Here is a 57,347-nt window from a genome sequence, read left to right on the forward strand (position 1 = left end):
GCCCTGGGGGCCAAGGGGCTTTTGCTGGGCTGGACGCCGCTGCTGAAAAATGCCGTTCGCGCCCAGGCCCGTAAAGGCCTCAAGGCCTTCCAGAGCGGTCGCTGAAAGCCATCCTCTGCTAAGATCGCGGCTTGTTATCCACAGGCCCCGATGGTTTTTGTGAGCAGCCCCGATCCAAACCCCGTGATTGCCGCCGAACTGCCCGCGCCTGCCAGCAAACCCTGGTTTGTGTATCTGGTGCGTGCGGCCAATGGCGCCCTTTATTGCGGCATCAGCGACGACCCGGTGAAGCGCTTCGCCAAGCACCAGAGTGGCAAGGGCGCGCGTTTCTTTCTCTCCAGCCCGGCGGTGGCCCTGGTCTATACCGAAGCTTGTCGGGACAAGAGCGAGGCTCTGCGTCAGGAGCGGTTGATCAAGAAGCTCAGGAAAAGCGCCAAGGAGTGTCTGGTGGCGTCTGCCGGGGCAGCAGCATCAATCTGACTGATAGGTGCTCATCAGTCGGATCGGTAGGCCGTCCATGGATTGCGCGCTAAGCTCAGCGCTTTCCCTCTTCCGGCGGACCCCAGCATGTCAGAGTTGATCCTGCACCATTACCCGACTTCTCCCTTCGCGGAAAAAGCCCGTTTGCTCCTGGGCTTCAAGGGCCTGTCCTGGCGCTCCGTGAAGATTTCCCCGGTGATGCCCAAGCCTGATCTGACCGCCCTGACCGGTGGCTATCGCAAGACGCCGGTACTGCAGGTCGGTGCTGATATCTACTGCGACACGGCTTTGATCGCCCGGCGTCTGGAGCGGGAAAAGGCCTCGCCGGCGCTGTTCCCCGAAGGCCAGGAAATGATCAGCGCGACCTTCGCCGCCTGGGTCGACTCGGTGGTGTTCCAGCATGCGGTGACCCTGGTGTTCCAGCCCGAGTCTGCCGCAGCACGTTTCGGCAAGCTGCCGCCGGAGGTGGTCAAGGCCTTCATGGCCGACCGCGCCGGGTTGTTCAGTGGCGGCAGTGCCAGTCGTCTGCCCCTGGAAGTGGCCAAGCATCAGTGGCCGACCATCATGGCGCGTTTGGAGCAGCAACTGCAGCGCGAGCCGGGGGACTTTCTGTTTGGTGAGCCCTCGATTGCCGATATCGCCCTGGCGCACCCGCTGTGGTTCCTCAAGGGTACGCCGGTGACGGCGCCGCTGGTGGACGAGTATCCGGCGGTATCAGCCTGGTTGGCGCGAGTGCTGGGCTTTGGTCACGGCTCCTTCACCGAAATGAGCGCTGAAGAGGCCCTTGAGGTGTCGCGCGGTGCGACCCCGGCGCCGCTGCCGGATGAGCGGTTTGTCGATCCCAATGGCTTTGTGGCAGGGCAGCAGGTGGTGATTGCTGCGACCGACTATGGAGTCGATCCGGTGGCGGGCGAGTTGCTGTTTGCCGGTACTGAAGAGTTGATCCTGCGCCGTGAAGATCCACGTGCCGGCGTGGTCCACGTGCACTTCCCGCGGTTGGGTTTCCGTATCCAGGCGCAGTGACTCACACCTGTAGGAGCTGGCTTGCCAGCGAAGGCGTCCTCAAGATCGGTGCACGATCTGCCGGCCCCTTCGCCGGCAAGCGCCGCGTCGGCTCGCCGGTTCCTACGGTTGCAGCGCCGCCATGATGGCATCGGGATCATAGGTGCGGAGCAGGGTTCCATTCACATCCAGGATCGGAATCCCGGCACCGCCCAGAGCGGTATAGGCCTTACGCGCCTCTGCGTCTTTCTCGATGTCGAACTCCCGATAGGGAATGCCCTTCTGATCGAGAAAGCGTCGGGTAGCCTTGCAGTAGCCGCACCAGTCGGTGGCGTACAGCACCACCCGGGCCTGGCTACGGATCTCTTCGCTGACCACCGCCGAAGGGTTGAACAGCCGCTCGATCTTGCCCCAGTTCTGATAGACCACAACCACCAGCAGGATCAGCAGGAACTTCTTCAGTACTCCCTGGAGCATCAGTTGCGGCGCTTGAGCTGGTCGGTCAGCTGGGTCGGCAGGCCCTTGATGATCAGGGTCCCGGCTTCTTCGTCGTACTCGATCTTCGAGCCCAGCAGGTGGGCTTCGAAGCTGATGGACAGGCCCTCGGCGCGACCGGTGAAGCGGCGGAACTGGTTGAGGGTGCGTTTATCCGCAGGAATTTCCGGCGATAGCCCGTAATCCTTGTTGCGGATGTGGTCGTAGAACGCCTTGGGGCGGTCTTCGTCGATCAGTTCCGAGAGTTCTTCCAGGCCCATGGGTTCGCCGAGCTTGGCTTGGCTGCTGGCGTAGTCCACCAGGGTCTTGGTCTTTTCCCGGGCCGACTCTTCCGGCAGGTCTTCGCTTTCGACGAAGTCGCTGAAGGCCTTGAGTAGGGTGCGGGTCTCGCCCGGACCGTCGACGCCTTCCTGGCAGCCGATGAAGTCGCGGAAGTACTCCGAGACCTTCTTGCCGTTCTTGCCCTTGATAAAGGAGATGTACTGCTTGGACTGCTTGTTGTTCTGCCACTCGGAGATGTTGATCCGCGCGGCGAGGTGCAGTTGGCCCAGGTCCAGATGGCGCGACGGGGTCACGTCCAGTTGGTCGGTCACCGCCACGCCTTCGCTGTGGTGCAGCAGGGCGATCGCCAGATAGTCGGTCATGCCCTGTTGGTAATGAGCAAACAGCACGTGGCCGCCCACCGACAGGTTGGATTCCTCCATCAGCTTCTGCAGATGCTCCACCGCCACCCGGCTGAACGCGGTGAAGTCCTGGCCGCCGTCCAGGTACTCCTTCAGCCAGCCGCTGAAGGGGAAAGCGCCGGACTCGGGATGGAACAGGCCCCAGGCTTTGCCCTGTTTGGCGTTATAGCTTTCATTGAGATCGGCGAGCATGTTCTCGATGGCCGCGGACTCTGCCAGTTCGGAGTCTCGGGCATGCAGAACTGCGGGGCTGCCGTCGGGTTTTTTGTCGATCAGGTGGACGATGCAATGACGGATCGGCATGGGCTTCTCGGCTGATTGAAGGGGGAGGGCGGACTCCCCGAAAAAGTGCCCAGTGTACCGCACCCGTTGGTTTTGGCGCGGTTTGCCAGGCGATGAACGGCCTGTCGGTAACGCTTATGCATTTTTTTACCGATTTAGAGCAATAAAGCTGACCAAATGGCTAGGTAGAGGCGGATATTTCCCCGTCTGTGTGCTAGTTTTGCCCCGTCTTACGCGATGTCTCAGCGTTAAGCGTGCATTCAGCATTTGTCGGGTCGAACCAAACCCTGATTTCGGTATCTATAACCCCGATCTGTCGTGGTTGTAACCGGGGTGCCAGATTCACAAGATCTGGCTCGATGGCTGACACTGCACTCTGCAATCCAAATGAATTTGATAGGGAAGGAACACCACAATGGCTATTACTAAAGACCAACTGATCGCTGATATCGCTGAAGCTATCGACGCGCCGAAAACCACCGCGCGTAACGCTCTGGACCAACTGGCCCAGATCGTTGCTGATCAATTGGAAAATGGCGGCGAAATCACTCTGCCAGGTATCGGCAAGCTGAAAGTGACCGAGCGTCCTGCCCGTACTGGCCGTAACCCATCGACTGGCGCTGCCATCGAAATCGCTGCCAAGAAAGTTATCAAGCTGGTTGTGGCTAAAGGCCTGACCGACGCTGTTAACAAGTAAGACTTGCAGTGAAACCGTGCTCAGAAGTACTCCGGGCACGGTTTGTGTGACACCGATTCACGCAAGGTGAATCGTCTTTGAATCTCCCGCCTCTCTAGCTCTTCCTAACCCAGCGTTCCTGACTCCAGGCCTGTTGCTGTGCCTTGTCCTTGAAGGTCCAGGCGACGAAGCGGCTCTGTTTCTGTCCCTGGGACATCTCCACCACCTGGCTTTCCAGGGCTCCGGCCTTTTTCAGCGCGCTTTCAATCGCCGGCAGGTTCGAGGCCTTTGACACCAGGGTGCTGAACCACAGCACTTGCTGGCCGACGCCGGCGCTCTCGCTGATCAACTGGCTGACGAAACGGATCTCGCCACCCTCGCACCAGAGTTCCCGGGCCTGGCCGCCGAAATTCAGCACTGGCAGCTTGCGCTTGGGATCGGCCTTGCCCAGAGCTCGCCACTTGCGCTGGCTACCGCGGGTGGCCTCGTCCAGGGAGGCATGGAAGGGCGGGTTGCACATCGTCAGGTCGAAACGCTCGGTGCTTTCCAGCAGGCCGCTGAGGATCTGCCTGGGATTGCCCTGCTGGCGCAGGCTGATGGTCTTGTTCAAGCCGTTGGCCTGGACAATGGCCTTGGCCGCGGCCAGGGCAGTGCTGTCGATGTCCGAACCGAGGAACTGCCAGCGGTAGTCGCTGTAGCCGATCAGCGGGTAGATGCAGTTGGCGCCGACCCCGACGTCCAGCACCCGTACCGCCGCGCCACGAGGGATTTCACCCTGGTTGTGGCTGGCCAGCAGGTCGGCGAGGAAATGCACGTAGTCGGCGCGACCGGGCACGGGTGGGCAGAGAAAGTCCGCCGGAATGTCCCAGTGGGCAATGCCGTAGAAGGCCTTGAGCAGGGCGCGGTTGAACACCCGCACGGCCGCCGGGTCGGCGAAGTCGATGCTTTCCTTGCCGTAGGGATTGAGGATCACGAACTGCCCCAGTTCCGGGGTGCTCTTGATCAGTTGCGGGAAGTCGTAACGCCCCTGGTGACGATTGCGCGGATGCAGGCTGGCCTTTTCCCGGGGTGCGGCGTTTTTGGCCGGGGAGGCGGTTTTGGGCTTTTTGCGCGCAGGCTTTGGGGTGTTGGGGGCGGTCATGGGGGATCGATTCGGGGCTGGTTCAAAGTGGCGGGCATTGTCACACAGGAGCAACGGTAAGTTTCAAGCGGCGAGCGACAAGTGATGCAAGCGTGCCTTCTCGCTACATAAGACAGCGCGCATAAAAAAGGGAGGCCTGTACGGGCCTCCCTCTTTCACACTGCGCGAATCGCCGTTACAGGCTGGAGATCCGTGCGTGCTGCTCTGCCAGCTTGCCCAGAGCCTGTTCGGCTTCGGCCAGTTTGGCGCGTTCCTTCTCGATCACTTCGGCCGGAGCCTTGTCGACGAAGGAGGCGTTGGACAGCTTGCCGCCCACTCGCTGCACTTCGCCTTGTAGGCGTTGGATTTCCTTGTCCAGACGGGCCAGTTCCGCACCTTTGTCGATCAGGCCGGCCATGGGCACCAGCACTTCCATCTCGCCCACCAGGGCGGTGGCGGACAGCGGCGCTTCGTCGCCGGCACCCAGCACAGTGATGGATTCGAGTCGGGCCAGCTTCTTCAGCAAGGCTTCGTTCTCGGTCAGGCGACGCTGGTCTTCGGCACTAACGTTCTTCAGGAACAGGGCCAGGGGCTTGCCCGGGCCGATGTTCATTTCCGCGCGAATGTTGCGAGTGCCGAGCATCAGGCCCTTGAGCCATTCGATGTCGTCTTCGGCGGCCTGGTCGATGCGGGCTTCGTTAGCCACCGGCCAAGGTTGCAGCATGATGGTCTTGCCGGTGCTACCTGCCAGCGGCGCCAGGCGCTGCCAGATTTCTTCGGTGATGAACGGCATGAACGGATGGGCCAGGCGCAGGGCCACTTCCAGTACCCGCACCAGTGTGCGACGGGTGCCGCGCTGGCGTTCAACCGGCGCGTTCTCGTCCCACAGCACCGGCTTGGATAGCTCCAGGTACCAGTCGCAGTACTGGTTCCAGATGAACTCGTACAGGGCCTGGGCGGCCAGGTCGAAACGGAACTGGTCGAGCTGACGGGTCACTTCAGCTTCGGTGCGCTGCAGTTGCGAGATGATCCAGCGATCCGCCAGGGACAGCTCATAGGCCTCGCCGTTCTGACCGCAGTCCTCGCCCTTATCCAGCACGTAGCGCGCAGCGTTCCAGATCTTGTTGCAGAAGTTGCGGTAACCCTCGACGCGGCCCATGTCGAACTTGATGTCGCGGCCGGTGGTGGCCAGGGAGCAGAAGGTGAAGCGCAGGGCGTCGGTGCCGTAGCTGGCGATGCCGTCGGCGAATTCGGCGCGGGTCTGCTTCTCGATGGCTTTCTGCAGTTTGGGCTGCATCAGGCCGGTGGTGCGCTTCTGCACCAGGGTTTCGAGGTCGATACCGTCGATGATGTCCAGCGGGTCGAGGACGTTGCCCTTGGACTTGGACATCTTCTGGCCCTGGCCGTCGCGGACCAGACCGTGCACGTACACGGTCTTGAACGGAACCTGCGGCGTGCCGTCTTCGTTCTTCACCAGGTGCATGGTGAGCATGATCATCCGGGCGACCCAGAAGAAAATGATGTCGAAGCCGGTGACCAGCACGTCGGTCGGGTGGAAGGTCTTGAGGAAGTCGGTCTGTTCCGGCCAGCCCAGGGTGGAGAAGGTCCACAGGCCCGAGCTGAACCAGGTGTCGAGTACGTCGTTGTCCTGCTGCAGGGCAACGTCCGGACCGAGGTTGTGCTTGGCTCGCACTTCGGCTTCATCGCGGCCGACATAGACCTTGCCCGATTCGTCGTACCAGGCCGGAATCCGGTGGCCCCACCACAGCTGGCGGCTGATGCACCAGTCCTGGATGTCGCGCATCCAGGAGAAGTACATGTTCTCGTACTGCTTGGGCACGAAGGCGATGCGGCCGTCTTCCACAGCAGCGATGGCAGGTTCGGCCAGCGGCTTGGTGGAGACGTACCACTGGTCGGTGAGCCACGGCTCGATGACGGTGCCGGAGCGGTCGCCCTTCGGCACTTTCAGGGCGTGGTCGTCGACGCTGACCAGCAGGCCGGCAGCGTCGAAGGCGGCCACGATCTGCTTGCGCGCTTCGAAACGATCCAGGCCCACGTACTCGGCCGGGATCTTGCCGTCGACGGTTTCGTTGAGGCTGCCGTCCAGGTTGAACACCTGGCAGGCCGGCAGCACGGCGGCGTTCTTGTCGAAGATGTTGAGCAGCGGCAGGTTGTGGCGCTTGCCGACTTCGTAGTCGTTGAAATCGTGGGCCGGGGTGATTTTCACGCAGCCGGTGCCGAATTCAGGGTCGCAGTAGTCATCGGCAATGATCGGGATGCGCCGGCCGACCAGGGGCAGTTCGACGAACTTGCCGATCAGCGCCTTGTAACGCTCGTCTTCAGGGTTCACCGCGACGGCGGAGTCGCCGAGCATGGTTTCCGGACGAGTGGTGGCGACGATCAGGTAGTCGTTGCCTTCAGCGGTCTTGGCGCCGTCGGCCAGTGGATACTTCAGGTTCCACAGGAAGCCTTTCTCGTCGTGGTTTTCCACTTCCAGATCGGAAATCGCCGTGTGCAGCTTGGTGTCCCAGTTCACCAGGCGCTTGCCGCGGTAGATCAGACCATCTTCGTGCAGGCGCACGAAGGCTTCCTTCACCGCTTCCGACAGGCCGTCGTCCATGGTGAAGCGCTCGCGGCTCCAGTCCACGGAGGAGCCCAGGCGACGGATCTGGCGGCTGATGTTGCCCCCGGATTGATCCTTCCATTCCCAGACTTTTTCGAGGAATTTTTCCCGGCCCAGATCATGGCGATTCTGGCCCTGGGCTTCGATCTGACGCTCCACCAGCATCTGTGTGGCGATACCGGCGTGGTCGGTACCCGGCTGCCACAGGGTGTTGCGACCCTGCATGCGGCGGAAGCGGATCAGGGCGTCCATGATCGCGTTGTTGAAGCCGTGGCCCATGTGCAGGCTGCCGGTGACGTTCGGCGGCGGGATCATGATGGTGTAGGAGTCGCCCGCGCCTTGCGGGGCGAAGTAGTTCTCGGACTCCCAGGTCTGGTACCAGGAAGTTTCAATGGCGTGCGGCTGGTAGGTCTTATCCATGCGCGGCGGGACCCTATTGGCATTTATTCAGGAAAAGCCGGGAAGTATAGCGGAGGGGGGCAGCAGCAAGCCACAAGCGGCAAGCGACAAGGTGGCCATGCCCGGCTTTTGCGTGTGGCTTATGGTTTGCCGTTGGTGGCTGCTGCGAGCAGGCGTTCCAGGCGGGCGTCGAGGCGGCGCTTGATTTCGGTTTCGATGTGCGGGGCGAAATCGTCGATCACGTCTTGCATGATCAGCTGGGCAGCGGCACGCAGTTCGGTATCCAGGTGCAGCAGGGCATCGGCGCTGTTGCTGGCAGGGGCGGGTTTGGCTGCGGGGGCGGTCGCTGGAGCTGGAACAGGGGCTGGTGCCGTCACTTGAACTGGTGCCGGTGCCGGTGCAGCTTGCGGTTTGGCTTGCGCTGCGGGTGCAGCTTCGGTTTCGTCAGGTTGCTGGCTGCCCACCATGTCGAACAGCAGGGGGATTTGCACTTCGCCGCTCACGGTTTCGGTCAGCAGTGGCGGTTGCAGATTGTCATCGCCGAGCAGTTGACGGATCGACTCGAGGTCGTCCAGCAGATGCGCGGGCTTTTGCAGCGGGTTGGGAGTGTCCATCGGGTGCTCAGAGTCGCTGTAAACGGTGATCTTGCAGAGGATAGCCCTGTTCGCGATAGAAACGGAAACTCTCGCGGGCCGCCTGACGAATAGTCGGGTCTTCCACCACCACTTCGGCAATTCGGGCAAAGCGCGGTGCAAAGGCCGGTACTTTGAGGTCCAGGTTCACCAGCAGGTCGTTGTGTTCGCCAGGGTCCTGGCCCAAGCCAAGCACGATCAGGCCGTCGGCTTCGCTTTCTGCCGGGCCGTGGGGAACGAAGGCTTCGCCCTTGAAGCGCCACAGGCGGGCATCGAGTTCGTCCCGTTGTTGGGCGTCGCTGCAATGCAGGTAGATGCGATGGCCCATGCGCCAGGCCTTGTCGGTGAGCTTGCAGGCAAAATCCAGGCGCGCCGCAGGGTCCGCGCTGGGAAGAATGTAGAAGTCGACTTTGGTCATTGGGATTCCTGAGCCGGAAAGGGCGCCGCCTTCAAGCGACACCCTCCGCGGTCATGGTTTTCAGGCTTTGGCGCGGTCCAGCAGGTATTGGGTCAGCAGGGGTACTGGGCGGCCGGTGGCGCCTTTGTCCTTGCCGCCGCTGGTCCAGGCGGTGCCGGCGATATCCAGGTGCGCCCAGTTCAGGTTCTTGGTGAAGCGCGAGAGGAAGCACGCGGCAGTGATGGTCCCGGCCTTCGGCCCGCCAATGTTGGCGATGTCGGCGAACGGGCTGTCCAGTTGTTCCTGGTACTCATCGAACAGCGGCAGTTGCCAGGCGCGGTCGTCGGCTTGCTGGCCGGCGCTGAGCAGTTGGCCGATCAACTCGTCGTTGTTGCCCAGCAGGCCGGACGTATGGGCGCCCAGGGCGACCACGCAGGCACCGGTCAGGGTGGCGATGTCGATCACAGCCTGGGGCTTGAAGCGTTCGGCGTAGGTCAGGGCGTCGCACAGCACCAGACGGCCTTCGGCGTCGGTATTGAGGATTTCCACGGTCTGGCCGCTCATGGTGGTGACGATATCGCCAGGCCGTGCAGCGCCGCCGCTGGGCATGTTCTCGGCGCAGGCCAGGATGCATACCAGGTTGATCGGCAGTTGCAGTTCGAGCACGGCGCGCAGGGTGCCGAACACGCTGGCGGCGCCGCCCATGTCGTATTTCATTTCGTCCATGCCAGCGCCCGGCTTGAGGCTGATGCCGCCGGTGTCGAAGGTGATGCCCTTGCCCACCAGGGCAAACGGCTTCTCGGATTTCTTGCCGCCGTTGTATTGCATGACGATCAGGCGCGGCGGCTGGTCGCTGCCCTGGCCTACGGCATAGAACGAGCCCATGCCCAGTTCCTTGATCTTCTTCTCGTCAAGGACTTCGACTTTCAGGCCCTTGAACTCCTTGCCCAGGGCCTTGGCCTGTTCACCCAGAAACGTCGGGTGGCAAACGTTCGGCGGCAGGTTGCCCAGGTCGCGGGTAAAAGCCATGCCTTTGGCGATGGCTTGGGCGTGGGTCACGCCGCGCTCGACTTCAGCCTGGGCGGCCTTGATGGTCAGCAGGGTGATTTTCTTCAGGGCGCGGGGTTCGGCTTTCTGGCTCTTGTAGCGATCGAATACGTAACCGCCGTCCACCAGGGTTTCGGCCAGCAGACGGGTCTTGCCATAGCTGTCGCGGCCTTTGACCACGACTTCGTCCAGAGCCAGCACGGCATCGCTGCCGCCCAGGCCCTTGAGGGTGGCAAGTACACCGCTGATGATCTTGCGGAACGGGCGGTCGCCCAGTTCCTCATCCTTGCCGACGCCCACCAGCAGTAGGCGTTCCGCCTTCAGCTTGGCCACGCCGTGCAGCAGCAGGCTCTGGCCGACCTTGCCGGCCAGATCGCCGCGCTTGAGTACGGCGCTGATGGCGCCGCCGCTGAGTTCGTCGAGTTGCTTGGCCACGTTGCCGAGTTTGCGGCCTTCGCCGACGGCGACCACCAGGGTGGCGGTCTTCAACGTTTCCGGGCTAGCGCTTTTTACAACCAGTTCCATGTCTGGGTCCCTGAATGAATGGTCAAAGAGCGCAGGAAAGACTCCGGCGCGGGGCTTATCTATATAGAAGAAGGCGTCGCGTGCTGCCGACGACAAAGCCGCCAGTTTGAACCTCGCCCGTTGCGGCTGACAACCCTCGTCTTGGCCAAGTTCGCTGCTTTAGAGCGTCGGGTGAGCATCCTCCGTGACAGGCGCGCGCAATCACAGGATAATGCGCCATCTTTTTTTCGGCGGCCCTGTCTCTGGGGCCGGCTCGATACGTTTGCTTGTTCGGCCGCCTTAGCCTGACAACCCTGGAGTGTCTGGTTTGATCGTCTTTCGTTATCTATCCCGCGAAGTCCTGTTGACCCTGAGTGCCGTGAGTGCGGTGCTGCTGGTCATCATCATGAGCGGACGCTTCGTCAAGTTCCTCGCACAAGCCGCCTCGGGCGCCCTGGACCCGGGCTCGCTGTTCCTGATCATGGGCTTTCGTCTGCCGGGCTTTTTGCAGCTGATCCTGCCATTGGGACTGTTCCTGGGCATTCTCCTGGCTTACGGCCGGCTCTATCTCGAAAGCGAGATGACCGTGTTGTCGGCTACCGGCATGAGTCAGCAGCGTTTGCTGGGCATGACCATGATCCCGGCGGCCCTTGTGGCCCTGCTGGTGGCCTGGTTGAGCCTGAGTCTGGCGCCGCAGGGAGCCAATCAGTTCCAGTTGCTGCTGAACAAACAGGATGCGCTGACCGAGTTCGACACCCTGGTGGCCGGGCGCTTCCAGGCGCTCAATGACGGCACTCGGGTGACCTATACCGAGCAGCTTTCCGAGGATCGCACCAATCTTTCCGGAGTGTTCATCTCCGAAAAACGCCTGAGTCGGGAGAAAAAGGACCAGGGCATTTCGGTGCTGGTGGCCGAGAAGGGGCACCAGGACATTCGTCCCGATGGCAATCGCTACCTGATCCTGGAAAACGGCTATCGCTATGACGGCAATCCAGGTGAGGCCAACTACCGGGTGATCAAGTACGACACCTACGGCGTGCTGCTGGAGCGGCCTGATGTCAGCGACGAAGTCACCGATCGCGATGCCATGCCCACTGCTGATCTGATCGGCAAGGATGACCTGCGGGCCCGTGCCGAGCTGCAATGGCGCCTGTCTCTGCCATTGCTGGTGTTTATCGTGACCTTGATGGCGGTGCCGTTGTCTCGGGTCAACCCGCGCCAGGGCCGCTTCCTCAAGCTGATCCCGGCCATCCTGCTGTATATGGCGTACCTGACTATCCTGATCGCGGTACGTGGCGCCATGGAGAAAGGCAAGATCTCGCCGGCCCTGGGGCTGTGGTGGGTCCACCTGATGTTCCTGGCGATTGGTCTGGGTTTGATGTACTGGGAACCGTTGCGTTTGAAGATGGCGAGTCGTCGCAGCATGAAGGAGATGGCTCGTGGTTAAGCTCGATCGCTACATCGGTAGCAGTGTGTTCATGGCTATTCTCGCGGTTCTGGGGATCATCCTCGGGCTGGCTTCGCTGTTTGCCTTCATCGATGAGATGGGCAGTGTCAGCGATACCTACACCGTGATGGACGTGATGAGCTACGTGGCGCTCACTGCTCCGCGCCGGGTCTATGAAATGTTGCCGATGGCCGGCCTGATCGGCTGCCTGATCGGTCTTGGCTCCCTGGCCAGCAACAGCGAGCTGACCATCATGCGTGCTGCCGGCGTTTCTGTCGGTCGTATCGTCTGGGCGGTGATGAAGCCGATGCTGGTGCTGATGCTGGTGGGCGTGCTGGTGGGCGAGTACGTGGCGCCGGCCACCGAGACCCAGGCCCAGGCCAGTCGCGCCCTGGCCCAGGGTTCCGGTGATGCCCAGAGCTCCAAGCGCGGTCTGTGGCACCGCCAGGGCGAGGAGTTCATCCATATCAACGCAGTGCAGCCCAATGGCCTGCTGTATGGCGTGACTCGCTATCACTTCGATGACAGTCACCACATGTTGTCGTCGAGTTTTGCCCGTCAGGCACGGTTCCACGAGAACTACTGGCAGTTGACTGATGTCACCACCACCTATTTCCGTGACGGTCACACCGAGGTCATCAGCGTGCCCGATGAGCGTTGGGATGTGGCCCTGAGCCCGCAACTGCTGAGTACTGTGGTCATGGCGCCGGAGTCCCTGTCCATCAGCGGTCTGTGGGGCTATATCCATTACCTGGCCGACCAGGGTTTGAACAATGGCCGCTACTGGCTGGCGTTCTGGGTCAAGGTGCTGCAGCCGTTGGTGACGGCGGCCCTGGTGCTGATGGCGATTTCCTTCATTTTCGGACCGCTGCGTTCGGTGACCCTGGGGCAGCGGGTATTCACCGGCGTATTGGTGGGCTTCACCTTCCGTATCGCCCAGGACCTGCTGGGCCCTTCGAGCCTGGTGTTCGGCTTCTCGCCGCTGTTCGCGGTGCTGGTGCCGGCGGGTATCTGTGCCATTGCTGGTTTCTGGCTATTGCGCCGAGCCGGCTGATTCATTGGCTCTACCAGGCGATTAGCGTAACGCCCCGGTCCTTGAATCGGGGCGTTTTTGCATTTGACAAACGCTGATAGGCGAGCGTGACGCTCGTGCCGAGTATCAGGTACAATTCCCGGCTATTTTTCGGCGGGCCCTGCCTGCAGCCTTTTTGAGTGTTCATCCGTGAGTGATTTGAGTCATATCCGCAATTTCTCCATCATCGCCCACATTGACCATGGCAAGTCGACTCTGGCCGATCGTTTTATCCAGATGTGCGGCGGCCTGGCCGATCGCGAAATGGAAGCCCAGGTTCTGGACTCCATGGACCTTGAACGTGAGCGCGGGATCACCATCAAGGCCCACAGCGTCACCCTCTATTACAAAGCCAAAGATGGCATCACCTACCAGCTGAACTTCATCGATACCCCGGGCCACGTGGACTTCACTTATGAAGTCAGTCGCTCCCTGGCGGCCTGTGAAGGTGCTCTGCTGGTGGTGGACGCCGGTCAGGGTGTTGAGGCCCAGTCGGTTGCCAACTGCTACACCGCCATTGAGCAAGGCCTGGAAGTCATGCCGGTGCTGAACAAGATCGACCTGCCACAGGCCGATCCGGAGCGGGTCAAGGAAGAGATCGAGAAGATCATCGGTATCGATGCCACCGATGCCGTGACTTGCAGCGCCAAGACCGGCCTGGGCGTGGACGAGGTGCTTGAGCGCCTGGTCGCCACTATCCCGGCTCCTACCGGCAATATCGAAGACCCGCTGCAAGCACTGATCATTGACTCCTGGTTCGACAACTACCTGGGCGTTGTGTCCCTGGTGCGCGTGCGTCACGGCCGGGTGAAGAAGGGCGACAAGATCCTGGTGAAATCCACCGGCAAGATCCACCTGGTGGACAGCGTCGGCGTCTTCAACCCGAAACACACCGCCACCACTGACCTCAAGGCCGGTGAAGTGGGCTTCATCATCGCCGGCATCAAGGACATTCACGGGGCACCGGTGGGTGACACCCTGACCTTGAGTTCGACCCCGGACGTGGAAGTACTGCCAGGCTTCAAGCGCATTCAGCCGCAGGTCTATGCCGGCCTGTTCCCGGTCAGCTCCGACGACTTCGAGGATTTCCGCGAAGCCTTGCAGAAGCTCACCCTCAACGACTCGTCGCTGCAGTACACCCCGGAAAGCTCCGACGCCCTGGGCTTCGGCTTCCGTTGCGGGTTCCTCGGCATGCTGCACATGGAGATCATCCAGGAGCGCCTGGAGCGCGAATACGACCTGGACCTGATCACCACGGCGCCGACGGTGATCTTCGAGCTGCAGTTGAAGAACGGTGAAACGATCTATGTCGACAACCCGTCCAAACTTCCGGATCTGTCGGCGATTGAAGACATGCGCGAGCCGATCGTGCGGGCCAATATTCTTGTGCCGCAAGAGCATCTGGGCAACGTCATAACCCTGTGCATCGAGAAGCGTGGCGTGCAGCACGACATGCTGTTCCTTGGTAGCCAGGTCCAGGTGACCTACGATCTGCCGATGAACGAAGTGGTACTGGACTTCTTTGACCGCCTGAAATCCACCAGCCGCGGCTATGCTTCGCTGGATTACCATTTCGATCGCTACCAGTCGGCTAATCTGGTCAAGCTGGATGTATTGATCAACGGTGAGAAAGTCGACGCCCTGGCGTTGATCGTCCACCGTGACAACGCTCACTACAAAGGGCGTGCGTTGACCGAGAAGATGAAGGAACTGATTCCTCGGCAGATGTTTGACGTGGCAATCCAGGCCGCCATTGGCGGGCAGATTGTGGCGCGGACAACCGTCAAGGCGCTCAGAAAGAACGTACTGGCCAAATGCTACGGTGGCGACGTCAGCCGTAAGCGCAAGCTGTTGGAAAAGCAGAAGGCCGGTAAGAAACGCATGAAGCAAGTGGGCAACGTGGAAATTCCACAAGAAGCCTTCCTTGCCGTGCTCAGGTTGGATAGTTAGGTCCTATGTCACTAAATTTCCCGCTGTTGCTGGTCATCGCTGTCTTTGTCTGCGGTCTCTTGGCGTTGCTCGACCTGGTGTTTCTGGCACCGCGTCGGCGCTCGGCCATCGCCAACTATCAGGGCAGCGTCAGCCAGCCGGATGGGCTGGTGGTCGAAAAGCTGAGCAAGGAACCGCTGCTGGTTGAGTACGGCAAGTCGTTCTTTCCGGTGCTGTTCATCGTCCTGGTGCTGCGTTCGTTCCTGGTGGAACCGTTCCAGATTCCGTCGGGCTCGATGAAGCCGACCCTGGATGTGGGCGACTTCATCCTGGTGAACAAGTTTTCTTACGGGATTCGCTTGCCGGTGATCGACAAGAAAGTCATCGAAGTCGGTGATCCGCAGCGCGGCGATGTGATGGTGTTCCGCTACCCAAGCGACCCGAACGTCAACTACATCAAGCGTGTGGTCGGCCTGCCGGGCGATGAAGTGCGCTACACCAGCGACAAACGCTTGTTCGTCAACGGTCAGCCGGTGGCGGAGCAGTTGGTCGGGGCTGAACCCGGCACCCTGGGCAGCGCTGAGCTGTACAAGGAAAAACTCGGTGCCGCCGAGCACTTGATCCGCAAGGAAATGAGTCGCTATCGGCCCGCTCCGGACGGGCGCTGGGTGGTTCCCGCCGGGCACTACTTCATGATGGGCGACAACCGCGACAACTCCAACGACAGTCGCTACTGGGACGATCCAAGTATTCCCAAGGATCTGCTGGGCATGGTTCCCGACAAGAATATCGTCGGCAAGGCCTTCGCAGTCTGGATGAGCTGGCCCGAACCGAAACTCAGCCACCTGCCGAATTTCTCGCGGGTTGGCCTGATCAAGTAATCACACACGGCGCTGTTGAACACAGCGCCGAATGCTTTTCTGGCTCTTGTATAAAACGCCCTTGCCCTCGGGCATCGCGTAACAGCTTTGTGACCAGAAGCATGCAGTCAACGATATTCAGGATGTGGATTTGAACACAGCGTTAATTGCCACCCGCACCTCGTGCGCGGCCCCTAGGATGGTGAGTTTCGGCAACGAAATCAGCGTGGGTAAACCGTGAGCGTTTCTTTGAGCCGTCTCGAGCGTCAGCTCGGTTATACCTTCAAGGATCAGGAACTGATGCTCCTGGCCCTCACCCATCGCAGCTTTGCCGGGCGCAACAATGAACGCCTGGAATTCCTCGGTGATGCCATCCTCAACTTCGTGGCCGGCGAGGCGTTGTTCGAGCGCTTCCCCAGGCCCGCGAAGGCCAGCTGTCGCGTTTGCGCGCACGCCTGGTGAAAGGTGAAACACTGGCAGTACTGGCCCGTGGTTTCGACCTGGGCGAATACCTGCGCCTGGGCTCCGGCGAATTGAAGAGCGGCGGTTTCCGTCGTGAGTCGATCCTCGCCGATGCCCTGGAAGCCCTGATTGGTGCGATCTACCTGGACGCCGGCATGGAAACCGCCCGTGACCGCGTGTTGTCCTGGCTGGCCTCGGAGTTCGAGAGCCTGACCCTGGTGGACACCAACAAGGATCCCAAGACCCGGCTGCAGGAGTTCCTCCAGTCTCGCGCCTGTGAACTGCCACGCTACGAAGTGGTGGATATCCAGGGCGAACCGCACTGCCGGACATTCTTCGTTGAATGTGAAGTCACCTTATTGAATGAAAAAAGCCGAGGTCAGGGTGTGAGCCGTCGTATTGCCGAACAGGTAGCGGCCGCCGCAGCACTGATTGCCCTGGGCGTGGAGAATGGCCATGACTGATTCAACCGCAACACGCTGTGGCTATGTCGCCATCGTCGGCCGCCCCAATGTGGGCAAGTCGACGCTGCTCAACCATATCCTCGGCCAGAAGCTGGCGATCACCTCGCGCAAGCCTCAGACCACACGCCACAACATGCTCGGGATCAAGACCGAAGGCGCCATCCAGGCGATCTACGTCGACACCCCCGGCATGCACAAGAGCAACGAGAAGGCGCTGAACCGCTACATGAACAAGACCGCTTCGGCGGCCTTGAAAGACGTGGACGTGGTGATCTTCGTGGTGGACCGCACCAAGTGGACCGACGAGGACCAGTTGGTCCTTGAGCGTGTCCAGTACGTGCAGGGGCCGGTGATCCTGGCGATCAACAAGACCGACCGCATCGAGGACAAGGCCGAGCTGATGCCGCACCTGACCTGGCTGCAGGAGCAACTGCCGAATGCCGAGATCGTGCCTGTTTCCGCGCAGCAGGGGCACAACCTCGAAGCCCTGGAAGGCCTGATCGCCAAGCATCTGCCGGAGAACGACCACTTCTTCCCGGAAGACCAGATCACCGACCGCAGTTCCCGTTTCCTGGCGGCCGAACTGGTGCGCGAGAAGATCATGCGCCAGCTGGGTGCCGAGCTGCCGTACCAGATCACCGTGGAAATCGAAGAGTTCAAGCAGCAGGGCAAGACCCTGCATATTCATGCCTTGATTCTCGTCGAGCGCGACGGACAGAAGAAAATCATCATTGGCGACAAGGGTGAGCGGATCAAACGCATCGGCATGGAAGCGCGCAAGGACATGGAGCTGCTGTTCGACTCCAAGGTCATGCTCAACCTCTGGGTCAAGGTCAAGGGCGGCTGGTCCGACGACGAGCGCGCCTTGCGCTCCCTGGGCTACGGCGACCTCTGACGCCCTTCGCCGGCCAGCCGGCTCCTGCAGCGCCCTGTAGGAGCCGGCTGGCCGGCGAACAGCTACAACCCCTTCTTCGGACCCGGTTCCCTCTCTGCCCCTGAGATCCCTCGCAACCATGTCCAGCACCGCTCCAGTCGGCCAACTTGCCTACGTCCTGCACAGCCGCGCCTACCGCGAAAGCAGTGCATTGGTGGATTTCCTTACCCCCCAAGGTCGCCTGCGCGCTGTGCTGCGCAACGCACGGGGCAAGGCCGGTACCCTGGCGCGACCCTTTGTTCCTCTGGAAGTCGAGTTTCGCGGCCGCGGCGAGCTGAAGAACGTCGGGCGCATGGAAAGTGCCGGCATCGCATCCTGGCTCAATGGCGAAGCGCTGTTCAGTGGTCTGTATCTGAATGAACTGCTGATCCGCCTGCTGCCGGCGGAAGATCCCCATCCGGCGGTATTCGACCACTACGCCGCCACCTTGCTGGCCCTGGCCGAAGGCCGGCCCCTGGAGCCCCTGCTGCGGGCCTTTGAGTGGCGCCTGCTGGACGATCTGGGCTACGGCTTCGCCCTGGACAGCGACATCCACGGCGCGCCCATCGCTGCCGATGGGCTGTATCGCCTGCAGGTGGATGCCGGACTGGAGCAGGTGTTCCTGCTGCAACCGGGCCTGTTCAATGGCACCGAGCTGTTGGCCATGGCCGAGGCCGACTGGAGCGCTCCTGGCGCGTTGTCGGCAGCCAAGCGCCTGATGCGCCAGGCCCTGGCCGTGCATCTGGGCGGCCGGCCCCTGGTCAGTCGCGAGCTGTTTCGCAAGCCTTGAGCCTGGCAGTTGTTTGGCCGTCGGCATCGGTAGTCCATCTGGCGCCGCCATTGTGCGTTCGCGCAAATGGCAACGGACCCTGTTCTCCCCGTATGCTGTGCGCCGAATCTTCATTTACTCAGGAGCGCTTTCGTGACCACCAGCAATCGCATTCTTCTCGGCGTGAACATCGATCACGTTGCCACCCTGCGTCAGGCCCGCGGCACTCGTTACCCGGACCCGGTCAAGGCCGCGCTGGACGCTGAAGAAGCGGGCGCCGACGGCATCACCGTGCACCTGCGCGAAGACCGTCGGCATATCCAGGAGCGCGACGTGCTGCTGCTCGAGGACGTGCTGCAGACCCGCATGAATTTCGAGATGGGCGTTACCGAAGAAATGATGGCTTTTGCCGAGCGCATCCGCCCGGCGCATATCTGCCTGGTGCCGGAAACCCGCCAGGAGCTGACCACTGAAGGCGGACTTGACGTGGCCGGGCAGGAAGCGCGGATCAAGGCGGCGGTGGAGCGCTTGTCGAAAATCGGTGCCGAAGTGTCCCTGTTTATCGACGCTGACGAGCGTCAGATCGAGGCCTCCAAGCGCGTTGGCGCGCCGGCCATCGAGTTGCACACGGGTCGCTATGCCGACGCCCAGACCCCGAGTGAAGTGGCCGATGAGCTGCAGCGTATCGTCGACGGGGTTGCCGTAGGTTTGGCCCAGGGGCTGATCGTCAATGCCGGCCATGGCCTGCATTACCACAACGTTGAAGCGGTGGCGGCGATCAAGGGCATCAATGAGCTGAACATCGGCCATGCCCTGGTGGCTCATGCCCTGTTCGTCGGTTTCAAGGGAGCGGTAGCCGAGATGAAGGCGCTGATCCTGGCGGCTGCAGCCAAGGCCTGATTGCTCTTCGCCGGAAGCTGATTCCTGCAACCTCTGTAGGAGCCGGCTTGCCGGCGAAGGTTTTCAGAGCGGCGGATTGTCTTCCGTCGGCTTGGTCTTGTTGACCCCGGGGACGTGCAGGTTGCCCTCGGCGACCTGATCGCCTTCCAGCTGCGGCTGGGTCACCCAGGTCAGGATGTCGTAGTAGCGCCGGATGTTGGCCACGAAATGCACCGGCTCGCCGCCTCGGGCATAGCCATAGCGGGTCTTGCTGTACCACTGCTTCTGCGACAGCCGCGGCAGCATCTTCTTCACATCCAGCCACTTGTTCGGGTTCAGGCCTTCCCGTTCCGCCAGCTTGCGGGCGTCGTCCAGGTGGCCAGTGCCGACGTTGTAGGCGGCGAGAGCGAACCAGGTACGGTCCGGCTCCTCGATCTTGTCGTCCAGTTGTTGCTTGATGTAGGCCAGGTACTTGGCGCCGCCGCTGATGCTCTGCTTGGGGTCCAGGCGGTTGGACACGCCCATGGCCTGGGCGGTGTTCTGGGTCAGCATCATCAGCCCGCGCACGCCGGTCTTGGAGGTGACCTCGGCCTGCCACATGGATTCCTGGTAACCCACGGCCGCCAGGAGTCGCCAGTCGACCTTTTCCTGTTTGGCCGAGGCCTTGAAGTGCTTCTCGTACTTGGGCAGGCGCTGCTGCAGGTGCTGGGCGAAGGTGTAGGCGCCGACATAGCCGAGCACGTCCACGTGACCGTAATAGCGGTCCTTGAGGCGTTGCAGGGTGCCGTTCTTCTCGACTTTGTCGAGGAAGCTGTTGATTTCGTTGAGCAGGCTATTGTCGTCACCGGCGGCCACGGCCCAACTCTGGCTGCGGGCGTCCCCGAGGTCGAAGGCCACCCGCACCTTGGGAAAGTACACCTGGTTCATCGCCAGTTCGTTGGAGTCCACCAGGGTCAGGTCGATCTGTCCCTCGTCCACCATGCGCAGCAGGTCCACGACTTCCACGGCGTCGGACTCTTCGTATTCGATCCCGGGGTACTTGAGCTTGAGCTCCGCCAGTTGCTCTGCGTGACTGCTGCCCTTGAGCACCATGATGCGCTTGCCCACCAGGTTCTGCGCGTTGGTGGGCCGGGACTGGCCATTGCGATAGATGACTTGCGGGGTGACTTCCAGATACGGATGGGAAAACCGGACTTGCTGCTTGCGCTTTTCGCTGCCGACCAGGCCGGCGGCGGCCAGTACCGGGCCCTTGGGTTGACCCAGCTGGTTGAACAGATCGTCGAGGTTGTCGGCGGTCTCGATCTTCAGCTCCACCCCCAGATCATCGGCGAAGCGCTTCACCAGCTCGTACTCGAAGCCGGTTTCGCCGTTGCGGTCCTGAAAGTAGGTGGCGGGGCTGTTACGGGTGATCACCCGCAGCACACCATCCTCCTTTACGCGCTCAAGGGTGCTGGGTTTCTCAACACAGGCGCCGAGCATCAGGAAGAGTCCGGTTACGATGAGCCACTTGGCGCAGCGCGGACGTAAAGCCATAGGGGAAAACATTGGCGCAGTATACGCAAAGGATAACGGCCGCCATATCTCGACAGCGAAGGGCTTGTCTGCTAGCGCCGGGTGGCCTGGGCTGGAGGCCTCAAGAATGGGGCTTCGGCCGTCTATATGACGATTAAAATAACCTACGGCAATGACCTTGATGAGCCTTTGTTATAGGCCGTCGGGTCTGGGCCGACGTCCGGGGGCACCCCGGTTTGCGTTTCGAGTGCCGATGCCAACGGTTTACGTTAGAATGCACGGCCTCAAAGCACACCCCCCTTCCCGAGGCTGTCCCGAAGATGTTGATCCTGCGCGGCGCTCCTGCCCTTTCTGCCTTTCGCCACAGCAAACTCCTTGAGCAACTGAGCCAGAAGGTTCCGGCTGTCAGTGGCTTGTATGCTGAATTCGCTCACTTCGCCGAAGTCACCGGCGTCCTGACCGGCGACGAACAGCAGGTGCTTGCGCGCCTTCTGAAGTACGGCCCAAGTGTTCCGGTACAAGAGCCGACCGGCCGTCTGTTCCTGGTCCTGCCGCGTTTCGGCACCATCTCGCCCTGGTCGAGCAAGGCCAGCGACATCGCCCGTAACTGTGGCCTGGCGAAGATCCAGCGCCTGGAGCGTGGTATCGCTTTCTACGTCGCCGGTGAGTTCAGCGACGCTGATGCGCAGTTGATCGCCGAAGCGCTGCACGATCGCATGACTCAGATCGTCGTGGGTAACCTGGAGCAGGCTGCCGGCTTGTTCAGCCACGCCGAACCCAAGCCGCTGACGGCCATCGACATTCTCGGCGGTGGTCGCGCCGCGTTGGAAAAAGCCAACAGCGAACTGGGCCTGGCCCTGGCCGAAGACGAAATCGATTACCTGATGAACGCCTTCCAGGGCCTCAAGCGTAATCCCCACGACATCGAACTGATGATGTTCGCCCAGGCCAACTCCGAGCACTGTCGCCACAAGATTTTCAACGCCAGTTGGGACATCGACGGCCAGAGCCAGGAAAAAAGCCTGTTCGGCATGATCAAGAACACCTACCAGATGCACAGCGAAGGTGTGCTTTCTGCTTATAAGGACAACGCGGCGGTCATCGTCGGTTCCGTTGCCGGGCGTTTCTACCCGAACCCTGATACCCGCCAATACGGTGCGGTGCAGGAGCCGGTGCACATCCTGATGAAGGTTGAGACCCACAACCACCCGACTGCCATTGCTCCATTCCCTGGCGCCTCCACCGGTTCCGGCGGCGAAATCCGTGACGAAGGCGCTACCGGTCGCGGCGCCAAGCCGAAAGCCGGCCTCACCGGTTTTACCGTGTCCAACCTGCAGATCCCGGGCTTCGAGCAGCCGTGGGAAGTGCCGTATGGCAAGCCAGAGCGCATCGTCACCGCCCTCGACATCATGATCGAAGGCCCACTGGGCGGCGCTGCGTTCAACAACGAATTCGGCCGTCCGGCCCTGACCGGTTATTTCCGTACCTTCGAGCAATCCATTACCACGCCTCGTGGCGATGAAGTTCGTGGTTACCACAAGCCGATCATGCTGGCAGGCGGCATGGGCAATATCCGTGACGAACACGTGCAGAAAGGCGAGATCACCGTCGGCTCCAAGCTGATCGTCCTCGGCGGCCCGGCCATGCTCATCGGCCTGGGCGGCGGCGCGGCATCCTCCATGGCCACCGGCACCAGCTCGGCGGACCTGGATTTTGCTTCGGTACAACGTGAAAACCCGGAAATGGAACGCCGTTGCCAGGAAGTCATCGACCGTTGCTGGCAGCTGGGGGACAACAACCCCATCAGCTTCATCCACGACGTGGGTGCCGGCGGCCTGTCCAACGCCTTCCCGGAACTGGTCAACGACGGCGGCCGTGGCGGTCGCTTCGAACTGCGCAACATTCCCAACGACGAGCCGGGCATGGCCCCGCACGAAATCTGGTCCAACGAATCCCAGGAGCGTTATGTCCTGGCGGTGGGCGCAGCAGACTTCGAACGCTTCAAGGCCATCTGCGAGCGTGAGCGCTGCCCATTCGCGGTGGTCGGCGAAGCCACTGCCGAGCCACAGCTGACCGTGACCGACAGCCACTTCGGCAACAGCCCGGTGGACATGCCGCTGGAAGTGCTGCTGGGCAAGGCCCCGCGCATGCACCGTTCGGCGGTTCGGGAAACCGAGTTGGGTGATGATTTCGATCCAAGCACCCTGGATATCGCCGAGAGCATCGAGCGCGTCCTGCATCACCCGGCCGTGGCCAGCAAGAGCTTCCTGATCACCATCGGTGACCGCACCATCACCGGCCTCGTGGCTCGCGACCAGATGGTCGGCCCGTGGCAGGTGCCGGTGGCTGACGTGGCCGTGACCGCCACCAGCTTCGACGTCTACACCGGTGAAGCCATGGCCATGGGCGAGCGCACTCCGCTGGCCCTGCTGGATGCCCCGGCGTCCGGCCGCATGGCCATTGGCGAGACCCTGACCAACATCGCAGCGTCGCGGATCAACAAGATCAGCGACATCAAGCTCTCCGCCAACTGGATGTCGGCTGCCGGCCACCCGGGCGAAGATGCGCGTCTGTACGACACCGTCAAGGCGGTGGGCATGGAGCTGTGCCCAGAGCTGGGCATCACCATCCCGGTGGGCAAGGACTCGATGTCCATGGCCACCCGCTGGAATGAAGACGGCCAGGACAAGAGCGTCACCTCGCCGCTGTCGCTGATCGTCACTGGCTTCGCACCGGTCGCGGACATTCGTCAGACCCTGACCCCGCAACTGCGCATGGACAAGGGCACCACCGACCTGATCCTGATCGACCTCGGTCGCGGTCAGAACCGCATGGGCGCCTCGATCCTGGCCCAGACCCACGGCAAGCTCGGCAAGCAAGCGCCGGACGTCGATGACGCCGAAGACCTGAAAGCCTTCTTCGCGGTGATCCAGGGCCTCAATGCCGACGGTCACCTGCTGGCCTACCACGACCGTTCCGATGGCGGTCTGCTGGTCACTGCCGTGGAAATGGCCTTCGCCGGTCACTGCGGCCTGAACCTGAGCCTCGACGCTGTCGCGGAAAACGCTGCGGAAATCGCCGCCATCCTGTTCAACGAAGAACTGGGTGCGGTGATCCAGGTGCGTCAGGACGCCACTCCTGACGTGCTGGCCCAGTTCAGCGCTGCCGGCCTGGGCGACTGCGTGGCCGTGATCGGCCAGCCGATCAACAACGGTGAAGTGAGCATCTCCTACAACGGCGAAAGCGTATTCACCGGCCAGCGTCGTCTGCTGCAGCGTCAGTGGGCAGAAACCAGCTACCAGATCCAGCGCCTGCGGGACAACGCCGAGTGCGCCGAGCAGGAATTCGACGTCCTGCTGGAAGAAGACAACCCGGGCCTGAGCGTCAAGCTGGGCTTCGACGTCAACCAGGACATCGCCGCGCCGTACATCAAGAAAGGCGTGCGTCCCCAGGTGGCGGTGCTGCGTGAGCAGGGCGTCAACGGCCAGGTGGAAATGGCTGCGGCTTTCGACCGCGCCGGCTTCAACGCTATCGACGTGCACATGAGCGATATCCTCGCCGGTCGTGTCGACCTCAACGACTTCAAGGGCATGGTTGCCTGCGGCGGCTTCTCCTACGGCGATGTACTGGGTGCCGGTGAAGGCTGGGCCAAGTCGGCGCTGTTCAACAGCCGCGCGCGGGATGCCTTCCAGGGCTTCTTCGAACGTACCGACAGCTTCACCCTGGGTGTGTGCAACGGTTGCCAGATGATGTCCAACCTGCACGAGCTGATCCCGGGCAGCGAGTTCTGGCCGCACTTCGTGCGCAACCGCTCCGAGCAGTTCGAAGCCCGGGTGGCCATGGTCCAGGTTCAGGAGTCGAACTCGATCTTCCTGCAGGGCATGGCCGGCTCGCGGATGCCGATTGCCATCGCCCACGGTGAAGGCCATGCGGAGTTCGAAAGCGAAGAGGCGCTGCTGGAAGCCGATCTGTCCGGTTGCGTGGCCCTGCGCTTCGTCGACAACCATGGCAAGGTCACCGAGCGTTACCCGGCCAACCCGAACGGCTCGCCGCGCGGGATCACCGGCCTCACCAGCCGCGACGGTCGCGTCACCATCATGATGCCGCACCCTGAGCGGGTGTTCCGTGCCGTGCAGAACTCCTGGCGTCCGGATGACTGGAACGAAGACGCGGCGTGGATGCGCATGTTCCGCAACGCTCGCGTCTGGGTGAACTGAGGCTGATGTACAAGCTCAGCTTCTTCGTGCCTCCCAGCCATGTGGAGTTGGTCAAGAGTGCCGTGTTTGCCGCCGGTGGCGGACGTATCGGCGCCTATGACCAGTGCGCCTGGCAGGTGCTCGGCCAGGGCCAGTTTCGCCCGTTGGACGGCAGCCAGCCGTTTCTCGGGCAGACCGGGCAGGTGGAGCGAGTGGAGGAATGGAAAGTCGAGCTGGTGGTGGCCGATGAACTGATTGCTGATGCAGTGGCGGCCCTCAAGCAGAGCCATCCCTACGAGACGCCGGCCTATGAAGTCTGGCGTCTGGAAGCGTTCTGAGGTTATCCACCGATAAAAAGCCCGCTGCACCGGAGACGGTCAGCGGGCTTTTTTGTGGGCCTTTTCAGGCAGGCCGGCACCTATAGGAACGGTGTAGGTGCCGGCTTGCCGGCGAAGACGGCTTCAGGCGCTCGCCTCCACCTTCTCGTGCAGCAGCGTTTGCAGAGCGGCCTGCAATCCTTCGGCCTTCTCGCCAATCAGCACGTGCCAGACATCCCCCTCCAGGCGCCGCGTACCCTGGCAGCCCAGGGCATTGAGCGCCGACTCCGACAGGCTGCGGCTGTCACTGAGTTGCACCCGCAACCGGGTCAGGGCCACGCAATCCATCTGCAACAGATTTTCCCGGCCACCCAGAGCACTGAGCCACTGCTGGGCTTCCTGGTTGGAAATGTCGATCTGCTGTGCGGCTTCTACAGGCGTCGGCGTCACCCTGACAGTGGCCGAGGTTGGCAGTGCCAGGCGGATCTGGTCGGCAATGCTGTCGGCCGTCGGTCCCACCACCACCTGCAAACTGCCGCCCTTGCCGGGGCGTACCACAGCCATGGCGCCCAAGGTTTTCAGTTCGGCGTCCACAGCCAGGCTGCGATCCGCCAGTTCCAGGCGCAGGCGCGTGGTGCAAGCGCCGACAGTGATCAGGTTGCTCGCGCCGCCCAGGGCCTTGATGTAGGCCGCGGCACGTTGATCGGCGTTGAGTTCGGACTTCTCGCCGGAGGGGCTGTCCTCGCGTCCTGGTGTCTTCAGGTTGAAGCGGCGGATGCAGAAGTCGAACACCAGGTAGTACACCACCGCATACAGCAGCCCCACCGGAAACACCTTCCAGCCATTGGTGGAGCGGCCCCAGCCCAGGGCCATGTCGATGGCGCCACCGGAGAAGGTGAAGCCCAGGTGGATGTTCAGCAGATTGGTCAGGGCCATGGCCACGCCCGTCAGCAGTGCATGCACCAGATACAACAGGGGCGCGAGGAACATGAAGGCGAATTCGATGGGCTCGGTGACCCCGGTCAGAAAGGAGGTCAGGGCCATGGACAGGAAGATCCCGCCCATCACCTTGCGCCGTTCTGGCCGGGTGTTGCGGTACATCGCCAGGCAGGCGGCGGGCAGGCCGAACAGCATCACCGGGAACATCCCGGTCATGAACTGGCCGCCTTTGGGGTCGCCGGCGAAATAGCGGGTCAGGTCGCCAGTGACCACCGCGCCGGTGCTCGGGTCGGTGAAACTGCCAAAGATGAACCAGGCCATGTTGTTGAGGATGTGGTGCAGGCCGGTGACGATCAGCAGGCGATTGAACACACCGAAGACGAAGGCGCCGAAGCTGCCGCTTTCCAGCAGCAATTGGCCAAAGCTGTTGATGCCGTGCTGGATTGGCGGCCAGATCAGACCGAACGCCACCCCCAGGCCCACGGCGGTAAAGCCGGTGGCGATGGGCACGAAGCGCCGACCGCCGAAGAACGCCAGGTACTCCGGCAGTTTGATGTCCTTGAAGCGGTTGTACAGCGCGCCGGCCATCAGCCCGCTGATGATCCCGGCGAGCATGCCCATGTTGATGCTGGCGTCCAGCACCTTGAGGGTCGAGATCATCACCAGGTAGCCAATGGCCCCGGCGAGTCCGGCGGTGCCGTTGTTGTCCTTGGCAAAGCCCACGGCGATGCCGATGGCGAAGATCAGCGCCAGATTGCCGAAGATCGACTGTCCGGCATCGTGGATGATGGGAATGTTCAGCAGATCGGTGTCACCCAGGCGCAGCAGCAGGCCGGCAATCGGCAGGATGGCAATGGGTAGCATCAGCGCCCGGCCGAGGCGTTGCAGGCCCTCGATGAAATACTGGTACATGGCGTCTCTCCTGGAATTCTTGTTATGAGTGCAGAGGCCAAAGCCGTTCGCAGGCCTGACGGACTGCGGTGGCGCCGGGCAGGTTGAGCAGCGGTTGGCTGAGGTGGCGGCATTGGCCGGCGTCCAGTTGGCGAACCCGGTCCTTGATCTCGCCGACCTGAGGCGGGCTGACCGACAGCTCGCTGACCCCCAGGCCAATCAGGACGGGGGTGGCCAGCGGATCGGAAGCCAGTGCACCGCAAACCCCGACCCAGCGTCCGTGGCGCTCGGCGCCGGCACAGGTCTGAGCGATCAGCCGCAGCAGGGCGGGGTGCAGGGCATCGACCCGGGCTGCCAGGCCAGCGTGGTCGCGGTCCATGGCCAGGGTGTACTGGGACAGGTCGTTGGTGCCGATGGACAGAAAGTCGGCGTGTTCCGCCAGTTGCTCGGCCATCAGCGCGGCAGCCGGTACTTCGATCATCACCCCCAACTCCGGGCGCTGGCTCAGTCCCAGCTCCACCGCGAGCCGATCCAGGCGCTGACGGATATGCAGCAGTTCGGCCACTTCGGTAACCATTGGCAGCATGATCCGGCAGCGCTGCACCGGGCTGACCTTTAGTAGGGCTCGCAGTTGCTGGTCCAGCAGTTCCGGGCGGGCCTGAGCCAGGCGGATGCCCCGCAGGCCCAGCACCGGGTTGGCTTCCACTGGCAGAGGCAGGTAGTCCAGTTGCTTGTCGCCGCCGACATCGATGGTGCGGATGATCACCGGCTTGTCGCCCATGGCATCCAGCACCGCTTGATAGGCCTGTAGTTGCTCGGCTTCATCTGGAGCGGTCAGGCGATCGACGAACAGGAACTCGGTGCGCAGCAGGCCGACGCCATCGGCGCCCCCCTGGTGGGCGTCCCGGGCTTCATTGCTGGAAGCCACGTTGGCTGCCACCTCGATCTGCTGGCCGTCCTGGGTCAGGGCGGACTCATGGGCTTTTTGCTGTTGCAGTGCACGGCGCTGGCGTAGGGTTTCACCAGTCTGTTGCACCTGTGCGATGCGCTGCGGGCCGGGTGCCAGTTCCAGGCGCCCGCCGTCGGCATCCAGCACCACCTGGTGGTCGCCGTCCAGGCCCAGCACTTCCGGACCCATGGCCACCAGACAGGGCAGGCCTTTGCCGCGGGCGAGGATCGCCACATGGGAGGTGGCGCCGCCGCCGGCCATGCACAGCCCGGCCACGCCCTGGGCGCTGAGTTGCAGCAGGTCGGAGGGGGTCAACTCCTCGGCGGCGACGATCGCTCCGGGTGGCAGGTCGTAGTGCCAGGCTTCGCCCAGCAAGGCCCGCAGAATGCGTTGCTGCAGGTCCCGCAGGTCGTTGGCGCGTTCGGCCAGCAGTGTGCTGCCCAGTTGCTGCAGGATCTGGCATTGCTCGGCAATCGCCGCGCTCCAGGCGTGGGTGGCTGCGCGGCCCTGGGCAATGGCGGCTTCGGCGGCGTCCAGCAGGGTCGGGTCTTCGAGCAGGGCCAGGTGGGCGCTGAAAATGTCCTGTTCCTGCTGGTCGCGGCGTTGCCGGGCCTGCTCCAGGGTGTGGCGGATTTCTCCGCGCACCTGGTCCAGAGCGGCGTTCAATGCTTGCCGTTGGGGCTCGGGCGGATGCTGGTCATGATCCTCTGCCAGGACCATGGCGTTGAGCCGCACCAATGGCCCGCACACCAGGCCCGGTGCGGCGCAGACGCCCGGCAGCACGCCATCTTCCACGGGGCGTTGGGCGACCGGTGCCGGTGCCGGGGTTTCGCCATGGGCATCTGCGGCCATGGCGGTACCGAGGGTCAGCAGCATCGCCTGCAAGGCGTCCTGGCAATCAGCGCCCTGGCAATTGACCAGCACTTCATCCTGTTCACCGATACCCAGGCTCATCAGGGCGATCAGGCTGGTGCAGGGGGCGCTCTTGTCCTTGAAGGTCAGTTGCGAATGGCTGTTGAAACCCAGGGCGGTCTGGCGCACCAGGGCGGCAGGGCGAGCATGCAGGCCGCCGCGATGGGCTACCTTGATCCGGGCGCTGGCCTGCTGTTCGGATGGCTCTTGCGCCAGCGGTTGCGGGCCAGCGTTGGCGCGTCGGCTGATGTGCAGCAAGGGCTCGCCCACCTTGACCGCGGACAGGGGCAGGGGGCGCAGGTCGAAGCTCTCGCCGTTGGTCAGGATCAACAGGCTGATCAGGCTTCGGCAATGCTGCGCCACATGGTCCAGGTCAACCCGCAGCAGGGGCTGGCCGGCGCTGACCTGCTGGCCTTGCTCCACCAGCAGGGCAAACCCTTCACCTTGCAGTTCGACCGTGTCCAGGCCCAGGTGCAGCAGCAGTTCGGCACCATTGGCTGCCCGCAGGGTCACGGCGTGCCCGGTGCGCGCCACTTGGATTACTTCACCGGCGCAAGGGGCGTGCAGGGTGTCGTTGAGCGGGTCGATGGCAATCCCGTCACCCATGGCGCCACTGGCGAATACCGGGTCGGGGACGCTGTGTAGCGGCAGGACAGGCCCGCTGAGGGGGGCACTGAGCGTCAGGTCGTTATTGTTGTTGTGCATGGCGCAGTACTCATCGATCAAAAGGGCTTAGTGCGTGCGGGTCACTTTGCTCAGGTGACGCGGCTGGTCGGGGTCCATGCTGCGGGCCTCGGCCAGGCCGGCGGCCATCACATAGAAACTCTGGATCGCCAGGATCGGGTCCAGCGCCGGGTGTTCCGCGCGGCTCAGGGTCAGGTCCCGTTCGCCGATATCATCCGGTGCCGCCAGCAGCACCTTGGCGCCGCGCTGGCGCATGTCGGCGGCCAGGCTCAGCAAGCCGCCCTGTTCGGCGCCCCGGGGGGCGAACACCAGCAACGGGTAGTTGTGGTCGATCAGGGCCATCGGGCCGTGGCGGACTTCGGCGCTGCTGAAGGCTTCGGCCTGGATCGCCGATGTCTCCTTGAGCTTGAGTGCGGCTTCCTGGGCGATGGCGAAGCCGGCACCGCGGCCAATGACCATCAGCCGCTGGCAATCGCGCAGGGCGTTGACCGCCAGGTCCCAGTCCTGGGTCGCGGCCTGCTGCAAGCCTTCGGGCAGCGCCAGGCCGGCTTCCAGCAGATGGCTGTCCTCGTTCCAGTGACCGATCAGGCGGGCGCTGGCGCTGAGGGTGGCAATGAAACTCTTGGTAGCGGCCACGCTCTGTTCGGCACCGGCGTACAGCGGCAGGGAGAATTCGCTGGCGGCCTCCAGAGGGCTGTTTTGCGCATTGACCATGGCCACGCTCAGGGCACCGCGCTTGCGCAGCAGGCGCACGCTGTTCACCAGGTCCGGGCTCTGGCCCGATTGCGAGAAGGCGAACACCGCCTGGCCGCTGACCCGCAGGGGGGCCTGTTGCATGGTCACCACCGACATCGGCAGTGAGGCCACCGGGATGCCCACCTGTTGCATGGTCAGGTAGGCGAAGTAGCTGGCGGCATGGTCGGAACTGCCCCGGGCCACGGTCATGGCCACTTGTGGCGGCTGGCGACGCAGGCGGCCGGCGACTTCGAGCAGCGACGCATCCAGGTGCTGCAGTTGACTGCTTACGGCAGCGTGCGAGGACAGGGCCTCTTCAAGCATTTTTGAAGTCAATGTCTTCTCCTTCGACCATGACGGCGGTCAGTGTGAGTGCGCGGTCCAGGCGCACGCTGTCGGCCCAGCTGCCAGGTTGCAGACGGCCGCGTTCAGGGATGCCGAGGTAGTCGGCGGGAAATTGCGACAGGCGCTGGGAAGCGTCCGCCAGGGGCAGGCCGATCTTCACCAGATTGCGCAGGGCCTGGTCCATGGTCAGGGTGCTGCCGGCCAGGGTGCCGTCCGGCAGGCGCACGCCGCCCAGGCACTTGGTCACGGTGTGGCTGCCCAGCTTGTACTCACCGTCGGGCATACCGGCGGCGGCGGTGGAGTCGGTGACGCAATACAGACAGGGGATCGAGCGCAGGGCCACGCGCATGGCACCGGGGTGCACGTGCAGCAGGTCGGGGATCAGCTCGGCGTACTGGGCGTGGGCCAGGGCCGCACCGACGATGCCTGGTTCGCGGTGATGCAGCGGGCTCATGGCGTTGTACAGGTGAGTGAAGCTGGTGGCGCCGGCGGCGAGGGCGGCCACGCCTTCTTCGTAGCTGCCCAGGGTGTGGCCGATCTGCATGCGCACGCCACGCGCGCTGAGGGCACGGATCAGGGCGTCGTGGCCGGCGATTTCCGGGGCAATGGTGATCACCCGGATGGGCGCCAGTTGCAGGTACTTCTCCACTTCCGCCATGAGCGCGGTGTGGGCGAAGTTGGGTTGTGCACCGAGCTTGCCGGGATTGATGTACGGGCCTTCCAGGTGCACACCGAGGACCCGGGCGCAGCCCTGGGGGCGCTGCTCGGCGTAGGTTCCAAGCTCAGCCAGAACCTGGCTGATTTCTTCGCTGGGGGCGGTCATGGTGGTGGCCAGCAGCGAGGTGGTGCCGAAACGTACATGGGTACGGGTGATGGTCTCGAAGGCTGTGCGGCCTTGCATGACGTCCTTGCCGCCACCGCCGTGGACGTGCAGGTCGATAAAGCCCGGCAGCAGGTAGGGCAGCTCGTTGTCCGCCGGGTCGCAGGGGCTGCCTTCGATGGCGACGACCTTGCCGTGCTCATGGATCAGGCGGCCGCGGACCCAGCCTTGGGGCGTGAGGATGTTGTCTTCGGACATGGGCGTTTCTCTGGCTCCAGGGGGCGGATTCAGCGTCGCAGTTCGGCGACGAAGTCGTAGTAGTCGTTGCGGCAATAGGTGTCGGTGACTTCGATCGGCGTGTTGTCTTCCAGGTAGCCGACCCGGGTCATCAGCAGCATCGCGGTGCCGGGGGCGATGCCCACCAGGGCGGCGAATTCGTCCGACGCGTTGATCGCCTGGATGTGCTGCAGGGCCCGGACCACGGGACGGCCGATGCTGTCGAGGTACTCGTAGAGCGAATCGCCGACGGCCTCGGGCTGGGCAATGATGCTGGCCGGCAAGGTGCTCATCTCGATCGCCATGACCGCATCGTCGGCTTTGCGCAGGCGCTTGAGGCGCGCCACCTTGTCGTTGGGCGACAGGCCGAGGCGGATCAGCTCTTCGTGGGTCGGCGGGGTCAGTGTGCGTTCCAGCCATTGCGAGCCGGGGACGAAACCTTTGAGGCGCAGCATTTCGCTGAACCCGGAAAGGCGCGACAGCGGTTGCTCAAGGCGCGGGGTAATGAAAGTGCCCGAGCCCTGGCTGCGCCGGATCAGGCCCCGTTCGAAGAGGACTTCCAGGGCCTTGCGCGCAGTCACCCGGGAGATGCCCAGCAGTTCGCTGAGGTTGCGTTCCGAAGGCAGCGCCTGCTCGGCTTTCCATTGGCCGGAGTGAATCGCCGCTTCCAGGTTGCGAGCCAGTTGCAGGTACAGCGGGGTCGGCTGAGTGTCGTCGGGACGCAGGGTCAGGAGGTGATTCATCTGTAGGTTTTCCGATGCGGTTATGAGGTTGTTGTCGCCCGGTAATGCCGAAAAACTAATACCACTTAAATACCATGTCAACGCCACCTATCAGGTGGAGATGCAGTAGATCTGGCGCTTTCGGGGTGCTTAGGAGGATAAAGGATTGAAGTGGTATTAGGCAGGTCTGGCCGCGAAGGCTATAGCTCGAGGTGGCGACCCGGGGCGGGTCGCCAAGTGGTATGCGCGCCGGGGGAGGGCGGCGGGGAGGAAAATATTTTTTGTGCTGGAGGGATTAAGGGCGAATTTCGATCAGGGTGCCGTCTTTGACCAGACTCCAGACTTCGCGCATGTCGACATTGCGCATGGCGATGCAGCCGTCGGTCCAGTCCAGGGTGTGGAAGTACTGCTCGGGAAACTCTTCGGTGTCTGGAGTGCCATGGATCATGATCATGCCGCCGGGATTGACCCCTTCGCGACGCGAGCGGGCGGCATCGGTGATGTTCGGGTAGGAGATGTGCATGGCCAGGTTGTAGCGGTCGCTGGTCTTGCGCCAGTCGAGCCAGTAGAGGCCTTCGGGGGTGCGTTTATCGCCTTCCATGAGCTTGGGCCCCTTGGGCTTCTTGCCCAGGGAAATCCGATAGGTTTTCAGTGGCTTGCCGCCATTGATCAACTGCAGTTGATGGGCGGACTTGAGCACCAGGACCTTTTCGATGACCTTGCCGTCCAGGGTTTCCACCGTGGAGGCCTGAGACAGAGTGACGACGGAACAGCACAGCAGGGCAAGCAACCAGCGCATTGACACGATATCCCCAGGCGCGCACAGAGTCCGTGCACGTTTTTATTGTTTAACTGATGGCAGGCTGAGAGAGCGGCGGAATGGATTCGGAGCGCACGGCAAATGCCTGTGCCCGCCGGTCAGCGAAGAAGCATTCTAAGGTACGACCGACGGTGCGGAAAGCCAGCTCGGACCAAGGGATATCGGCTTCGTCGAACAGCTGCACCTCCAGGCTCTCGGGACCGGCGGCGAAGTCCAGGTCGGCCAGTTCGGCGCGGAAGAACACATGCACCTGGCTGATGTGCGGCACGTCGATCAAGGTGTAGAGGTTCAGGTTGCGTACCCGGGCACAGGCTTCCTCGTAGGTTTCGCGGATGGCCGCCTGTTCCACGGTCTCGCCGTTCTCCATGAAACCCGCCGGCAGGGTCCAGTAGCCCAGGCGCGGTTCGATGGCGCGACGGCAGAGCAATACCTTGCCCTCCCAGGTGGCCAGGCAGCCAGCGACGATGTTGGGGTTCTGGTAGTGGATGGTCTGGCAGTGATCGCAGACGAAGCGCAGGCGCGAGTCGCCTGCGGGAATGCGCTGGATCACCGGGTTGCCGCACTGGCTGCAAAATTTCATGTGGGGTATCCGAAAAGGCTGGGGCTATCTTGGCGCGCCGCCCGATTGTCGGCAAGTTGTCGTTAAGCGACATGCCCGAGAGCAGGGGTTGGGCCACCGATTGGATTGGTGCATGATGCACGGTAGCCAACAGATCGAGATGCCTCATGCTGGACGAGCTACTTCATCGGGTAAGCCATTACACGCCAAGAACGCTGGAGACCGACCGACGTTTTCCCGAGGCTGCGGTGCTGGTGCCCATCACCCGCAGCGATGAACCGGAGCTGGTGCTGACCCTGCGCGCCAGCGGGCTTTCGACCCATGGTGGTGAAGTGGCCTTCCCCGGTGGCCGGCGCGATCCGGAAGACCCGGATCTGATCTTCACCGCGCTACGGGAGGCCGAAGAAGAGATCGGCCTGCCGCCGGGACTGGTGGAAGTCATCGGCCCCTTGAGCCCACTGATTTCCCTGCACGGGATCAAGGTCACACCCTACGTCGGGGTGATTCCCGACTATGTCGAATACCAGGCCAATGATGCCGAGATCGCTGCCGTTTTCAGCGTCCCTCTGGAGTTCTTTCGCCAGGACCCCCGTGAGCACACCCACCGCATCGACTATCAGGGCCGCAGTTGGTACGTCCCCAGCTACCGCTTCGGCGAGTACAAGATCTGGGGTCTGACCGCGATCATGGTGGTCGAACTGGTCAACCTGCTGTACGACGCCAAGATCAGCCTGCATCACCCGCCGAAAACCTTTATCGACACCTGAAGCCATGGCTTGGCATGGCATAAACCCGCGGCTGCCTGAACCATAAGGACAACAAGATGAAATACCGCCTGGGCGACGCCCGAGTCGACACCCATCCACAGAGCTGGGTGGCCCCGAACGCCACCTTGGTGGGTAAGGTCAAGCTGGAAGAGGGGGCCAGTGTGTGGTTCAACGCCGTGCTGCGTGGCGACAACGAACTGATCCTGATCGGCAAGCACAGCAACGTCCAGGACGGTGCCGTGATGCACACCGACATGGGCTTTCCACTGACCCTGGGTACCGGCGTGACCATCGGCCATAACGCCATGCTGCATGGCTGCACCGTGGGCGATTACAGCCTGATTGGTATCAACGCGGTCATTCTCAATGGCGCAAAGATCGGCAAGAACTGCATCATCGGCGCCAATTCGTTGATCGGCGAAGGCAAGGAAATACCTGACGGTTCGCTGGTCATGGGCTCGCCGGGCAAAGTGGTTCGCGAACTGACCGAGGCGCAGAAGAAAATGCTCGAAGCCAGCGCCGCCCACTACGTTCATAATGCTCAACGTTATGCCCGAGACTTGGTTGAGCAAGAACAATGACCGCCCCTGAAAGACCCGTCGCCTCGCCTTGCGTGAGCATCTGTGCCCTGGATGAGCAAGACATCTGCACCGGCTGTCAGCGCACGGTGGATGAAATCACCCGCTGGAGTCGCATGGACAACAGCGAGCGCCGCGCAGTCCTGGCCCTGTGCCATGAGCGGGCCAAATCCAGTGGCTTGCTGTGGATGATCGGCTCCAGCTCGGCGAGCTGATCCGCCCGTTCGCCGGCAAGCCAGCTCCCGCAGGCGATGCGTAGGAGCCAGCTTGCCGGCGCAAGGGTTTCTTGGCCCAACCCCGGGCCTGCAGTAACCTGTGCTCCTTCCCGATAGGTATCCTTGGCCCCCATGCTTTTCCTGATCGCCTATATCAGCAGCGTCGTGCTGATCAATTACGCCTTTTCCGTCGCGCCGCAACTGGATATCGTCTGGTCGGCCTGGGGCGGGCTGGTGTTTGTCCTGCGGGACATGGTGCAGACGCGCTTCGGCCATGGCGCCATCGTCGCCATGCTGGCGGCCCTGGTGTTGTCCTATGTCACCTCCGACCCGACCATTGCTCTGGCCAGTGCCACGGCATTCGCCGTCTCGGAATGCATCGACTGGCTGGTGTTCAGCATCACCAAGCGGCCCCTGCATGATCGTCTGTGGATCAGTTCGGCCCTGAGCATTCCCCTGGATACCTTCATCTTCTACGGCATGATCGATGCGCTGACCCCGGGGGTCGTGCTGACCGCCCTGGGGTCGAAGTTCGCCGGGGTCACCGTGGTCTGGCTGGCGATGGCCTGGCGTTTGCGCAAAGCGGCGTGCGCCGGCTGAGTCAAACCCCGCGGTTCATGTAAAATGCCGCGCTCTTTCCCCATGGGTCGCCCGCCTGGCGCTCGGCCCTCGATGATCCGCTCCTTTGAGGACCTTCAGATGACTCGTATCGGAACTCCATTGTCGCCAACCGCGACCCGCGTCTTGCTTTGTGGCTGTGGTGAGTTGGGCAAGGAAGTGGTGATCGAGCTGCAACGCCTGGGTGTCGAGGTGATTGCCGTGGACCGCTACGCCAATGCGCCGGCGATGCAGGTGGCCCATCGCAGCCACGTGATCAACATGCTCGACGGTGCGGCCCTGCGGGCGGTGATCGAGGCTGAGAAGCCGCACTTCATCGTTCCGGAAATCGAAGCCATCGCTACCGCGACCCTGGTGGAACTGGAAGCTGAAGGCTTCACCGTAATCCCCACCGCCCGGGCCACTTCGCTGACCATGAACCGTGAAGGCATTCGTCGTCTGGCGGCTGAGGAGCTGGACCTGCCGACCTCGCCTTACCATTTCGCCGATACCTTCGAAGACTATTCCAAGGCGGTGCAAGACCTGGGTTTCCCTTGCGTGGTCAAGCCGGTGATGAGCTCCTCGGGCAAGGGCCAGAGCCTGCTGCGCAGTGTCGATGACGTACAGAAAGCCTGGGACTACGCTCAGGAAGGCGGGCGTGCCGGCAAGGGCCGGGTGATCATCGAGGGCTTCATCGATTTTGACTACGAGATCACCCTGCTGACCGTGCGCCACGTAGGCGGCACCACTTTCTGTGCGCCGGTCGGTCATCGTCAGGAAAAGGGCGACTATCAGGAATCCTGGCAGCCTCAGGCCATGAGCCCCAAAGCCCTGGCCGAATCCGAGCGTGTGGCCAAGGCAGTGACCGAAGCCCTGGGCGGCCGCGGCCTGTTCGGCGTGGAGCTGTTCATCAAGGGCGATCAGGTGTGGTTCAGCGAAGTGTCGCCGCGTCCCCATGACACCGGCCTGGTGACCCTGATTTCCCAGGACTTGTCCCAGTTCGCCCTGCATGCGCGGGCGATCCTCGGCTTGCCGATTCCGCTGATCCGTCAGTTCGGTCCATCGGCTTCGGCAGTGATTCTGGTAGAAGGCAAATCCACCCAGACCGCGTTCGCCAACCTCGGCGTCGCCCTGAGCGAGCCGGACACTGCGCTGCGCCTGTTCGGCAAGCCTGAGGTCAACGGCCAGCGCCGCATGGGCGTGGCTCTGGCTCGTGATGAGTCGATCGAGGCCGCCCGGGCCAAGGCGACCCGCGCTGCGCAAGCGGTAGTGGTCGAACTCTGAGAAACATCGCGAGCAAGCTGGCTTCCACAAGGTTTGCATTGAACCTGTAGGAGCGAGCTTGCTCGCGAAGCGGTCGCTCAGACGACCCGATTCAGATCGTTATTGCGCGTTTCCTTCAAGCACAGCACCGCGATCAAGCTCAGGATCGCCGCCCCCGACACATACCCGCCTACCCAGCTCAACCCACCCATCGCCACCAGCTTCTGGGCGAAGAAGGGTGCGGCCGAAGCACCGACAATGCCCCCCAGGTTGTAAGCCGCCGATGCGCCGGTATAGCGCACATGGGTCGGAAACAGTTCCGGCAGCAGCGCGCCCATCGGGGCGAAGGTCACCCCCATCAGGAACAGCTCAATGCACAGAAACAGCGCCACACCGGCGGTGGAGCCCTGAGTCAGCAAGGGTTCCATGGTGAAGCCGGAGAGAATAGCCAGCACGGCACCGACAATCAGCACGGGCTTGCGCCCGAAACGGTCGCTGGCCCAGGCCGACAGGGGCGTGGCCGCGGCCATGAACAGCACTGCGAAACACAGCAGGCCGAGGAAGGTTTCCCGGCTGTAGCCCAGGGTGGCGACGCCGTAGCTCAGGGAAAATACCGTGGAAATGTAAAACAGCGCGTAGCACACCACCATCGACGCGGCGCCCAGCAGTACTGGCAGCCAGTACTGGCTGAAGAGCTCCACCAGTGGCATTTTCACCCGTTCCTGGCGTGCCACGGCGTTGGCGAACACCGGGGTTTCGTGCAGCTTCAGGCGCACATACAGGCCCACCATCACCAGCGCCGCGCTGAGCAGAAACGGAATGCGCCAGCCCCAGGAGCGGAACTGTTCGTCATCCAGGCCCATGGCCAGGGCCAGGAACAGGCCGTTGGCGGCGAGAAAACCGATGGAGGGGCCCAGTTGCGGGAACATGCCGAACCAGGCGCGTTTGCCTTGCGGGGCGTTTTCCGTGGCCAGCAGGGCTGCGCCACCCCATTCGCCTCCCAGCCCCAGCCCTTGGCCGAAGCGCAATACGCAAAGCAGGATCGGTGCCCAGGCTCCGATGCTGGCATAGCCCGGCAGCACGCCGATCAGGGTGGTGCACACCCCCATCAGCAGCAGGGAGGCGACCAGAGTCGATTTGCGTCCGATACGGTCGCCAAAGTGGCCGAACAGCGCCGAGCCCAGGGGGCGGGCGAGGAAGGCAATGCCAAAGGTCAGAAAGGCCGAGAGCATCTGGGCGGTGCCGGACGTCTGGGGGAAGAATACCGGCCCGATCACCAGCGCAGCGGCGGTGGCGTAGACGTAGAAGTCGTAGAACTCGATGGCGGTGCCGATAAAACTGGCGGTGGCCACCCGGGTGGTGGAATTGCTCGGTTGAACAGGCGCGCAGGCGCTGTAGGCGGTGTTGGTCGTCATGCGGATATCCCTGACAGTCTGTGCTCCAGTGGAGCGAATTATTATGGTCGAGCACCCAGGGATGTGGGTTTGGCGCGGTCGTCACTCGGGATGGGAGTGACGTCGAACAGTGGCGGGTGATGCATGCAGGATCGCTCTCGGTGCGGGTAGCACGCGGATCTGCGGGGCTTGGGTAAGCAGCGCGATTATAGAAAGGCTGCTAACGATCCAACAAGGGCTGTGGTCGTTGGTGGTTTTGCATGACTGCGCCAGGCCCCGAAACTCCGTTGCAGAGGTTCAAGGCGCAGGCATCAGCATCGAGTCAGGTCCGGGCGGGAACGCTGCTGGTGTGCCAGAGCAGTACGCGGCTGACACGGTTTTCCTCGGTTTCGAGGATTTCCAGGCGGTAGCGGCCGATCTTCAGGCACACGGCGCTGTCGGGAATGGTTTCCAGGGCTTCGGTGACCAGGCCGTTGAGGGTCTTGGGGCCGTCGCTGGGCAGGTGCCAGCCCAGGCTCTTGTTCAGTTCACGGATCGATGCCGCGCCCTCCACCACATAACGGCCATCGGCCTGTGGGTGGATATGGGGGTTGTCCAGGCTGTGCTCGTTTTCGAACTCGCCGACGATTTCTTCGAGGATGTCTTCCAGGGTGACGATGCCCAGCACTTCGCCGTATTCGTCCACCACCATGCCCAGGCGCCGCTGCTGCTTGTGGAAATTGAGCAGCTGTAACTGCAACGGGGTGCTTTCGGGGACGAAGTAGGGTTCGTGGCAGGCTGCCAGCAGGGTTTCCTTGGTCAGGCTGGCGTCTGGCAGCAGGTGGCGGATCTGGCGGGTATTAAGGACAGCCTCCACCTGGTTGATGTCGCTGTGGAACACCGGTAGGCGCGTGCGTTTGTTCAGGCGCAGTTGGGCGATGATCTCGTCGATGGAGTCGTCCAGGTTGATGCCGTCCACTTCGCTGCGAGGCACCAGGATGTCATTGACCGTGATCTTGTCCAGGGCGTGGATGCCGGACAGGGCGTGGTGTTCCTGGGGCGCGGGCTCATCGTCCAGCCGTGCCGGATCGTCTTCGCTGTGCTTGACCGCGCTGGCCTTGGCGGCGAACGGGCGCAACAGCAACTGGCCGATGGCCTGCAGCAGCCAGGCCAGGGGATAGACAAGCTTCATGGGGATGGCCAGCAGGCTGTTGCCAAAGCTCAGAGTGCTTTCCGGGTAGCGCAAAGCCAGGGTGCGGGGCAAGTACTCGGCCAGCACCAGCAAGCCGCTGGTGCTGATCAGGCAGGCCAGCCAGGGGCCGTTTTCCGCCCAGTAGAACAGCGCCAGCAAGGTGCTGATGATCACCGCCAGGACTCGGCACAGGGTGTTGCACAGGATCAGGCTTTCCTTGGGGAAGGCCAGCTGTGCCGTCGGTTTGTCGCCTGAGCGTGAGCCGTTGCGTTGGGTCAGCAGGTGCTGCTGGGCGGCATCGATGGCAGTGAACAGCCCCGACCAGACGATCAGCAGGGCGATTACCGCGAGCATGGGCCCGGAGGGCAAGGAGTCGGTCATGGCCGGTCGTCAGATGTGCAGGATGTATTCACGAACCAGCTTGCTGCCGAAGTACGCCAGCATCAGCAGGCAAAAACCCGCGAGGGTCCAGCGAATCGCCTTGTGCCCGCGCCAGCCCAGGCGGTTGCGGCCCCACAGCAGCACGCTGAACACCACCCAGGCCAGGCAGGCCAGCAGGGTCTTGTGCACCAGGTGCTGGGCGAACAGGTTCTCGACGAACAACCAGCCGGAGATCAGCGACAGCGACAGCAGGGTCCAGCCAGCCCAGAGAAAACCGAACAGCAGGCTTTCCATGGTTTGCAGGGGCGGGAAGTTCCTGATCAGCCCGGAGGGGTGCTTGTTCTTCAGCTGATGGTCCTGCACCAGTAGTAACAGGGACTGGAACACCGCGATGGTGAACATGCCGTAGGCCAGGATCGACAGCAGGATATGGGCGAGAATTCCCGGTTCCTCATCGATCACCGGCACGGTTCCGGTAGGCACGAACTGCGCCAGTAGCGCAGTCAGGGCGCCGAGGGGGAACAGCAGCACCAGCAGGTTTTCCACGGGAATCCGCCAGCAGGCCAGTAAGGTCAGGGCGATGACCGCGGCAGCGATCAGGCTGGCGGCGCTGAAGAAGTCCAAGCCCAGGCCGGCCGGGGTCAGCAAATGGGTCAGCAGGCTGATGCCGTGGGCGAGCAGGGCCAGGATGCCCAGCATAACCAGCAGGCGCTTGTTTGCCTTGGCGCCTGTGGCCAGGCGAGAGCCTTGATAGAAGGTCGCAGCGGCATAAAGGACGGCGGCGGCGAGGGTGGGTAGCAAGCTGGGTGACAAGGGGAGCATAAATCCTGTTAGGCAAGCCCGAAAGTCGCTGAGTTTGGCATAGAACCCACAGCCCTGAAAGACCACGCAAGCAGACGGCGAGGTGTCCGCCACGCACAGTCTTCGCTATAATCCGCGACCTGCCCACGCCGCAGGCTCATCGAGCTCTTGTTTATTAAGCTCTGGGCCGCCATTACCCCGGTCTACCTTGGGCCTGAAAGGATCGAGCATGTTTGAAAACCTAACCGACCGTCTCTCGCAGACGCTGCGCCATGTCACCGGCAAGGCCAAGCTGACCGAGGACAACATCAAAGACACCCTGCGCGAAGTGCGCATGGCGCTGCTCGAAGCCGACGTTGCGTTGCCGGTGGTCAAGGACTTCGTCAACTCGGTGAAGGAGCGTGCGGTCGGCACCGAAGTGTCCCGCAGCCTGACCCCGGGCCAGGCCTTTGTGAAAATCGTCCAGGCCGAGCTGGAAAGCCTGATGGGCGCGGCCAACGAAGACCTCAACCTCAGCGCCGTGCCGCCAGCCGTGGTGCTGATGGCCGGTCTGCAGGGTGCGGGTAAGACCACCACCGCCGGCAAACTTGCGCGCTTCCTTAAAGAGCGCAAGAAAAAGAGCGTGATGGTGGTGTCCGCCGACGTCTACCGCCCGGCGGCGATCAAGCAGTTGGAGACCCTGGCCAACGACATCGGCGTGACCTTCTTCCCGTCGGACCTGAGCCAGAAGCCGGTGGCCATCGCCGAAGCAGCTATAAAGGAAGCGAAGCTCAAGTTCATCGACGTGGTGATCGTCGACACCGCCGGTCGCCTGCACGTCGACAGCGAGATGATGGACGAGATCCAGGCGCTGCATGCGGCGATCAAACCGGTGGAAACCCTGTTCGTGGTCGACGCCATGACCGGTCAGGACGCCGCCAACACCGCCAAGGCCTTTGGTGACGCGCTGCCGCTGACCGGGGTGATCCTGACCAAGGTCGATGGTGACGCCCGTGGCGGTGCCGCGCTGTCGGTGCGGGCCATCACTGGCAAGCCGATCAAGTTCATCGGTATGGGCGAGAAGACCGAGGCGCTGGAGCCATTCCACCCTGAACGTATCGCTTCGCGAATTCTTGGCATGGGCGACGTGCTCAGCCTGATCGAGCAGGCCGAGCAGACCCTCGACAAGGAAAAGGCCGACAAACTGGCCAAGAAGCTGAAGAAGGGCAAAGGCTTCGATCTCGAAGACTTCCGCGATCAGCTGCAACAAATGAAGAACATGGGCGGTCTGGGCGGCCTGATGGACAAGCTGCCGAACATCGGCGGCGTCAATCTGGCGCAGATGGGCAACGCACAGAGCGCCGCTGAAAAGCAGTTCAAGCAGATGGAAGCCATCATCAACTCCATGACCCCGGCCGAGCGCCGCGACCCTGAGCTGATCAGCGGTTCGCGCAAGCGCCGGATCGCCATGGGTTCCGGTACCCAGGTGCAGGACATCGGCCGCTTGATCAAGCAGCACAAGCAGATGCAGAAGATGATGAAGAAGTTCTCCGCCAAGGGCGGGATGGCCAAGATGATGCGCGGCATGGGCGGCATGTTGCCCGGCGGCGGCATGCCGAAAATGTGAAGAATCCGCGCCGGCAGTCATGTCGGCGCTATTCCACGGGGACGTGGAATCTCGAGCAAACCCTCGATTGGGGCGCGCTCACTCGCTGCCGCTTGCGGCGGCTCCATAGCAAATCTGAGTGGCAGCCGATAGGCGCCGGAAAAAGTCATTTGCAAAAGTCCGGATATTCCTTAGAATATGCGGCCTTTCGGGCACCCATGCCCGCTGTGCATTTAGATTTGCAGCACCGACTACAGGAACGATGTTCACATGCTAACAATCCGTCTTGCCCTTGGCGGCTCCAAAAAGCGCCCGTTTTACCACTTGACCGTGACCGACAGCCGTAACCCACGCGACGGTTCGCACAAAGAACAAGTTGGCTTCTTCAACCCGATCGCTCGTGGTCAAGAAGTCCGCCTGTCCGTGAACCAAGAGCGCGTAGCCTACTGGCTGAGCGTTGGTGCACAGCCTTCTGAGCGCGTTGCTCAGTTGCTGAAGGAATCGGCTAAGGCTGCAGCCTGAACCCTATGAACGCGACGCCAGCTCCTGCTGATGATTTGATCGTTATCGGCAAAATCTACTCTGTTCATGGCGTTCGCGGCGAAGTGAAGGTCTTTTCCTTTACTGATCCGATTAAAAACCTGTTGGACTACAAAACCTGGACGCTCAAGCGCGAAGGTAGCGTGAAACAGGTTGAGCTGGTCAGCGGACGCGGGAACGACAAGTTCCTGGTCGCAAAGCTCAAGGGTCTTGATGATCGCGAAGAAGCTCGTCTTCTGGCCGGTTACGAGATCTGCGTGCCGCGCAACCTGTTCCCTGAACTGACCGACGGCGAGTACTACTGGTACCAGCTGCAAGGTCTCAAGGTCATCGACACCCTCGGGCAACTGCTCGGGCAGATCGATCACCTGTTGGAGACCGGCTCGAACGATGTAATGGTGGTCAAGCCTTGCGCTGGCAGCCTGGATGATCGCGAACGCCTGTTGCCCTATACCGAGCAATGCGTGTTGGCCGTCGATCTGGCCGCGGGCGAGATGAAGGTGGAATGGGATGCGGACTTCTAAGCGTGGCTAACTTGCGCGTAGAAGTGATCAGTTTGTTTCCCGAGATGTTTTCCGCCATCAGCGAATACGGCATAACCAGCCGCGCGGTGAAACAGGGGCTCTTGCAGCTCACTTGTTGGAATCCGCGAGACTACACCACGGATCGACATCACACTGTGGACGATCGCCCGTTTGGCGGTGGCCCTGGCATGGTGATGAAGATCAAGCCCCTGGAGGATGCACTGGTTCAGGCCAGAAACGCAGCCGGGGAGGGTGCGAAGGTGATCTACCTGTCGCCCCAAGGCCGTCAACTGAATCAGTCGGCGGTACGCGAGTTGGCGAATGAGGATGCATTGATCCTGATTGCTGGTCGTTATGAAGGCATTGACGAGCGGTTTATTGAAGCTCATGTCGATGAAGAGTGGTCGATTGGCGACTATGTACTCTCCGGTGGCGAGCTGCCGGCGATGGTCCTGATTGATGCGGTTACGCGACTGCTGCCCGGAGCTTTAGGGCATGTGGATTCCGCGGAGGAAGATTCCTTCACGGACGGTCTGCTGGATTGCCCGCACTACACCCGACCGGAGGTGTATGCGGATCAGCGTGTTCCCGACGTGTTGCTAAGTGGCAACCACGCACACATCCGGCGTTGGCGTTTACAGCAGTCCCTTGGTCGGACCTATGAACGACGCGCCGATCTTCTGGAAAGCCGCTCGCTTTCTGGAGAAGAGAAGAAGCTGCTCGAGGAATATCTCCGCGAGCGGGACGATAGTTAACAACGTATCGATGGTAGATCCGACGATTTACCTTAGGAGCACAGCATGACCAACAAAATCATCCTTGCACTCGAAGCAGAGCAGATGACCAAAGAGATCCCAGCCTTTGCCCCGGGCGACACCATTGTCGTTCAGGTGAAAGTGAAGGAAGGCGATCGTTCCCGTCTGCAGGCGTTCGAAGGCGTAGTTATCGCCAAGCGCAACCGCGGTGTGAACAGCGCGTTCACCGTACGTAAAATCTCCAACGGTGTTGGCGTAGAGCGTACTTTCCAGACCTACAGCCCGCAGATCGACAGCATGGCTGTCAAGCGTCGCGGTGACGTGCGTAAAGCCAAGCTGTACTACCTGCGTGACCTGTCGGGTAAAGCAGCTCGCATCAAGGAAAAACTGGTTTAAGTCCAGCTTCCGATGCAGAAAAAAGCAGCCTACGGGCTGCTTTTTTGTTGCCTGTCATTTAATGCCCGGAGCGGTTCAGCAGGGCGCAGACCGTGTTGGCGATACGTTCCAGCAGTACCTCGTCATAAGGCAGCCAGGGCAGGGCGGCCAATTTGCCACTTTGTGCCGCCAGTGGCAGGTCCACCGCGCCTCCATCGCGTGACACGCGCCCGGTCACCAGGTGCACGGCGTAGTCACCGACCCGCACATGGCGCTCATCCATACTCAGCTTTCCTGCCTTGATGTGCGTCGCAAAGGCTGTATTCAGCACCTGTTGGCGCATCAATGTCATTTGCGTGAGATTGTGCCCGGCCAGTCGATTCAGGCGCTCTTCGCGCTTGCCTGGCGAGGCCTGGGGAAGAGGAATGCCAGCGGCGGTCTGCGTCAGTTCTTCAACGGCGAAAGCGCTGATGCTGACCAGCAGATCGATGGCTCGGCAAGCCTCTGAAAAGACCTGCGCCGGCACATTTTTCAGCAGCACAGGCTGCCAGTGTTTCTCGGTGCGACGAGCGAAGCACGTGGCGCCGGACAAGCAGTGCCCTTGTAAGCCGGGATAGAGTGGCACGTCGACATTCAGACTCACTCGGATGTCGCTCAGGTTCCGGCTCAGGCTACCGTCTCTGTCGATCTTCCAGCCCTCGCGGCGTGCCAGGCCGATCAATGGGCGAATGGATAGGCTGTACCCGGCGAATGCTTGGTAGGAGGGGCTTTCCAGCTCATGGTCAGGTGCCTGGTAGTGCTCGCGAAATACCTGGCGCAGTGGTTGCCTGATCTGGCGTTCGGTGATCACGGCTTGCCAGGCTTGGCGCTCTGCTTCGTCGCTCGACAGGGGGTGCCACAGTGAAATCCGGCATCCGGCGTCCAGGGGCAGCGGCTGACCCCGCACGTCAAGAGCTTGCGCGTTTTGGGTCAATAGGAAACTGCAGCGTTGGCCACAGTCGTTGTGAGCCACCCATATCAACGAGTGGGCAAAGGGCGCGCCCACGGCAGAATCCACCAGTTGCCTTCGCCAGTCGCTCAAAGACAGCTCGAAGTGTTGCCACAGTCCTGACTCCAGGCAACTGGCCAGAAGCGCGTGCTGGGCTTTTCCGGGAGCACTGATTGGGGCAAGGCGCAGGGCAATCTCGGGTCGTTGGGCCAGCCCGCGTTCGGCGGGTTTGAGATTGCGCGTGAGTTTTTTCTGCAGGCCGGCATGTCGCACCAGGCTCAGGGCGCTGCGAAGCGTTTGCACGCTTTCCGGCGTTGGTATCTGTTCGATGCAATGACCCAGGGCAATGGCCAGGGATTGCGACGGCGCGGTTTTGGCCTGGGTTGGGGCGACGCAAGCCTTGGTCAGCAAAGTGTCCATCAGTGGCGGTAGCCAGGGCGCATCGCGCCGCAGGGCGATCCGGGCGGCACGGGCGATTACTGGCGTGTCATGGGTGCTGAAGGCGCCATCGGCCACATAGGGGGTGGCGCCGCTGTGAATATCTTCCAGGCGCTGGGCGGCGGTGTTGAGGATCTGCTGGGAGAACTCGACGTAGGCAGCATCGTCGGCCAGCGCCGTGGCGGGGTCGCTGCTCAGTGAGTGATGACCGGTCCAGTACTCGCTGCTGGCAAGGGCCAGTCGGGATTGCGGTTCCAGTTGTTCAAGCAGTTCGAACTCCTGTCGGACGTAGGGAGCATCGGCGTAGTGTTGTTCCACGCAACGGTGCAGGGCTGCTTGGGCTTGTGCATCCAGCCATTGTGCCAATACGTACGTCTGGTGGTAGTCCGCAGCCCAGCGTATCGAGGGTTCGCCGAGGATTCTATGTAACTCGCTGCTCAGTGCACTGCTCGGTTTGCCGCTGTGATAGGCCAGTTGCTCCACCGCCTCCTGCCCGCTCAGACAAGTGCGCAGCACCTCCAGCAGGGTGGTTTGATCGAGTTGTGGGCACAGTTCCAGCTGTGCGGCCTGCTGCACAATCGATGTCGCCAGTTGCTGCGCAGCCGGGTTTTCAGGGGTACGCAGTGCTCGGCGGATAGCCGGCCACAGGCTGCCCAGTTGAGCGGGTGTCAGTGAGCTGATATCGATGGGCGCGCCAATGAAACTCGGATGATCCGTTGTCGCGGCGCTCAGGCGTTGCTGCAGGTGCTCGACGAGCGAAGGCGCGGAAAGGGCATCCATGACGGCGATTCTCCTTGTTGGGGGCGCGGATGATCGCATTTTTTATCGCCGATCGTGACCTCTGACCCCTGCCGGGTTCTTTCGGCCCCTGCCGGGCGGCGATATACTCGCCGACCCAATAAAGTGTGATCGCCCGCGCCGTGCAGCCTGCACGGAACGCCCAGGGTGCGTCACACGCCTCCCGGCGTTCCTGGCCTGTTGTTATCCACAGGCAGGCGGCCCCCGATTGTTCCCATCAAGCCTTTGGTCGCTGCCTTGCAGCGCTCATCGGCGTTCCATGCCCGCAGCGTGCCCCTGCGCGGATCTATCCATTCAGGCAGTAGTCCGATGACCCTTCGTGAGCAAGAAATCCAGCGTCGTACCGAACTCTCGGTGACCCGTGTGACCAAGGCGGTATTCCCGTCCACCACCAATCATCACAACACCCTGTTCGGCGGCACCGCCCTGGCCTGGATGGACGAAGTGTCGTTTATCGCCGCTACGCGCTTTTGCCGGTTGCCACTGGTGACAGTGTCCACCGACCGTATCGACTTCAATCATCCGATTGCCGCCGGTTCTATTGTCGAGTTGGTAGGGCGGGTGGTGAAGGTGGGCAACACCAGCCTCAAGGTTGAGGTAGAGGTGTTTGTCGAGAGCATGAGTTGCGACGGACGGGAAAAGGCCATTCATGGTCTGTTCAGTTTCGTCGCCATCGATGACGACAAGCGCCCGGTGCCGGTGCTTCCGGGATTCGCAGCGTAGGAGCCGGCTTGCCGGCGAAGGCGTTCCTGCGGGCCCCTTCGCCGGCAAACCCGCTTCTTAGAGTGACTCGGGTTGGATCAGTGCCAGCAGGGTCCAGCCAGCCGTCGGCTTGAGGCCGCTTTCCGGGGTGATTACATGCACCCAGCCGTTGCTGTCGCGGGCGAACAGCAGGGTTGCGCGTTCGCCGTGCAAAGTCTGGTAGTCGTTCCAGCCAAAGGCTTCGGTCAGGTGCGTGCTGTACAGCTCGGCGCCCTGGCCCAGCAGGCTGGCCAGCTTGGTGTAGGTCAGGGCCTCACTGCCCAGTAGCTGGCCGCGATGTTCGTGGCTGGCGCGGTGCTTGTCGGTGCGTCGGCTTTCCTGGCTGTTGGCCAGGGCAAAAAGGCGCTGATGGCCAAAGTCGTGTCGAAAGCGCATGGCCGCCAGGGTGTTGAGTTCGCCTGAAGGTGAGAGCGCCAGCAAATGCCCCAATCCCACCAGATCCAGATGCGCGTCGGCGTGCTGCGAGGCCGGGTTGCCGAAATAGGTGGGCAGGCCTTCCATGCGTGCTGCACGGATATTCTCCCAGCTGGAGTCGGTCAGCAGCACTCGGCTGCCCAACTGCTGCAAGGCCTTGCCAATGGTGCGTGCCGGGCCATTGGCGCCGACAATCAGGAAGCCGCTGGGGGCGGGCTCCGCGACTTTGAGCAGGCGCGCCAAGGGCCGGGCAGTAGCGCTTTGCAGGACCACGGTGCCGATGATCACGGCAAAGGTCAGTGGCACCAGCAGCAACGCCCCCTCGTGACCGGCTTCATCCAGGCGGATGGCGAAGATGGCCGACACCGCTGCCGCAACAATCCCCCGTGGCGCAATCCAGGCCAGCAAGGCGCGTTCACGCCAGTTGAGGCTGGAGCCGGCAGTGGACAGCAGCACATTCAGCGGTCGAGCTATGAACTGGATCACCAGCAGCAGGATCAGCACCAGCGGCCCCAGGGCGATCAGTGCCTTGAGGTCCAGGCGCGCTGCCAGCAGGATGAACAGTCCGGAGATCAGCAACACGCTGAGGTTTTCCTTGAAGTGCAGGATGTGCCGGACATCCACGCCCTTCATGTTGGCCATCCACATGCCCATCAGCGTCACCGCCAGCAGCCCGGATTCGTGCATCACCTGATTGGACGCGATGAAGATTCCCAGGACTGCGGCCAGGGTCGCCAGGTTGTGCAGGTACTCCGGTAGCCACTGGCGACGCATGATGGTGCCCAGGACCCAGCCGCCGGCGATGCCGAACAGGCTGCCGCACAGAATCACCCCGCCAAAGGTCAGCAGGCTGTGGCTCAGGCCCTCGCCGGCGGCGCTGGCGATGATGAAGCTGTAGACCACCACGGCCAGCAGGGCGCCGATAGGGTCGATGACGATGCCCTCCCAGCGCAGGATATTGGCGATCGAGGCCTTGGGTCGCACCACTCGCAACATGGGTACGATCACCGTCGGCCCAGTGACCAGCGTCAAGGTGCCGAACAGCAGGGCCAGCATCCAGTCGAAGCCCAGCAGCCAATGGGTGGCGAGGGTGATCACCGCCCAGGTGGACAGCGCGCCGATGGTCACCAGGCGGCGCACCACGCTGCCGATTTCACGCCATTCCGAGAGGTGCAGGGTCAGGCTGCCTTCGAACAGGATCAGCGCCACCGCCAGGGACACCAGGGGCATCAGCAGCGGGCCGAACATCTCCTGGGGATCGAGCCAGCCCAGCACGGGACCGGCAAGAATGCCGCTCAGCAGCAGGAACAGAATGGCTGGCAGTTTCAGCCTCCAGGCCAGCCATTGGCAGCCCAGTGCTGCCGCGCCGATGCCGCCGAAGGCCAGCAGAATCTGTTGTTCACTCATCAATGCACCCTGTTCCTTGAAATGGCTGGCTATGAAAGACTAGCGACCCTCTGCGCAGTTCACTATTTTTTTACGTGTGGCCCCTGGGCCGTGCCTTTCGAGTCTTTATGCCCGCCATCGACCACCCCCTGATCGACCGTTTTCTCGATGCCCTGTGGCTGGAGAAAGGCCTGTCCGACAACACCCGCCATGCCTATCGCAGTGACCTGGCGTTGTTCAACGGCTGGTTGCAGGAGCAGGGGGTGGAGTTGCCGCAGGCCGGACGCGAGCTGATCCTCGATCATTTGGCCTGGCGCGTGGAGCAAGCCTACAAGCCCCGTTCCACCGCCAGATTCCTCTCTGGGGTGCGGGGCTTCTATCGCTATTTGCTGAGAGAAAAACTGATCGAGATCGATCCGACTTTGCAGATCGATATGCCGCAACTGGGACGCCCGCTGCCCAAGTCCCTGTCGGAGGCCGATGTCGAAGCGTTGCTGGCGGCGCCGGACTTGAGCGAGGCCATCGGCCAGCGCGATCGCGCCATGCTGGAGGTGCTCTACGCCTGCGGCCTGCGGGTGACTGAGCTGATCAGCCTGACCCTGGAACAGGTCAACCTGCGCCAGGGTGTGTTGCGGGTCATGGGCAAGGGCAGCAAGGAACGCCTGGTGCCCATGGGCGAGGAATCGATTGTCTGGGTCGAGCGCTACATGCGTGATGCCCGGGCCGAGCTGCTGGGCGGGCGGCCCAGCGATGTACTGTTTCCCAGCTTGCGTGGCGAGCAGATGACGCGGCAGACCTTCTGGCACCGGATCAAGCACCAGGCCAAGGTCGCCGGGATCGGCAAGGCGCTGTCGCCTCACACCCTGCGCCACGCCTTCGCCACGCACTTGCTCAATCACGGGGCCGATCTGCGAGTGGTGCAGATGTTGCTGGGCCACAGTGATCTGTCCACCACCCAGATTTATACCCATGTGGCTCGTGCCCGCCTCCAGGATCTGCACGCCAAGCATCACCCGCGGGGTTGATTTGGCTCCCGGGTGGCGCTTTGCGTCGCCCGTAGTCGGTGCCGGCAAACAGATGTGGTAGGCTTTGCCGGTTTGCAAAACGGGTGTTTGCGGGCCGTTGCCATTGCGACCGCTCCCAGTTGCCCATTTGCCCGCCTTCAGGAGTTCCCATGCGTTTGACCCAGATTTTTGCCGCCGCCTCCCTGGCGTTGCTCAGCACCTTCGCCGTGGCCGATGACAGTGCCGAGAAAGCCATCCGCAAGAGCCTCGAGACGCTGCAGCTCGAAGTGCCGGTGGAGAGCATCACCGCCAGTCCTCTGGCCGGGCTGTACGAGGTCAAGCTCAAGGGCAGTCGCGTGCTGTATGCCAGCGCCGATGGCCAGTTCGTGGTCCAGGGCTATCTGTTCCAGCTCAAGGACGGCAAACCGGTGAACCTGACGGAAAAAACCGAACGCCTGGGCATTTCCAAGTTGATCAACGGTATTCCGGTCGCAGAAACTGTGGTCTATCCGGCCATCGGCGAGACCAAGACCCATATCACCGTGTTCACCGACACCACCTGCCCGTACTGCCACAAGCTGCACGCGGAAATACCGGCACTGAACAAGCAGGGTGTGGAAGTGCGCTATGTAGCGTTCCCGCGTCAGGGCCTGGGTTCGCCGGGTGACGAACAGCTGCAGGCGGTCTGGTGCTCGGCGGACAAGAAAGCCGCCATGGACAAAATGGTCGACGGCAAGGAAATCAAGGCCGCCAAGTGCGATAACCCGGTGTCCAAGCAGTTCGCCCTGGGTCAGTCGATCGGCGTCAATGGCACGCCGGCCATCGTCCTGGCTGATGGCCAAGTCATTCCCGGCTACCAGCCGGCACCGCAGATCGCCAAACTGGCCCTGGGTGCGAAATAATCCTGCATCGTCACGCTAGCCTTTGACGATCATGCTCCTCCGGGTGCAACCGGAGGGGCATTAATAGAGAGCCGCGCTGTTTGCGGCTGTTTTCCACGGCCGGCCTTGAGTCGGCCGTTTTATGGGGAGTTCAGAGTGAATCCGGTCAAAGTAGGCATCTGTGGGCTGGGTACTGTCGGTGGCGGTACCCTAAACGTACTTCAGCGCAACGCCGAGGAGATTGCCCGCCGTGCCGGGCGTGGAATCGAAGTAGCGCAAATTGCTACCCGTACGCCAAAGCCTCAGTTCCAGACGACCGGTATTGCGATTACCAACGATGTCTTCGCCGTGGCCACCAACCCTGAAATCGATATCGTTATCGAGCTGGTGGGCGGCTATACCGTGGCCCGTGAGTTGGTGCTCAAGGCCATCGAGAATGGCAAGCATGTGGTTACCGCGAACAAGGCGCTGATTGCCGTCCACGGTAACGAGATTTTCGCCAAGGCCCAGGAGAAGGGCGTGATCGTGGCCTTCGAAGCCGCCGTGGCCGGTGGCATTCCGGTGATCAAGGCGATCCGTGAAGGGCTGTCGGCCAACCGCATCAACTGGCTGGCGGGCATCATCAACGGCACCGGCAACTTCATCCTCTCGGAAATGCGCGAGAAGGGCCGTACCTTCGAAGACGTGCTGGCTGAAGCCCAGGCCCTGGGTTATGCCGAAGCCGATCCGACCTTCGACGTTGAAGGCATCGACGCCGCGCACAAGCTGACCATCCTGGCGTCCATCGCCTTTGGTATCCCGCTGCAGTTCGACAAGGCCTACACCGAAGGCATCACCAAGCTGACCACGGCCGACGTGAACTACGCCGAAGCCCTGGGCTACCGCATCAAGCACCTGGGTGTGGCGCGCCGCACCGAGGCGGGCATCGAGCTGCGAGTGCACCCGACCCTGATCCCGGCCGACCGCCTGATTGCCAATGTCAACGGCGTGATGAACGCGGTGATGGTCAATGGCGACGCTGCCGGTTCGACCCTGTTCTACGGCGCTGGCGCCGGCATGGAGCCGACCGCTTCCTCGGTAGTGGCCGATCTGGTGGACGTGGTTCGCGCCATGACCAGCGATCCGGAAAACCGCGTGCCGCACCTGGCCTTCCAGCCTGATTCCCTGTCCGATCACCCGATCCTGCCGATCGAGTCCTGCGAAAGCGCCTACTACCTGCGCATCCAGGCCAAGGATCACCCGGGCGTACTGGCCCAGGTGGCGAGCATTCTTTCCGAGCGCGGCATCAACATCGAATCGATCATGCAGAAGGAAGTGGAAGAACAGGATGGCCTGGTGCCGATGATCCTGCTGACCCACCGCGTTCTGGAGCAGCACATCAACGATGCGATTACCGCGCTGGAGGCCCTGCAGGGTGTCGTCGGCCCAGTGGTCCGTATCCGCGTCGAACATTTGAATTAATGAAGCAGCCGCAAGTGGCGAGCGGCAAGCGCCAAGTCAGAAGCTGATGTGCTTTGACTTGAGGCTTGAAGCTTGCGGCTTGAGGCTCAAACCGAAGGTTTGTCCCCATGCGCTATATCAGTACTCGTGGCCAGGCACCGGCCCTGAATTTCGAAGATGTGCTGCTGGCCGGTCTGGCCAGTGATGGCGGTCTCTATGTGCCGGAGAACCTGCCGCGCTTTACCCAGGAAGAAATCGCTTCCTGGGCCGGCCTGCCGTATCACGAGCTGGCGTTCCGGGTCATGCGCCCGTTCGTCACCGGCAGCATTCCGGATGCCGACTTCAAGAAGATCCTGGAAGAAACCTACGCGGCCTTCTCTCACAACGCCATTGCCCCGCTGCGTCAGCTGAACGGCAATGAGTGGGTGCTGGAGCTGTTCCATGGCCCGACCCTGGCGTTCAAGGACTTCGCCCTGCAACTGCTGGGTCGCCTGCTGGACTACGTGCTGGAGAAGCGCGGCGAGCGCGTGGTGATCATTGGCGCCACTTCCGGTGACACCGGTTCGGCGGCCATTGAAGGCTGCAAGCGTTGCGACAACGTCGATATCTTCATCCTGCATCCGCACAACCGTGTCTCGGAAGTGCAGCGCCGGCAGATGACCACCATCTTCGGCGAGAACATCCACAACATCGCCATCGAAGGCAACTTCGACGACTGCCAGGAAATGGTCAAGGCCAGCTTCGCCGACCAGGGCTTCCTCAAGGGCACCCGTCTGGTGTCAGTGAACTCGATCAACTGGGCGCGGATCATGGCCCAGATCGTCTACTACTTCCACGCGGCCCTGCAGTTGGGCGGCCCGGCGCGCTCCATCGCGTTCTCGGTGCCCACCGGCAACTTCGGCGATATTTTCGCCGGCTACCTGGCACGCAACATGGGCCTGCCCATCAGCCAGCTGATCGTCGCCACCAACCGCAACGACATCCTGCACCGCTTCATGAGCGGCAATCAGTACGTCAAGGAAACCCTGCACGCGACCCTGTCGCCGTCCATGGACATCATGGTCTCGTCGAACTTCGAACGCCTGCTGTTCGACCTGCACGGTCGCAATGGCGCGGCGCTGGCGGGGTTGATGGAGAGCTTCAAGCAAGGCGGCGGTTTCAGCGTCGAAGAAGATCGCTGGACCGAAGCGCGCAAGCTGTTCGACTCCCTGGCGGTGAACGACGAGCAGACCTGCGAAACCATCGCCGAAGTCTTCGAACAGACCGGCGAGGTGCTCGACCCGCATACCGCGATTGGCGTCAAGGCCGCCCGTGAGTGCCGTCGCAGCCTGGATACACCGATGGTGATCCTGGGCACGGCGCACCCGGTCAAGTTCCCGGACGCGGTGGAGAAGGCCGGTGTCGGCAAGGCTCTGGAACTGCCGGCGCACTTGTCCGACCTGTTCCAGCGCGAAGAACGCTGCACGGTCCTGGCCAATGACCTGAAAGCGGTGCAGGTTTTTGTCAGCCAGCACGGCAATCGTGGCAAGCCACTCTGATCCCTTGGTCTTGTCGTCCACGAAGCCCGTCTCCTGACGGGCTTTGTTTTTTCATGCGCAAGCTTGGCCCGTCAGGGGCAGGGAGGCCCGGATGATGCTTCGACAAACGTACAGGGTAGGGCGCGTCCTGGGCCTGCTACTGGCGGGCCTGCTGGCCTGGGCCGTGCTCTGGGGTGTCGCGCTGGCCGGCACGGTGAAGAACCTGCCCTTCAAACTGGTGCCGGCGTTCGCCGATCTGCAGCCTCTGGCCCTGGCGCCTGCCGAACAGCAATGGCTGGCGACGCATCCACGCCTGAGGGTGGGGATCGCCATTGATGACTACCAGCCCATCGACATCACCCGTGACCGCAATCGCTATCAGGGCATCAGCGCCGATTACCTCGGTCTGGTGGGCGAGCGATTGGACGTGACAATGGAAGTCCTGGGGTTTTCCGAGCGCGAGCAGGCGGTTGAAGCGCTGCGCAACGGCACCATCGATGTGCTGACCAGCGCCAATGGCTATGAGCGCGGTCTCTCGGGGCTGCGCTTCACCAGCGATTACATGCCCGATAGGGCCGTGGTGGTGGTTCGCCGTGACGGGTCGAGCCCCAGTGGTGATCTGGCCGGCAAGAAGCTGGTGTTGTTGGATGGCTATGCCAACGCCGAGCAGGTTCATGCGGCCTATCCGAATAGTCAGATCATGCTTTCGCCTAACCTCTACAGCGGCTTGGAGGCATTGAATCAGGGCGACGCCGACGCCTTCATTGGTAATGAGGTCATCGTGCGCGCGTACAAGGCCCTGCGCCCTTATCTGGCGGTGCACATCCAGGATGAAAGCCGCTTGCCACCGACTGGTTTCGCCTTTGCCACTCGTGACGACAATGCGTTGCTGGCAGGCATGCTGGAGCAGGCGTTGCAGAGCATCGACGAATCCCTGCAACGGGAAATACAGGCCCGCTGGACCACCGGTCTGGGGGCGAATATTTCCGGTGAGCGCATTGAGCTCAGCGCCGAGGAGCAGGCCTGGATTCTCCAGCATCCCCATGTCATGGTCGCCTCCCAGCAATACCCGCCCCATGTGTTCAAGGACAAGGAAGGGCGCTGGGCCGGCCTGAATATCGATTTGCTCAACCGTATCTCGCGCATGACCGGCCTGCATTTTGTGCACAAGGAGAGCCTTTCCACAGCACAGACCCTTGAGTGGCTGGAGAGTGGGCAGGCGCAGATGACTTCTACCCTCACGGCCAGTGAAGACCGACGCTTGTTCCTGAATTTCTCCCATGCCTTTGGTGGTGCTGCCTGGGTCTTTGTCGTGCGTCCCGAGGATCGCCGCCTGAGCAGCCTGGAGCAGATGGCCGGTGAGGTTCTGGCGTTGCCGGCGCGGCACACCCTTGAGAGCTACATCCGGCGCTACTATCCCGATATTCGGCTGCGCAGCGTTGCCAGCTATGAGCAAGCCCGGGCTCTGGTCAGCAGTGGTGAAGCCATGGCCACCATTCAGAACGAGGTCCAGGTCCAGGCGCTGGGGTTGGGGCCCGCTGACGATGGGTTGCGGGTGGGACGCAGCGTCGAAGGTACCTGGTCGGCCGACGAGTTTTCCGTGCGCAAGGATCAACCCGAGCTGCTGAGTATCCTCAACAAGTCGCTGGAGGCGCTGCCCGTGGCGGAGCTTAGCGCCATCCGTCTCAAGTGGCTGGGGGCCACGCCGGTGCCGATGCCGGTCTGGCAGCGGGTGCCGACCTGGGTGTACTGGGCCATTTCCACCGCGCTGCTGTTCGGTCTGATTTCCCTGGCCTGGAGCAGTCGGCTCAAGCTGCAGATTCAGCAGCGATTGCAAGCCGAGCAACGGCTCAACGATCAGTTGGTGTTCATGCGGGCCCTGCTTGACGGCATTCCCAACCCGATCTTTGTCCGTGATCTGCAAGGGCGCCTGATCACCTGCAACAAGAGTTATGAGCAGCAGTTGGGGACGAGCCTGGAACAGATTCAGGGGCGACAACTGACAGAGCTGGATCTGCTGCCTGCAGCCACCGCGCGCCAGCTGCATGGCGAGATCATGCAGTTGCTGGCGTCCGAGGAGTCGGTATTCGCCGACCGCCAGGTGCAGACGCGCAACGGATCGATCCACGCCTATCAATGGACGGTGCCGTTCTACAGTGCCGAGGGCCGTCTGCAGGGCTTGCTGGGTGGCTGGATCGATATCACCGAGCGCAAGCGTCTGGAGAACCAGTTGGTGGAGGCGCGTCAGTCCGCCGACCAGGCCAATGCCGCCAAGAGCGCTTTTCTCTCCACCATGAGTCATGAGATCCGCACGCCGATGACCGCCATCGTTGGCTTGCTGGAACTGGAGAAAGAGCAGGCCAGGGTGCGTGGCGCGCCTTTTTCCGAGGCTCTGCGGGTGGCTTATCAGTCTGCCCAGGAGTTGATCAGCCTGATGGGGGACAGTCTTGATCTGGCCAAGATCGAGGCCGGCCATATGCAGCTGGTGCCGCAGGTCACCGCCCTCAAGCCCTTTTTCGACAGCGTCCGGCAGCTCTTCGAGGTGACTGCGCGCAACCAGGGCGTGCATTTGCAACTGGTCTTCCACGAGGAAGCCCGGGGGCGTTATCTCTTTGATCCGTTGCGCTTGCGCCAGGTGCTGCACAACCTGTTGAGCAACGCCTTGAAGTTCACCGCTGAAGGTGAGGTGCGGGTGACGGTGGAGCGCCAGCCGGATGAGTCCGGTATCCCGTGTCTGCGTATCAGCGTCGCGGATACCGGCCCGGGAATCAGTGCCGAGCAGCAAGCGAGGATATTCACGCCCTTTGTCCAGGCCGATGCCATGACCTCTTCAACCTATGGCGGCACCGGGCTGGGTCTGAGCATCTGCCGGCAGTTGATCGAGTTGATGGGCGGGCGCATTCACCTGCTGAGTGAGCCAGGAGCCGGAACCGTTGTTGTCATCGAGCTGTATCTGGAGCG

Annotated in this window: 49 protein-coding genes and 1 pseudogene (2 of these 50 running past the window's edge); 30 read left to right on the forward strand and 20 right to left on the reverse strand. The window is 62.3% G+C overall.

Going from position 1 to position 57,347, the window contains the following annotated elements; genetic code table 11:
• The 3 genes from LOY69_RS05190 to LOY69_RS05200 form a co-directional block, all read left to right on the forward strand.
• On the forward strand, positions 1-105 hold the 3' end of the coding sequence (locus LOY69_RS05190; protein ID WP_123393664.1) for a nuclear transport factor 2 family protein. Its footprint begins 366 nt before the window's first position; the window shows 105 of its 471 coding nt (coding positions 367-471); the start codon falls outside the window, past its left edge; it ends in the stop codon at positions 103-105.
• 54 nt (positions 106-159) lie between these two features.
• On the forward strand, positions 160-480 hold the full coding sequence (locus tag LOY69_RS05195) for a GIY-YIG nuclease family protein (protein ID WP_265074212.1): 321 nt from the start codon (positions 160-162) through the stop codon (positions 478-480).
• A gap of 87 nt (positions 481-567) precedes the next feature.
• The gene (locus LOY69_RS05200; protein WP_265074213.1) at positions 568-1,503 is read left to right on the forward strand and encodes a glutathione S-transferase family protein; all 936 of its coding nucleotides are present in this window, start codon (positions 568-570) and stop codon (positions 1,501-1,503) included.
• Positions 1,504-1,605: 102 nt separating this feature from the next.
• On the opposite strand, the gene LOY69_RS05205 is transcribed toward LOY69_RS05200, so the two are convergent.
• Together LOY69_RS05205 and yejK are read right to left on the reverse strand one after the other, a co-directional pair.
• Positions 1,606-1,959, reverse strand: coding sequence for a glutaredoxin family protein (locus LOY69_RS05205; RefSeq protein WP_102878478.1), 354 nt, complete (start codon positions 1,957-1,959; stop codon positions 1,606-1,608).
• The gene (gene yejK, locus LOY69_RS05210) at positions 1,959-2,963 is read right to left on the reverse strand and encodes a nucleoid-associated protein YejK (protein WP_060837659.1); all 1,005 of its coding nucleotides are present in this window, start codon (positions 2,961-2,963) and stop codon (positions 1,959-1,961) included. The genes LOY69_RS05205 and yejK overlap by 1 nt, the downstream gene beginning before the upstream one ends.
• Before the next feature lie 394 nt (positions 2,964-3,357).
• Between yejK and LOY69_RS05215 the strand changes: the two genes are divergently transcribed.
• Positions 3,358-3,639 carry an HU family DNA-binding protein gene (locus LOY69_RS05215; RefSeq protein ID WP_003440137.1) on the forward strand — a complete coding sequence of 94 codons (282 nt, stop codon included), beginning with the start codon at positions 3,358-3,360 and terminating at the stop codon, positions 3,637-3,639.
• A gap of 94 nt (positions 3,640-3,733) precedes the next feature.
• Here the strand turns inward: LOY69_RS05215 and rlmF are convergent, their stop codons facing one another.
• From rlmF to LOY69_RS05240, 5 genes are all read right to left on the reverse strand, one after another.
• On the reverse strand, positions 3,734-4,759 hold the full coding sequence (gene rlmF / locus LOY69_RS05220; RefSeq protein WP_265074214.1) for a 23S rRNA (adenine(1618)-N(6))-methyltransferase RlmF: 1,026 nt from the start codon (positions 4,757-4,759) through the stop codon (positions 3,734-3,736).
• Positions 4,760-4,934: 175 nt separating this feature from the next.
• Positions 4,935-7,781: a valine--tRNA ligase gene (locus LOY69_RS05225; RefSeq protein ID WP_265074215.1), complete on the reverse strand. Its 2,847-nt coding sequence runs from the start codon at positions 7,779-7,781 to the stop codon at positions 4,935-4,937.
• 119 nt (positions 7,782-7,900) lie between these two features.
• Positions 7,901-8,374: a DNA polymerase III subunit chi gene (locus LOY69_RS05230; RefSeq protein ID WP_265074216.1), complete on the reverse strand. Its 474-nt coding sequence runs from the start codon at positions 8,372-8,374 to the stop codon at positions 7,901-7,903.
• A 7-nt stretch (positions 8,375-8,381) separates the two neighbouring features.
• Positions 8,382-8,810, reverse strand: coding sequence for a DNA polymerase III subunit chi (locus LOY69_RS05235; protein WP_102861272.1), 429 nt, complete (start codon positions 8,808-8,810; stop codon positions 8,382-8,384).
• Positions 8,811-8,870: 60 nt separating this feature from the next.
• Positions 8,871-10,361, reverse strand: a complete 1,491-nt coding sequence (locus tag LOY69_RS05240) for a leucyl aminopeptidase (protein WP_102861273.1) — start codon at positions 10,359-10,361, stop codon at positions 8,871-8,873.
• 307 nt (positions 10,362-10,668) lie between these two features.
• On the opposite strand from LOY69_RS05240, the gene lptF reads away from it, so the two are divergent.
• From lptF to pdxJ, 8 genes and pseudogenes are all read left to right on the forward strand, one after another.
• On the forward strand, positions 10,669-11,787 hold the full coding sequence (gene lptF, locus LOY69_RS05245; protein ID WP_102861274.1) for an LPS export ABC transporter permease LptF: 1,119 nt from the start codon (positions 10,669-10,671) through the stop codon (positions 11,785-11,787).
• A complete protein-coding gene (gene lptG, locus LOY69_RS05250) occupies positions 11,780-12,841 on the forward strand; it encodes an LPS export ABC transporter permease LptG (protein WP_102861275.1) in 1,062 nt (353 codons plus the stop codon). Before lptF ends, lptG begins: the two co-directional genes overlap by 8 nt.
• 168 nt (positions 12,842-13,009) lie before the next feature.
• Positions 13,010-14,809, forward strand: coding sequence for a translation elongation factor 4 (gene lepA, locus LOY69_RS05255; RefSeq protein ID WP_102861276.1), 1,800 nt, complete (start codon positions 13,010-13,012; stop codon positions 14,807-14,809).
• 5 nt (positions 14,810-14,814) lie between these two features.
• Positions 14,815-15,669 (forward strand): signal peptidase I, encoded by an 855-nt coding sequence (gene lepB / locus LOY69_RS05260; protein WP_102861277.1) that lies wholly within the window; start codon positions 14,815-14,817, stop codon positions 15,667-15,669.
• A gap of 216 nt (positions 15,670-15,885) precedes the next feature.
• Positions 15,886-16,574: pseudogene (gene rnc, locus LOY69_RS05265) on the forward strand (ribonuclease III).
• On the forward strand, positions 16,567-17,469 hold the full coding sequence (era, locus tag LOY69_RS05270; RefSeq protein ID WP_019094760.1) for a GTPase Era: 903 nt from the start codon (positions 16,567-16,569) through the stop codon (positions 17,467-17,469). The pseudogene rnc and the gene era overlap by 8 nt, the downstream one beginning before the upstream one ends.
• A gap of 118 nt (positions 17,470-17,587) precedes the next feature.
• Positions 17,588-18,277, forward strand: coding sequence for a DNA repair protein RecO (gene recO / locus LOY69_RS05275; RefSeq protein ID WP_102861279.1), 690 nt, complete (start codon positions 17,588-17,590; stop codon positions 18,275-18,277).
• 132 nt (positions 18,278-18,409) lie between these two features.
• On the forward strand, positions 18,410-19,156 hold the full coding sequence (pdxJ, locus tag LOY69_RS05280; protein ID WP_265074217.1) for a pyridoxine 5'-phosphate synthase: 747 nt from the start codon (positions 18,410-18,412) through the stop codon (positions 19,154-19,156).
• A 63-nt stretch (positions 19,157-19,219) separates the two neighbouring features.
• Here the strand turns inward: pdxJ and mltF are convergent, their stop codons facing one another.
• Complete coding sequence (mltF, locus tag LOY69_RS05285; RefSeq protein WP_110596438.1) at positions 19,220-20,680, reverse strand: membrane-bound lytic murein transglycosylase MltF; 1,461 nt, start codon at positions 20,678-20,680, stop codon at positions 19,220-19,222.
• A 287-nt stretch (positions 20,681-20,967) separates the two neighbouring features.
• Here mltF and purL point away from each other — a divergent pair, with 287 nt between their 5' ends.
• Positions 20,968-24,864, forward strand: coding sequence for a phosphoribosylformylglycinamidine synthase (purL, locus tag LOY69_RS05290; RefSeq protein ID WP_110596439.1), 3,897 nt, complete (start codon positions 20,968-20,970; stop codon positions 24,862-24,864).
• 5 nt (positions 24,865-24,869) lie between these two features.
• On the forward strand, positions 24,870-25,181 hold the full coding sequence (locus LOY69_RS05295; protein ID WP_016967836.1) for a YqfO family protein: 312 nt from the start codon (positions 24,870-24,872) through the stop codon (positions 25,179-25,181).
• A 123-nt stretch (positions 25,182-25,304) separates the two neighbouring features.
• Here LOY69_RS05295 and nagE read toward each other — a convergent pair whose 3' ends face one another.
• The 7 genes from nagE to LOY69_RS05330 form a co-directional block, all read right to left on the reverse strand.
• A complete protein-coding gene (gene nagE / locus LOY69_RS05300; RefSeq protein WP_265074218.1) occupies positions 25,305-27,011 on the reverse strand; it encodes an N-acetylglucosamine-specific PTS transporter subunit IIBC in 1,707 nt (568 codons plus the stop codon).
• Positions 27,012-27,033: 22 nt separating this feature from the next.
• Positions 27,034-29,556: a phosphoenolpyruvate--protein phosphotransferase gene (ptsP, locus tag LOY69_RS05305; protein WP_265074219.1), complete on the reverse strand. Its 2,523-nt coding sequence runs from the start codon at positions 29,554-29,556 to the stop codon at positions 27,034-27,036.
• Positions 29,557-29,583: 27 nt separating this feature from the next.
• Positions 29,584-30,606 carry an SIS domain-containing protein gene (locus tag LOY69_RS05310; RefSeq protein ID WP_253083721.1) on the reverse strand — a complete coding sequence of 341 codons (1,023 nt, stop codon included), beginning with the start codon at positions 30,604-30,606 and terminating at the stop codon, positions 29,584-29,586.
• Positions 30,587-31,693, reverse strand: coding sequence for an N-acetylglucosamine-6-phosphate deacetylase (gene nagA, locus LOY69_RS05315; protein ID WP_110596443.1), 1,107 nt, complete (start codon positions 31,691-31,693; stop codon positions 30,587-30,589). Before nagA ends, LOY69_RS05310 begins: the two co-directional genes overlap by 20 nt.
• Positions 31,694-31,722: 29 nt before the next feature.
• The gene (locus tag LOY69_RS05320) at positions 31,723-32,454 is read right to left on the reverse strand and encodes a GntR family transcriptional regulator (RefSeq protein WP_102861287.1); all 732 of its coding nucleotides are present in this window, start codon (positions 32,452-32,454) and stop codon (positions 31,723-31,725) included.
• Between the two features lie 274 nt (positions 32,455-32,728).
• Positions 32,729-33,232, reverse strand: coding sequence for a L,D-transpeptidase family protein (locus LOY69_RS05325; RefSeq protein ID WP_102861288.1), 504 nt, complete (start codon positions 33,230-33,232; stop codon positions 32,729-32,731).
• Positions 33,233-33,281: 49 nt separating this feature from the next.
• Positions 33,282-33,833 (reverse strand): NUDIX hydrolase, encoded by a 552-nt coding sequence (locus LOY69_RS05330; RefSeq protein WP_265074220.1) that lies wholly within the window; start codon positions 33,831-33,833, stop codon positions 33,282-33,284.
• Positions 33,834-33,979: 146 nt separating this feature from the next.
• Here LOY69_RS05330 and LOY69_RS05335 point away from each other — a divergent pair, with 146 nt between their 5' ends.
• The 5 genes from LOY69_RS05335 (at position 33,980) to purT (ending at position 37,253) form a co-directional block, all read left to right on the forward strand.
• The gene (locus tag LOY69_RS05335) at positions 33,980-34,579 is read left to right on the forward strand and encodes a CoA pyrophosphatase (protein WP_102878492.1); all 600 of its coding nucleotides are present in this window, start codon (positions 33,980-33,982) and stop codon (positions 34,577-34,579) included.
• Positions 34,580-34,635: 56 nt separating this feature from the next.
• Positions 34,636-35,160: a gamma carbonic anhydrase family protein gene (locus LOY69_RS05340; RefSeq protein ID WP_102878493.1), complete on the forward strand. Its 525-nt coding sequence runs from the start codon at positions 34,636-34,638 to the stop codon at positions 35,158-35,160.
• The gene (locus LOY69_RS05345; RefSeq protein ID WP_102861292.1) at positions 35,157-35,372 is read left to right on the forward strand and encodes a DUF1289 domain-containing protein; all 216 of its coding nucleotides are present in this window, start codon (positions 35,157-35,159) and stop codon (positions 35,370-35,372) included. Before LOY69_RS05340 ends, LOY69_RS05345 begins: the two co-directional genes overlap by 4 nt.
• 132 nt (positions 35,373-35,504) lie before the next feature.
• Positions 35,505-35,972, forward strand: coding sequence for a VUT family protein (locus LOY69_RS05350; protein WP_102878494.1), 468 nt, complete (start codon positions 35,505-35,507; stop codon positions 35,970-35,972).
• Between the two features lie 99 nt (positions 35,973-36,071).
• Complete coding sequence (gene purT / locus LOY69_RS05355; RefSeq protein ID WP_102878495.1) at positions 36,072-37,253, forward strand: formate-dependent phosphoribosylglycinamide formyltransferase; 1,182 nt, start codon at positions 36,072-36,074, stop codon at positions 37,251-37,253.
• A gap of 77 nt (positions 37,254-37,330) precedes the next feature.
• Here the strand turns inward: purT and LOY69_RS05360 are convergent, their stop codons facing one another.
• The 3 genes from LOY69_RS05360 to LOY69_RS05370 form a co-directional block, all read right to left on the reverse strand.
• Positions 37,331-38,647, reverse strand: a complete 1,317-nt coding sequence (locus tag LOY69_RS05360) for an MFS transporter (protein ID WP_265074221.1) — start codon at positions 38,645-38,647, stop codon at positions 37,331-37,333.
• Between the two features lie 301 nt (positions 38,648-38,948).
• A complete protein-coding gene (locus LOY69_RS05365; protein ID WP_123393639.1) occupies positions 38,949-40,178 on the reverse strand; it encodes an HlyC/CorC family transporter in 1,230 nt (409 codons plus the stop codon).
• 9 nt (positions 40,179-40,187) lie between these two features.
• A complete protein-coding gene (locus LOY69_RS05370) occupies positions 40,188-41,000 on the reverse strand; it encodes an inner membrane protein YpjD (protein WP_102878498.1) in 813 nt (270 codons plus the stop codon).
• A gap of 208 nt (positions 41,001-41,208) precedes the next feature.
• Between LOY69_RS05370 and ffh the strand changes: the two genes are divergently transcribed.
• The 5 genes from ffh (at position 41,209) to rplS (ending at position 44,779) form a co-directional block, all read left to right on the forward strand.
• A complete protein-coding gene (ffh, locus tag LOY69_RS05375; RefSeq protein ID WP_102878499.1) occupies positions 41,209-42,585 on the forward strand; it encodes a signal recognition particle protein in 1,377 nt (458 codons plus the stop codon).
• Between the two features lie 249 nt (positions 42,586-42,834).
• Positions 42,835-43,086, forward strand: a complete 252-nt coding sequence (gene rpsP, locus LOY69_RS05380; RefSeq protein WP_007927680.1) for a 30S ribosomal protein S16 — start codon at positions 42,835-42,837, stop codon at positions 43,084-43,086.
• Between the two features lie 5 nt (positions 43,087-43,091).
• Complete coding sequence (gene rimM / locus LOY69_RS05385) at positions 43,092-43,628, forward strand: ribosome maturation factor RimM (RefSeq protein WP_102861299.1); 537 nt, start codon at positions 43,092-43,094, stop codon at positions 43,626-43,628.
• A complete protein-coding gene (trmD, locus tag LOY69_RS05390) occupies positions 43,610-44,383 on the forward strand; it encodes a tRNA (guanosine(37)-N1)-methyltransferase TrmD (protein ID WP_170001093.1) in 774 nt (257 codons plus the stop codon). Before rimM ends, trmD begins: the two co-directional genes overlap by 19 nt.
• A gap of 45 nt (positions 44,384-44,428) precedes the next feature.
• Positions 44,429-44,779 carry a 50S ribosomal protein L19 gene (rplS, locus tag LOY69_RS05395; protein ID WP_007927677.1) on the forward strand — a complete coding sequence of 117 codons (351 nt, stop codon included), beginning with the start codon at positions 44,429-44,431 and terminating at the stop codon, positions 44,777-44,779.
• Positions 44,780-44,837: 58 nt separating this feature from the next.
• Here rplS and LOY69_RS05400 read toward each other — a convergent pair whose 3' ends face one another.
• Positions 44,838-46,964, reverse strand: a complete 2,127-nt coding sequence (locus LOY69_RS05400) for a DUF4132 domain-containing protein (protein ID WP_265074222.1) — start codon at positions 46,962-46,964, stop codon at positions 44,838-44,840.
• A 327-nt stretch (positions 46,965-47,291) separates the two neighbouring features.
• Between LOY69_RS05400 and LOY69_RS05405 the strand changes: the two genes are divergently transcribed.
• Positions 47,292-47,705, forward strand: coding sequence for an acyl-CoA thioesterase (locus LOY69_RS05405; protein ID WP_102861301.1), 414 nt, complete (start codon positions 47,292-47,294; stop codon positions 47,703-47,705).
• A 57-nt stretch (positions 47,706-47,762) separates the two neighbouring features.
• Here LOY69_RS05405 and LOY69_RS05410 read toward each other — a convergent pair whose 3' ends face one another.
• Positions 47,763-49,565 (reverse strand): cation:proton antiporter, encoded by a 1,803-nt coding sequence (locus tag LOY69_RS05410; RefSeq protein WP_102878501.1) that lies wholly within the window; start codon positions 49,563-49,565, stop codon positions 47,763-47,765.
• 107 nt (positions 49,566-49,672) lie between these two features.
• Between LOY69_RS05410 and xerD the strand changes: the two genes are divergently transcribed.
• From xerD to LOY69_RS05435, 5 genes are all read left to right on the forward strand, one after another.
• The gene (gene xerD, locus LOY69_RS05415) at positions 49,673-50,569 is read left to right on the forward strand and encodes a site-specific tyrosine recombinase XerD (protein ID WP_102861303.1); all 897 of its coding nucleotides are present in this window, start codon (positions 49,673-49,675) and stop codon (positions 50,567-50,569) included.
• Positions 50,570-50,718: 149 nt separating this feature from the next.
• Positions 50,719-51,450 carry a thioredoxin fold domain-containing protein gene (locus LOY69_RS05420; protein ID WP_102861304.1) on the forward strand — a complete coding sequence of 244 codons (732 nt, stop codon included), beginning with the start codon at positions 50,719-50,721 and terminating at the stop codon, positions 51,448-51,450.
• Between the two features lie 135 nt (positions 51,451-51,585).
• Positions 51,586-52,890 carry a homoserine dehydrogenase gene (locus tag LOY69_RS05425; RefSeq protein ID WP_060842565.1) on the forward strand — a complete coding sequence of 435 codons (1,305 nt, stop codon included), beginning with the start codon at positions 51,586-51,588 and terminating at the stop codon, positions 52,888-52,890.
• A 107-nt stretch (positions 52,891-52,997) separates the two neighbouring features.
• Complete coding sequence (thrC, locus tag LOY69_RS05430) at positions 52,998-54,407, forward strand: threonine synthase (RefSeq protein WP_265074223.1); 1,410 nt, start codon at positions 52,998-53,000, stop codon at positions 54,405-54,407.
• 94 nt (positions 54,408-54,501) lie between these two features.
• Positions 54,502-57,347, forward strand: partial view of an ATP-binding protein gene (locus tag LOY69_RS05435; RefSeq protein WP_413787143.1) — the 5' portion only. Its footprint extends 766 nt past the window's final position; the window shows 2,846 of its 3,612 coding nt (coding positions 1-2,846); the start codon lies at positions 54,502-54,504; its stop codon lies off the right edge, out of view.

It is taken from the genome of Pseudomonas sp. B21-059 (assembly GCF_026016285.1).
In the GTDB taxonomy this organism is placed as follows: domain Bacteria; phylum Pseudomonadota; class Gammaproteobacteria; order Pseudomonadales; family Pseudomonadaceae; genus Aquipseudomonas; species Aquipseudomonas danubii.

What these genes read in the sequence shown, in the direction of transcription:
- LOY69_RS05200 (WP_265074213.1), top strand. Translation starts at nt 568, where the DNA reads ATGTCAGAGTTGATCCTGCACCATTACCCGACTTCTCCCTTCGCGGAA.
- LOY69_RS05205 (WP_102878478.1), bottom strand. Translation starts at nt 1,959, where the DNA reads ATGCTCCAGGGAGTACTGAAGAAGTTCCTGCTGATCCTGCTGGTGGTT.
- yejK (WP_060837659.1), bottom strand. Translation starts at nt 2,963, where the DNA reads ATGCCGATCCGTCATTGCATCGTCCACCTGATCGACAAAAAACCCGAC.
- LOY69_RS05215 (WP_003440137.1), top strand. Translation starts at nt 3,358, where the DNA reads ATGGCTATTACTAAAGACCAACTGATCGCTGATATCGCTGAAGCTATC.
- rlmF (WP_265074214.1), bottom strand. Translation starts at nt 4,759, where the DNA reads ATGACCGCCCCCAACACCCCAAAGCCTGCGCGCAAAAAGCCCAAAACC.
- LOY69_RS05225 (WP_265074215.1), bottom strand. Translation starts at nt 7,781, where the DNA reads ATGGATAAGACCTACCAGCCGCACGCCATTGAAACTTCCTGGTACCAG.
- LOY69_RS05230 (WP_265074216.1), bottom strand. Translation starts at nt 8,374, where the DNA reads ATGGACACTCCCAACCCGCTGCAAAAGCCCGCGCATCTGCTGGACGAC.
- LOY69_RS05235 (WP_102861272.1), bottom strand. Translation starts at nt 8,810, where the DNA reads ATGACCAAAGTCGACTTCTACATTCTTCCCAGCGCGGACCCTGCGGCG.
- LOY69_RS05240 (WP_102861273.1), bottom strand. Translation starts at nt 10,361, where the DNA reads ATGGAACTGGTTGTAAAAAGCGCTAGCCCGGAAACGTTGAAGACCGCC.
- lepB (WP_102861277.1), top strand. Translation starts at nt 14,815, where the DNA reads ATGTCACTAAATTTCCCGCTGTTGCTGGTCATCGCTGTCTTTGTCTGC.
- era (WP_019094760.1), top strand. Translation starts at nt 16,567, where the DNA reads ATGACTGATTCAACCGCAACACGCTGTGGCTATGTCGCCATCGTCGGC.
- recO (WP_102861279.1), top strand. Translation starts at nt 17,588, where the DNA reads ATGTCCAGCACCGCTCCAGTCGGCCAACTTGCCTACGTCCTGCACAGC.
- mltF (WP_110596438.1), bottom strand. Translation starts at nt 20,680, where the DNA reads ATGTTTTCCCCTATGGCTTTACGTCCGCGCTGCGCCAAGTGGCTCATC.
- purL (WP_110596439.1), top strand. Translation starts at nt 20,968, where the DNA reads ATGTTGATCCTGCGCGGCGCTCCTGCCCTTTCTGCCTTTCGCCACAGC.
- LOY69_RS05295 (WP_016967836.1), top strand. Translation starts at nt 24,870, where the DNA reads ATGTACAAGCTCAGCTTCTTCGTGCCTCCCAGCCATGTGGAGTTGGTC.
- nagE (WP_265074218.1), bottom strand. Translation starts at nt 27,011, where the DNA reads ATGTACCAGTATTTCATCGAGGGCCTGCAACGCCTCGGCCGGGCGCTG.
- ptsP (WP_265074219.1), bottom strand. Translation starts at nt 29,556, where the DNA reads ATGCACAACAACAATAACGACCTGACGCTCAGTGCCCCCCTCAGCGGG.
- nagA (WP_110596443.1), bottom strand. Translation starts at nt 31,693, where the DNA reads ATGTCCGAAGACAACATCCTCACGCCCCAAGGCTGGGTCCGCGGCCGC.
- LOY69_RS05320 (WP_102861287.1), bottom strand. Translation starts at nt 32,454, where the DNA reads ATGAATCACCTCCTGACCCTGCGTCCCGACGACACTCAGCCGACCCCG.
- LOY69_RS05325 (WP_102861288.1), bottom strand. Translation starts at nt 33,232, where the DNA reads ATGCGCTGGTTGCTTGCCCTGCTGTGCTGTTCCGTCGTCACTCTGTCT.
- LOY69_RS05330 (WP_265074220.1), bottom strand. Translation starts at nt 33,833, where the DNA reads ATGAAATTTTGCAGCCAGTGCGGCAACCCGGTGATCCAGCGCATTCCC.
- LOY69_RS05335 (WP_102878492.1), top strand. Translation starts at nt 33,980, where the DNA reads ATGCTGGACGAGCTACTTCATCGGGTAAGCCATTACACGCCAAGAACG.
- LOY69_RS05340 (WP_102878493.1), top strand. Translation starts at nt 34,636, where the DNA reads ATGAAATACCGCCTGGGCGACGCCCGAGTCGACACCCATCCACAGAGC.
- LOY69_RS05345 (WP_102861292.1), top strand. Translation starts at nt 35,157, where the DNA reads ATGACCGCCCCTGAAAGACCCGTCGCCTCGCCTTGCGTGAGCATCTGT.
- LOY69_RS05350 (WP_102878494.1), top strand. Translation starts at nt 35,505, where the DNA reads ATGCTTTTCCTGATCGCCTATATCAGCAGCGTCGTGCTGATCAATTAC.
- purT (WP_102878495.1), top strand. Translation starts at nt 36,072, where the DNA reads ATGACTCGTATCGGAACTCCATTGTCGCCAACCGCGACCCGCGTCTTG.
- LOY69_RS05360 (WP_265074221.1), bottom strand. Translation starts at nt 38,647, where the DNA reads ATGACGACCAACACCGCCTACAGCGCCTGCGCGCCTGTTCAACCGAGC.
- LOY69_RS05365 (WP_123393639.1), bottom strand. Translation starts at nt 40,178, where the DNA reads ATGACCGACTCCTTGCCCTCCGGGCCCATGCTCGCGGTAATCGCCCTG.
- LOY69_RS05370 (WP_102878498.1), bottom strand. Translation starts at nt 41,000, where the DNA reads ATGCTCCCCTTGTCACCCAGCTTGCTACCCACCCTCGCCGCCGCCGTC.
- ffh (WP_102878499.1), top strand. Translation starts at nt 41,209, where the DNA reads ATGTTTGAAAACCTAACCGACCGTCTCTCGCAGACGCTGCGCCATGTC.
- rpsP (WP_007927680.1), top strand. Translation starts at nt 42,835, where the DNA reads ATGCTAACAATCCGTCTTGCCCTTGGCGGCTCCAAAAAGCGCCCGTTT.
- rimM (WP_102861299.1), top strand. Translation starts at nt 43,092, where the DNA reads ATGAACGCGACGCCAGCTCCTGCTGATGATTTGATCGTTATCGGCAAA.
- trmD (WP_170001093.1), top strand. Translation starts at nt 43,610, where the DNA reads ATGGGATGCGGACTTCTAAGCGTGGCTAACTTGCGCGTAGAAGTGATC.
- rplS (WP_007927677.1), top strand. Translation starts at nt 44,429, where the DNA reads ATGACCAACAAAATCATCCTTGCACTCGAAGCAGAGCAGATGACCAAA.
- LOY69_RS05400 (WP_265074222.1), bottom strand. Translation starts at nt 46,964, where the DNA reads ATGGATGCCCTTTCCGCGCCTTCGCTCGTCGAGCACCTGCAGCAACGC.
- LOY69_RS05405 (WP_102861301.1), top strand. Translation starts at nt 47,292, where the DNA reads ATGACCCTTCGTGAGCAAGAAATCCAGCGTCGTACCGAACTCTCGGTG.
- LOY69_RS05410 (WP_102878501.1), bottom strand. Translation starts at nt 49,565, where the DNA reads ATGAGTGAACAACAGATTCTGCTGGCCTTCGGCGGCATCGGCGCGGCA.
- xerD (WP_102861303.1), top strand. Translation starts at nt 49,673, where the DNA reads ATGCCCGCCATCGACCACCCCCTGATCGACCGTTTTCTCGATGCCCTG.
- LOY69_RS05420 (WP_102861304.1), top strand. Translation starts at nt 50,719, where the DNA reads ATGCGTTTGACCCAGATTTTTGCCGCCGCCTCCCTGGCGTTGCTCAGC.
- thrC (WP_265074223.1), top strand. Translation starts at nt 52,998, where the DNA reads ATGCGCTATATCAGTACTCGTGGCCAGGCACCGGCCCTGAATTTCGAA.